This is a genomic window from Caulobacter zeae, assembly GCF_002858925.1.
GTDB lineage: Bacteria > Pseudomonadota > Alphaproteobacteria > Caulobacterales > Caulobacteraceae > Caulobacter > Caulobacter zeae.
On record NZ_PJRS01000023.1, the window covers coordinates 163,351 to 208,108 of the forward strand.

Here is a 44,758-nt window from a genome sequence, read left to right on the forward strand (position 1 = left end):
GCCAGTCGTCCTGGCCCATGTTGCCGAGCGAGGCCGAGATGCCGCCCTGGGCCGCCACGGTGTGGCTGCGGGTCGGGAACACCTTGGTGATGCAGGCGGTCTTGAGGCCGGCTTGCGCGGCGCCGAGCGCGGCGCGGAGGCCCGAGCCGCCGGCGCCCACGACGACGACGTCGAACTTGTGGTCGATGAACGTATAGGCCGACATCAAAGGGCTCCGGTGAAGGCGATCTTCAGGATCGAGACGATCCCGGCGGCGCCCGCGAGCATGCAGACGAAGAGGTTGCCGATGACGAGGGCGGCCTTCGGGGCGAACGCCTCGACATAGTCCTCGATGACCACCTGGATGGCGTTCTTCAGGTGAACCAGCAGCGCGATGAACAGCAGCGACAGCAGGACGGCGTTGATCGGGATCGCCACCCAGGCGGCGACGGTGTCGAAGTCCGAACCGGCCAGGCGGATGCCGGCGAAGGCGCCCCAGATGAACAGCGGCACGAGGGCGAGGCCCGAGACGCGCTCGGAGATGAAGTGGCCCACGCCATGGTGCGAGGCGCCCAGGCCGCGCGCGCGCGACAGCGGGGTGCGGAATTGGCTCTTGGAGGTGCTCATGGTCAGATCGCTCCGGTCGCGAGGGCGATGATCCAGGTGACGACGGCGGCGGCGACCGCGAACGCGATCACGACCACGCCGGTCAGGTTGGCCGTCTTCGGATCGAAGCCCTTGCCCAGGTCCCAGAAGCTCTGACGGACGATGTAGGCGACGTTGTAGAAGACCGCGACCGTGATGCCGAACAGCACCAGCTTGCCCAGCGGCGAGCCCAGCACGTCGGTGTAGCAGGCGTAGTGGTCGGGGCCCGAGGCCAGGGCCAGGGCCCAGCCGGCCAGCAGGAGGACGCCGACATAGAGGGCGAACAGGCTGGCGCGGTGCAGGATCGAGCACGCCATGGTGATGTGCCAGCGCCAGACCTGGAGGTGCGGCGACAGCGGACGCTCAGGGAGCCCCCGGCTCGTCTCGGTCATTTTTACGTCCAACCTGTGGATTTGTGCGTTGCGGGACGCTTTTAAGCGCGAGCGCCGGGGTGTCAACGAAACGGCCGTTACTTGAGATACGTTCGCATTTCACCCGACGGGAGAATGAAGGAACCTCTCTAGCAAAGCTTGCGTTATCGCTGGCTGTTGAGCGGGGGATGACCTTCAGGCGATGACATTCAGGCGATGACTGGGCCGATCGATTTCGCGACGGTGTTCGATCGTCTGCCGACGCCATACATGATGCTGGACCGCGACCTGCGGTACGTGGCCGCCAACCAGGCCTATCTGAGCGCCGTCGCCCGTCCGTGGGAAAGCATCGCCGGCGTCCACGTGTTCGAGGCCTTCCCCGCCGAGGGCGAGTCGCGCGCCCGTCTCGAGGAGTCGCTGCTGCGGGCCCGCGACAGCGGCAAGGTCGACCACCTGCCGCTGATCCCCTACGCCATCGAGCGCCCCGACCACCTGGGCGGCGGGTTCGAGGACCGCATCTGGAGCGCCACCCACACCCCGATTCCCGGTCCCGACGGCAGGACCGCCTACATCGTCCAGCACACCCAGGACGTCACCGCCATCCAGCGCCTGAAGGAGGTGGCGTTCGGCCGGGGCGAGATGGCCATGCTTCAGGACGACGTGCTGCTGCGGGCCGGGGCGGCCGGGGCCCAGAACGACGACCTGCGGCGCCTGTTCATGCAGGCCCCCAGCTTCATGGCCGTGCTCCGCGGGCCCGAGCACCGCTTCGACCTGGTCAACAACGCCTACACCCAGCTGATCGGCTGGCGCGACGTAGTCGGCCTGCCGCTGCGCGAGGCCCTGCCAGAGGTCGTGGAGCAAGGCTTCGTGACCCTGCTCGACCGGGTGACCGCCACGGCCGAGGCCTTCATCGGCCGCGAGATCAAGATCGCGTTGCAGCGCAAGCCTGACGGGCCGCTGGAGGACCGCTTCCTCGACTTCATCTACCAGCCGATCATAGAGCCGGACGGCTCGGTCTCCGGCGTGCTGGTCGAGGGTTCGGACGTTACGGACAAGGTGCTGGCCGGCGAGCAGCAGCGCCTGCTGCTCGACGAGCTGAACCATCGCGTCAAGAACACCCTGGCCACGGTGCAGGCCATCGCCCGCCAGACCCTGCGCGGCGCCCTGACGCCGGAGGCCTTCGCCCGCGCCTTCGAAGCCCGGCTGCTGGCGCTGTCGCAGACCCACAACGCCCTGACCGACAGCCAGTGGGCGGGCGCGGGCCTGCGCCAGATCCTCGGGCAGGAACTGGCGCCCTACGATCCGGCGCGCATCGTCATGGACGGCCCAGACCTCAACCTGCCCGCCCGCGTGGCCCTGTCGCTGGGCATGGTGTTCCACGAACTGGCCACCAACGCCGCCAAGTACGGCGCGCTGAGCACCGAGACCGGCCGCCTGCTGCTGACCTGGCGCGAGGAGCCGCCGGGCATGCTGAGCTTCGAATGGCGCGAGGCCGGCGGCCCGCCCGTGTCCGCCCCCAGCCGCCGGGGCTTCGGCTCGCGCCTGATCGAACGCAGCATCGGCGCTGAGCTGCGCGGGCAGGTGGCGATCGACTACGCGCTGGAAGGGCTGGCCTGCCGGTTCACGGTGTCGCTGGATAGGGTGTTCTGAAAAATCGGACCCTCTCCCTATGGAAGAGGGGTTTGGAGTCTAGTCCCGCACCCGCCCCACATAGTCCGCCGAACGCATCTCCTGCAGGCGCGAGACCGTGCGCTCGAACTCGAACGAGCCGTCGCCGGCCGGGTACAGCGCCTCGGGCTCGCCGGCGGCCAGGGCCACCAGCTTGGCGTCGGCCTCGTAGAGGGCGTCGATCAGGGTGTTGAAGCGCTTGGCCGCGTCGCGCTTCTCCGGGACGAGCAGCGGAATGTCTTCCAGGAAGATGGTGTGGAAGCGCTCGGCCAGGGCCAGGTAGTCCTGCGGCCCCAGCGCCTGCTGGCACAGGCTGGCGAACGAGCTGCGCACCAGGCCGCCGGCGGCGCGCGGCAGGCGCAGCTTGCGGCCCATCACCTCCAGGGTCGCGCCGGTCTCCTCGGCGCCGCCCAGCATGTCGAACCAGAGCTTGTCGAACTCGGCCTCGGCAGCCTTGTCGACCGGCGACAGCCAGGTGCGGCCGGCCCGCAGGCGGTCGAGGCGGAAGTCGACCGGCCCACGCACGGCCACCACCTCCATCTTCTCCTTCAGCATGGCGATGAAGGGGGTGAAGAGCTGGCGGTTGAGGCCGTCCTTGTAGAGGTCGTCGGGCGGGCGGTTGGAGGTGGCGACCAGCGTGACCCCCTCGGCGAACAGCGCCTCGAACAGCCGCCCCAGGATCATGGCGTCGGCGATGTCGGTGACCTGCAACTCGTCGAAGCAGAGCAGCCTCGCCTCGCCGGCGATGAACTCGGCGGTCGGCGCGATCGGGTCGTCGCCCTTGTGGCGGCCGAAGCGCGCTTTCCGCTCAGAAGCATCGCCCTTGCGCCAGGCGTCGATGTGGCCGTGCACCTCGGCCATGAAGACGTGGAAGTGGACGCGGCGCTTGCGGTGCACCGGTGCGCTGTCGAAGAACAGGTCCATGACCATCGACTTGCCGCGCCCGACCGGGCCCCAGATGTAGAGCCCGCGCTGGCTCTTGGGCTTGCGGCCGAAGAACGAGAAGCTGGGCTCGCCGGCGTTGTCGAGGTCGGACTCGAGACGGGCCAGGGCGTCGATGGCGGCGGCCTGGGCGACGTCGGGACGGATCTCGCCGGCGGCGAGACGCTCCCGATAGGCGGTGCGTACGGACTGGGGCATCGGGATGCGGGTTAGCGCGGGAAGCTGCGCGGGGGAACCCTCTCCCTGAAGGGAGAGATGGCGGCGAAGCCGACGGAGAGGGGTGTGGTGCGATGATCGACCGGTTCAGCGGCAGCTGAAAACGTTCCCCCTCCGGCCCTGCGGGCCACCTCCCCCAGAGGGGGAGGATCAAAGAAAAAGCCCCGGTCTTTGGGGCCGGGGCTCTTCTGAAACTCGATATGGCGGCGGTCAGGCCACCCGGGCGACCTTCTTGGCCTTGGCCATCGCCCGGTCGCGGCGCAGGCGAGACAGGTGGTCGATGAACAGCACGCCTTCCAGGTGATCCATCTCGTGCTGGATGCAGACGGCGAACAGGCCCTCGGCCTCTTCTTCGACCTTCTCGCCCTGATAGTTCAGGTAGCGCACCTTGATGCGGGCCGGGCGTTCGACGGCGTCGAAATATTCCGGCACCGACAGGCAGCCCTCTTCGTAGACGAACAGCTCTTCCGACGGATCGAACAGCTCGGGATTGATGAAGTAGCGCGGCGCCGGCTCCTCGTCCTCGCGGGCCAGGTCCATGACGATGATGCGCACGGGCTCGCCGATCTGCACGGCGGCCAGGCCGATGCCGGGCGCGTCGTACATGGTCTCCAGCATGTCATCCATCAGGGCGCGCACCTCGTCGGTGACGGCCTCGACGGGCGTGGAGATCTTCTTCAGCGTCGCCAGGTCGGCGGCGTTATCGATGGTGAGGATGCGACGGATAGCCATAACGGGACTCAGGTAGGCGTCCCGTTTCCAAGGGTCAAGGCGGGGTTTTGTCCCACCCCGTCGCCAGAACCGTTTGAGGCGTCTGAGATTTCCAGCTTGGTGACCGGCCGCACGGCGGTGTCGACGCCGGCCAGTTCCTCGATGCCCTTGCCGCCGTGCTCGACCTTCAGCTTCTCGAACTCGCGGGCCTTGGGCAGCACCCGGCTTTCCAGCGAGCCGACGAAGGCGTTGTACTTGTCGACGGCGGCCGACAGCGAGCGGCCCATGCCGGCCACGTGGCCGCCCATGTCGGCGACGCGCTTGTAGAGCTCGCGGCCCAGGGCGGCGACCTCGACGGCGTTCTTGGCCTGCTCCTCGACGCGCCAGCCGTAGGACACGGCCTTGCAGAGGGCGAACAGGGTCGAGGGCGTGGCGATGATCACCCGCTTTTCCATCGCCTCGGTCATCAACTCGGGCGCGCGCTCCAGGGCGGCGGCCAGGATGCCGTCGCCGGGCACGAACATCGCCACGAAGTCGGGCGAGACCTCCAGGGCGTCCCAATAGGCCTTGGCCGACAGCGACTGGATGTGGGCGCGCAAGCTTGCGGCGTGGCGCAGATAGGCGGCCTCGCGGGTGACGTCGTCAGGCGCGTCCTGGGCTTCCAGATAGGCGTTCAGAGAGCACTTGGCGTCGATGACGAAGGCGGCGTTGCGCGGCATGCGCACCACCACGTCGGGACGCACGCGGCCGCCGTCCAGCGACACCTGCTCGGTGAAGTCGACGCCGTGCTTGAGGCCGGCCATCTCCAACACGTTGCGCAGCATCTGCTCGCCCCAGCGACCCTGCACGCCTGCCCCGCGGCGCAGGGCGGCCGACAGCTTGCGGGCCTCGGCCTGGGTGGCGGTCGAGGCCTCCATCAGGGCGGCGATCTGGGCCTTGAGGCCGCCGGTCTCCTCGGCGCGCACCTTCTCGACGGCGGTGACCTGGGCCTCGAACTTGGCCAGGGTCTCGGCCACCGGCTTCAGTTGGGCCTCGAGGCGCGCGTGGGTCAGCTGGTCGCGGCTCTTGGCGTTCTCGTCGGCCCGCTTGATCAGCTGCTCGGCCACGGCCTGGGCGCTCTTTTCGGCCTGGGCGCGGATCAGTTCGATCTGGGTGGCCGACTGGTCTTCCAGCATGCGGTGGCGCTCCAGCGCCTGCTCCAGCTGGGCGCTCAGCCGCCAGGTCTCCTGCTGGGCGGCGGCCGCCTTGCGCTGCGCCACGATCGCCCACACCAACGCGCCAGCGGCGGCAAGCAAAAACACCAGGGCGAGGATCAGGTAGGGGTCGACGGCGTCGTTCATGCTCCGTTCTTAGACGGAATCGGGGGCGCAAGGAAGGCGGGCGTCAGCCGGCCATCCGCCAGCCCTCCAGAGGAACCACGGTGGCGCAGGCCGGGCCGCCGTCCTTGGCGCGGCCGGGCAGCAGGACCTCGAGCACCGCGCCCTCCAGGGCCCGCGCCAGCAGGTCGGCCGGGATGGTGTGGATGTCGATCTTGGCCCGCCGGCTCCAGGTCGAGGCGTGCTGGCCGGCCGAGGTTCCAATGGCGATATAGACGAACCGCCGGCTGGGCCCTTCGCTGCGGACGTACTCGCCCAGGAACCGCGGACCCGGCGCGACGCGCAACGGCACATCGAAGGCCAGCGGTCCGTCGCCGGCGATCACCGGTCCGACGGGGTGGTTCTTCTTGTCCTGCAGACTGTAGGCGACGCCAGGCACGGGGTCCTGGATGCGCAGCCTCAGCGTGATCGGCTGACCGGTCATGGCGTTCCTCCCGGGGCGCTAGAACGGATCGACATTCCGAACTTGAGACGAAAACCTCGTCCTTCGACAAGCTCAGAATGAGGTTTTTCTGCCGCTCGGGCCTTTGAAATGATCCTCATCCTGAGCTTGTCGGACGAGGATCATTCGCCAGGCGTGAATGCGATCCCTCTAGCCGACGCCGCGCCCGGGGCAAACGCCCCTTCCCTACTTCGCGTACCGCGCCGCCACCGGCTCGTAGCGGTCCCAGACCTGGCCGTCGGCCAGCGAGCGCAGCAGCTTCAGGTACTCGGCGTGCGACCAGGCCAGGGGCGTCGCCGAATCCGTGCCCTCACCGGTCACGTACGGGTGGCGGGTCTTGGCGCCGACGCCGTCCCACACCTGTTCGGGGATCAGCAGGCCGTCATTGGCGAAGAGTTCGATGCCCTTGACGTAGCGGGCGCGGATGGCGGCGATCTGGGCCTTGGAGGGCTTGCCCTTCTCGGCGGCCAGGGCCAGCTCGTAATGCCCGCGCTCGCCGGTGAAGATCGGCCACACCCGGCCGCGCTGGCCTGGGCTCATTTCCCCGCCCTCGCCATAGTTGCCGCCGGTCTTGGCGTCCTCGCCATAGCCGTCGACGTCATAGCGCCGCCAGCCAGGGAATTGCCCCTTCACGCCCGGGAAGCTGAAGTCGTAGCGCACGCGGTACATGTCCTCACGGGCCGTGTCGTCCAGCTCCGGCAGGCTGCCGACGATGTGGCTGTCGTCGGCCCGGCGGACGCCGTAGCGGACCAGTTCGAGGAACCCGCCGTCGACGACCTCGTCCTCAGGCGGGGCGATCTGGCCGTTGGCCGCGCCGATCGGGGCCTTGTCGTTGGGATCCTCGTTCTTGTTCAGGCGCATGAAGTAGCTGCCGTCGCCGAACTTGCCGCTGGTGGTGAACATCCGCGCCTCGACCTTGGCCGAATAGGCGTCGGCGGTTTCGCGATAGCGGTCGCCCGACTTGGCGTCGCCGGCCAGGTCCGCGATCTCGCCGGCGGTGACCAGGCCCGCGATCACCGCGGCCGTGGTCGAGGGCGAGTGGCCGTCCTGCTCCTCCCAGCGCTCCTGCTGGGTGTAGGGCGGGACGATCGTGGCCTTGTTCCAGCCGATGCCGACCTTGCCGCCGTCGACCAGGAAGTCGGCGGCCGGCTTGATCATGCGGGCGTAATAGGCCTTGAGGTCCGGCTCGGAGAGCCAGCCCAGCTTCCACAGCTTCCAGCCCAGCATGATCGGCATGGCCGTCTGGTCCAGCTGGACGCCGACCCACTCGGGCGTGCCGTCCACCTCCGACTTCTGCAGGAACCAGCCGCCCGCGCCCTTGTTGCCCGGGGTCTTCTCGCCGACCTGCACGGTGGGCAGATAGTGGAAGGCCGCCAGCGGCGTTTCCTTGTCGCCCAGGGCCGCCAGGGCCATGGCGCACTGGTAGAAGTCGCGCGGCCACACGGCCTTGTAGCCGGTCGAGGGCTTGGAAGCGTCGACCGTGTCGCCCCAGGGGTTCGACAGCGAGGCGATCAAGGCGCCGGCATAGGTGCGGTCTTCCTGCACCTTCAGCATCAGGGCGCTGGCATAGGCCAGCTTGCCGCCGTCGGCGCTTTCCTTGGCCACGCGCGGCAGCTGCGAGAGCGAGGCGATGTAGTCGGCCCAGCCGACGCGTTCACCCTCGCCGTTGTAGCGGGCCAGCACCTCGTCATAGCCGGTCTTCAGGCTGGCCATGGCCGTCTGGGCCGAAGCGCCCGGATCGGCGCCGAAGCCGATGGCGAAGTCGTAGGTGGCTGCGCCCGAGGCCTGGGTCGGCAGCTGGGCGGCCAGCACGATCGCGCCCTTGGCCTCCGAGCCGCCCGAGAGCACGCCGTCGTCGCCGAGGATTTTCAGAGCGTCATTGCCCTCCAGCTTGGCCGCGGTCGCCTTGGCGAACGGGCGGTCGCCGCGCAGGGTCAGGTACACCTTGCCCTCGCCGGCCGTCAGGGCCTGAGCGCCGGCCGAGCCGACGTCGTTTCCGCCAGTGTTGGCCATGTGCGGTTCCAGCACCAGGAACGGCGTCACCGAGCCCTTCAGCGGCTTGATGGTCACCCGCAGGAACAGGGCGTGACGGTCGGGATCGGTGAAGATCCGCTTCTCGATGACGAAGCGGCCGGCCTTGTCGGTGGTGGTGATCTTGTAGGCCGGCGACAGCGGCCGACCCTTTTTATCCGTATACAGATATTCAGTCCTGGCCGTCGTGTCGCGCCCCTCGACCACGAGACCGTCGGCGGTCTTCACGGCGATCCGCATCTGCTTGATCTGGGCCTCGTGGATCAGGCCGTACATGGTTTCGGTCAGCACGCCGTCGGCGACCGAGAACCACACCTTCGACACCGCGCCGGTCGGGCCGCCGTCCTTGTAGGCGCCGTCGACATAGGCCTCGTACGAGGCGCCGACGGCGGTCTTGGCCGAATAGGCCCAAGTGGTCGTCGGCTTCGTGACGGGCTCGGCCGCGTGGGCGGCCGAGGCTGCGGTCAGGGCCGAGGCGGCCAGGATCAGGGTCTTGAGGGTACGCATGAGGGGGCCTCACGAAGCAGACTTGGCCAGCCGCTTGGGCTCGCCGGGGTCGTTGACGGCGAAGACGGAAACCGCGGCGATTAGAAACGAGGCCGCGCCCAGAACGAGCGCATAGATCGCCTGGCCGCCGAAGAAGGTCTTGAGCAGCAGGCCCAGCACCGTGGCGGCCAGGAGCTGCGGGATGACGATGAAGAAATTGAAGATGCCCATGTAGACGCCCATCTTCCGCCCCGGCACCGAGCCCGACAGGATCGAATAGGGCGACGACAGGATCGAGCTCCAGGCGAAGCCCACGCCGACCATGCCGATGACCAGGAGCTTCGGGTCGCGGATCACGAGGAATGACAAGAGGCCAAGCCCGCCCAGCACCAGGCATAGGGCGTGGGCGACGCGGCGGCTCGCAGCGCGGGCGATGACCGGGATCAGCAGGGCCGCCAGGGCGGCCACGCCGTTATAGACGCCGAACAGCACCCCGACCCAGTCGGCCCCGGCGTTGTAGGCGGCCGAGGTCGCGTCGGTCGCGCCGTAGTGGAAGGCGGCGACGGCAGGGGTCGTGTAGATCCACATGGCGAAGAGGCCGAACCACGAGAAGAACTGCACCACCGCCAGTTGCTTCATCGTGGCGGGCATGGCGAAGAGGTCCTCGACCACCTCGGAAAAGCCGTTGCCCGTGCGCCCAGCCCGCTTCAGCTGGCCGGCGACCAGTTGCGCCAGGCCGAAACCGCCGATCAGGGCGGCCAGGACGTAGAGCTCTTTCTCCAGCTTGGCCGCGTAGACGCCCGCCGCGACGACGAGGCCGACGATCGTCCAGATCGCGCCGCCGGTCAGGTAGGCGGAAACGGCGCGGCCCGGGCCGGCTTCGGTCGTCACAGCCTCGCCCTTGGCCGCGGCGTCGGCGGCCTCGAAGGCGGCCATCTGCTCGGGCGAGTATTCGCGGGTGGAGAAGACCGTCCACAGCACCGAGGCCAGCAACGCCGCCCCGCCCACATAGAAGGCGATGCGCACCGAAGGCGGGATCTGGCCGGCCGGGGCGGTGTTGGCCACGTCCAGCCAGTTGGTCAGGATCCACGGCAGGCACGAGGCCAGCACCGCGCCGATGCCGATGAAGAAGCTCTGCATGGCGTAGCCGGTCGAGCGCTGCTCATCGGGCAGGTTGTCGCCGACGAAGGCCCGGAACGGCTCCATGGTGATGTTGATCGAGGCGTCCATGATCCACAGCGCCGAGGCGGCGATCCACAGGGTCGGCGAATTGGGCATCAGGACCAGGGCGGCCGTGGTCAGGATCGCGCCCCAGAAGAAGTAGGGCCGCCGGCGCCCGAGCTTGCCCCAGGTCTTGTCGGACAGGTGGCCGATGATCGGCTGAACCAGCAGGCCGGTGGCCGGGGCTGCGATCCACAGTATGGCCAGGTGGTCGATCTCGACGCCGAGGGTCTGGAAGATGCGGCTGGTGTTGGCGTTCTGCAGGCCAAAGCCGATCTGGATCCCGAAGAACCCGAAGCACATGTTCCAGATTTGGAAGAGGCTCAGCCTGGCCTTGGTCATCGCTTCCCCGCCTTGACGCCGCCGGTTGGCCCGGCCGTTTGCGCAAATATTTGCAATGCGCTTTTCGGCGCGTATTTGCGCATGGGGAGACGGGCGACGCAATGAGGAAGTGTAGGTTATTGGGAGTTTTCGGGTGTGTATAGCGCTGATGGCGACCGCTTTTCAGTCTCTCGCGAGACCTCTACGAGACAGAAAGTCACCCGCACTCAGCAATAATTCTCATAAATTTGCACCACCGCTCCCGTCATTCCCGCCTTGTGGCGCCCCTGGCTCCACTTGCACGTGAAGCGCCAGCGGCGTGCTGAGCACGCCGCCCCATCCGCCCTTGCGGCTGATCGAGAGGTTCCCGCCACAAGGGCGGGAATGACGGGAGGAAGAGAGGAGCCCCCTTGCGCCCTGCTCCGTCACGTAACATATATAATTACATGAAACGGAACAGCCGCCTCTCCGTCGCCCTGCACGTGCTGCTGCACATGGCCGAACAGGCCGACAAGGCCCTGACCTCGGAGGTCCTGGCCAGTTGGGCCGCGACCAATCCGGTGGTCATCCGCCGCACCTTTGCGGGGCTGCGCGACGCCGGCATCGTCGGCTCGACCAAGGGCCACGGCGGCGGCTGGACGCTGCTGAAGCCGCTCGACGCCGTCAGCCTGGCCGACATCCAGGCGGCGCTGGACGAGCCGCTGCTGGCGCTGGGCAAGGCGGAGGAAAGCCCGGGCTGCCTGGTCGAACAGGCCGTCAACGCCGCGCTGGACGACGCGGTGGCCCAGGCCCGCCGCCTGCTGGACGAGCGCCTTTCCAAGATCACCCTGGCGGACCTGGCCGCCCAGATCGGCCCGCGCCGCGTCGTGCTGGCGGCGGCGGGCTGCAAGGACCCCCATCATGAGTCATGACGTCATCGTCGTCGGCGGCAGCTTCGCCGGCCTGTCCGCCGCCATGCAGCTGGCCCGCGCCCGCCGCGACGTGCTGGTGGTCGACGCGGGCCTGCCCCGCAACCGCTTCGCCGACGCCTCGCACGGCTTTCTCGGCCAGGACGGCAAGGCGCCGTTCGAGATCCTGCGCGAGGCCCGCCAGCTTTCAGCCTATCCCACCGTATCGTTCGTCGAGGGCGAGGCCCGCGACGCAAGCCAAGAGGGCGAAGGCTTCGCCGTGGCGCTGGGCGATGGCCGCAGCCTGCGGAGCAAGCGCCTGGTGCTGGCCACCGGCGTCGCCGACCAGCTGCCCGACATCCCGGGCCTGAAGCCCCGCTGGGGCGCCACCGTGCTGCACTGCCCCTACTGCCACGGCTACGAGGCCCGCGACCGCCGGCTGGGCGTGCTGGCCAGCGGCCCGATGGACCTGCACAAGGCCCAGATGATCCCCGACTGGGGCCCCACCACCCTGTTCAGCCAGGGCCTGCCGATCGACGCGGCGACCCGCAAGCAGCTCATCACGCGGGGCGTCACGATCGAGGAGGTTCCGGTGATCGAGCTTCTGGGCGACGAGCCGGACCTGTCGGGCGCGCGCCTCGCCGACGGCCGCATCGTGGCCATCGAGGCGATCTTCGCCTCGCCCACCGTGCGCATGGCCAGCCCGCTGGCCGAGCGTCTGGGCTGCGCGCAGGAGGACGGCCCTCTGGGACCGCTGATCAGCGCCGACGACTGGAAGGCCACCAGCGTGGCGGGCGTCTTCGCCGCCGGCGACGCGGCGAGGGCCAACCACAACGCCACCCTGGCCTCGGCCGACGGCGTGCTGGCGGGGGTGGGCGCGCACCGGTCGCTGGTGTTCGGGTAGGGATGCGAAAACCCCGCCCTGCGACAGGCTCAGGGTGAGGTTTTCGACTGAGCGGCCTTTGCCCTGTTCCTCATCCTGAGCTCGTCGAGGGACGAGGAACACGCACCGCCCCCGAACCGGCAAGGAAGCGTTACCGCTTCAGCGCCACGAAGCGGATCGCCTGGCCGCCGCCGGGGGCCAGCTTCAGCTCCAGAACGTCGGCCGCCGTCACCTCGCGGGACTCGATGACGATATCCTGCGGGGCGGTCTTCCAGTCGGCTTTCTCGCCATCGCGATAGATCTCGGCGCGATACTTGCGGCCCGGATCCAGGAACGACAGCGGCGCCGAAAGCACCCGGCCCTGCTCGTCGCTGATCGCGCCCAGGTACCAGTCGTCGCTCTTGCGGTCCTTGCGGGCGATGGTGACGAAGTCGCCGATCTCGCCGTTGACCACGCGGGTGTCGGCCCAGTCGACCGGCACATCCTCGATGAACTTGAACGGCTTGGGGTTGGCCTCGTAGTTCTCGAGCAGGTCGGCGGCCATCTGGATCGGGCTGTAGATCACCACGTACAGCGCCAGTTGCTTGGCCCAGGTGGTGGCGACGCCGTCGGGGGCCTTGGTCTTCATGCCGAAGATGCCCGGCGTGTAGTCCATCGGCCCGGCCAGCAGGCGGGTGAAGACGAGGTTGGCCTCGTGCTCGGGCGGGTTGCCCGGCTGGCCCCAGGCGCTGAACTCCATGCCCCGCGCGCCCTCGCGGCTGATCCAGTTGGGATAGGTGCGGCGCAGGCCGGTGTCCTTGATCGGCTCGTGGGCGTTGATGGCGATCTGCCGCTTGGCGGCGGCTTCGAGCACCCGCAGGTGATGCTGCGCCATCGGCTGGCTTTCATGCCAGGCGAAGTGGGCCTTGCTGTCCGCCCCCGTCACCTGGGCGCCGCCGGCGTCGGCGACATAGCCGGTCTTCACGGCCGGCACGCCCACCGACTTGTAGAGGTCGAAGGCGGCGTCCATCTGGCGCTCGTAGACGACGGTGTTGCCGGCCGTCTCGTGGTGGCCGATCAGCACGACGCCCTTCTTCCTGGCGTAGTCGGTCAGCTTCTTCAGGTCGAAGTCGGGGTAGGATTCAGTGAAGCTGAAATCCGAGCCGTCGGCGAACCAGGCGCCGTCCCAGCCCTTGTTCCAGCCCTCGACCAGCACCCCGCCCAAGCCGTGCTTGGCGGCGAAGTCGATGTGGCGCATGACGTTGTCGTTGGTCGCGCCGTGCTTGGGCCCCGAGCCCCAGGTCTTGTGGTCGAGGTGCATCTCCCACCAGACGCCGACATATTTCATCGGCTTGATCCACGAGACGTCGCCCAGCTTGTTGGGGTCGTTGAGGTTCAGGATCAGGCTGGAGGTCACGAGGCCGCCGGCGCTGTCGGCGATCTGCAAGGTGCGCCAGGGGGTGGGGAACGGCGCCGTGCGCTCGACCTTGGCCTCGCCGATCCCCGGCGTCAGGCTGGCCTTGAAGCGACGATCCTGGGCGCGGGCCAGGTTCATGCCGGCATAGTCCACGAGCGAGGCCTCGTGGATCGAGACGTGCAGGCCGTCCTTGGTGCGTAGGGTCATCGGCGTCTGGGCGACCGACACCTCTTCGACCGGCGTGGTGTTGTAGAGATACTCCTCGCGGTTCCACTCATAGGCCGGGATCCACCAGGCGGTCGCCTCGTCGACCAGGCTGAACTCAGTCAGTTCCTCGCCGATGCGGGCGGTCTTCAGATTGGGTTGCTCGGGGAACTCGTAGCGAAAGCCCAGGCCGTCGTCATAGAGGCGGAACACCACGTCGAGCCTGCGGTGCAGGGGGGTCTTCTCGACCAGGGTGACGCGCAGCTCGTTGAAGCGATTGCGCACCGCCTTGCGCTCGCCCCAGGGCAGGTCCCAGGTCTCGTCGACGCTGCGGGTCTGCTGGTCGGTCACCTCGAAATTGCGTTGCAGCTTGGGAGCGTCGACCAGGATGAAGCCCAGCTTCGACGCGGCCACCACCGGCCGGCCCAGACGGCTGACGGCGTAGGTCGGCTGGCCATCGTTGTCGGTGGTCACCGTCAAGCTCAGCACCTTGTCGGGCGAGGTTGCGGTCGCCGTGACGGCCGCGAGCGCGGGCGAAGCCGCCAGGGCCAGGGCGGCCACGGCGAGAAGGCGCAGGATCATGCTTCTACTCCGGAAAACCTCGCCTCGCCGCACTTGCCAAGCACGACGGGCGATGCGTTAAACAGGTCAGTGAAAAATTTTGCGGCAAATTTTGCGCCCACCACTTCGGGCGTTACGGACGACAGGGGCGGGACACGGTGAGCAAGGGGGCGACGCGTCTGGAAGACCTGGCCAGGATGGCCGGCGTCTCGATCTCCACCGCCTCGCGGGCGCTCAACGACAGCCCCGCCGTCAACCAGCGCACCAAGCAGCTGATCTGGAAGCTGGCGCGCGAGATGGACTATCCGTTCCGCCGCTACATGCCCGCCGGCCCGATCGGCGCCGAGGGCACGATCGCCATTGTCGTGCCGCGCCCGCAGCACCGCGAGGGGCGGCTCTCGGACCCGTTCTTCCTCGAACTGTTCGCCGGCGTCGGCGAGGCGGCTCGAGAGCGGGGCTGCGATATCTTGGTCAGCCACGTGGCGCCGGGCAGCTTCGAAGACCTGTCGGCGGCCATGACCACCAGCCGCGCCGACGGGGTGATCTTCCTGGGCCAATCCTGGCTGCACACCGCCTTCAACCGCCTGGCCGAGACGGAAGCCCGCTTCGTGGTCTGGGGCGCCCAGCTGCCCGACCAGGCCTATTGCTCGGTGGGCTCGGACAATCCGCTGGGGGCCAAGCGCGCGACGCTGCACCTGGCGCGTCTCGGTAGAAAGCGCATCGTCTTCCTGGGCGACACCGAGGCGCCCGAAGCCATGCAGCGCCACCGCGGCTATCTCGACGCGGTCGAGCAGTTTGGCCTGGGCGTCGATCCCGACCTGATCGTGCCGGCCCACTTCGAGGTCGAGTCGGCCGAGGCCAGCATCGACAGCCTCATCCAGCGCGGGGTGAAGTTCGACGGCGTCGTGGCCGCCTCCGACCTGATCGCCCTGGGCGCCATCCGCGCCTTGCAGCACGCGGGCCTGTCGGTGCCCGGCGACGTCTCGGTGATCGGCTACGACGACGTGCCCTTCGCCCGCTATTCTCGTCCGGCCCTGTCGACGATCTCGCAGGACACCGCCAAGGCGGGACGGCTGATGGTGTCCAAGCTGCTGGACGCCAGCGGCCAGGGGGCGAGCCGCAGCGAGCGGGTGCCGACGGATCTGATCATCCGGGAAAGCTGCGGGGGGTAGAGCGCCCCTCGCCCCTTCCCTTTTCTTCCCGTCATTCCCGCCCTTGTGGCGGGACCCCCTGGTTCCGCTCGCAGCTGAGCAGCAAGCGAACCGCCAGCGGTTCGCCCCACTCGCACGTGCGGCTGACAGAGGGGTTCCCGCCACAAGGGCGGGAATGACGGGAGATGAAAGAAGACTCCCTTCCCCCTCGATGGGGGAAGGGTCGGGGATGGGGGTGACGCGGCGCTGGCCGGGCCAACCGGCTGGCGTGGGTTCACCCCCACCCAACCCTCCCCCATCGAGGGGGAGGGCTTTGAGGAGCGTCCTCACCCCCGCTTCGCCAGCAGGCCGCCTAGCGGCGGGACCGTTCCCGGCGCGCCGAGGTTGACGCTGTCGACCAGCGTCCAGCCCTGCGGCAGGTCCCAGGCCACGGCCTCGAAGCCGAGGTTGAACACGCACAGCATCGCCGCCTCGCCCTCGCCCCGCTCGAAGACGAGCAGCGGGGTGTTGGTGTCCACGAGGTGCATGCCGCCGGTCTTCAGGGCCGGCCATTGCGCGCGCAGGCCGATCAGGCGGCGGGCGACGTGCAGGGTGGCGGCGGGATCGGCCTCCTGGGCGTCCACCGCCAGGGGCAGGTGGGCCGGATCCACCGGCAGCCACGGCTCGACGGTGGAGAAGCCGGCGTTGAGCGCCCCGGCCGTCCACGGCATCGGCGTGCGGGCGCCATCGCGGCCCAGGGTCTGGGGCCAGTTGGCGATGGCCTCGGGATCGACCAGGCGCTCGAACGGCACCTCGGCCTGCGGCAGGCCCAGCTCCTCGCCCTGGTAGACGAAGACGTTGCCGCGCAGGGTCATCAGCAGCAGCAGGCCCATCTCGGCGAAGGCCTTGCGATCGCGGCCGCGGGCCCAGCGCGACACCGCTCGCGGGGCGTCGTGGTTGGAGAAGGTCCAGGACGGCCAGCCCTCGCCTTCGGCGCCCGGCCACGAGGTCGCGCCGAAGCGGACCAGCTCGTCCTTCAGCGCGTCGGCATAGAGGTAGAGGAAGCTGTAGGCGCTGTTGAGGCGGTCGTTCCCGGCCGTGAACAGCTTCATCTCCTCGTCGGCCCGGTCGCCGCCGATCTCGGCCACCGAGAAGCGGCCCTCGTACTGGTCGGTCAGGGCCCGCAGGCGCGACAGGAACTTCGGGATGTCCGCGTGGCCCTGGTTGAAGACCTTGTCCTGGAAGTCGAACGGCCGCGTGCGCTTGCCGCCCGGCGGCAGGGGCGGATTGTCCCGCAGGGCCGGGTCGTGCATCGAGAAGTTGATGGCGTCGAAGCGGAAGCCGTCGACCCCGCGCTCCAGCCAGAAGCGGGTGATGTCGAGCAGGGCTTCCTGGACCTTGGGATTGTGCAGGTTCAACTGCGGCTGCGAGGCCAGGAAGTTGTGCATGTAGTACTGGCCGCGCCGGGCGTCCCAGGTCCAGGCCGGGCCGCCAAACACCGACTGCCAGTTCGACGGCGGCGAGCCGTCCGGCTTGGCGTCGGCCCAGACATACCAATCCGCATACGGATTATCTCGGCTTTCACGGCCCTGGACGAACCAGGCATGTTCGTCGCTGGTGTGCGAGAAGACCAGATCGATGATGATCTTCACGCCCAGGCGATGGGCCTTGTCGATCAGGGCGTCGAAGTCGGCCAGGGTCCCGAAGATCGGGTCGACGTCGCGATAGTCGGCGACGTCATAGCCGAAGTCCTTCATCGGCGAGGCGAAGAACGGCGACAGCCAGATCGCGTCCACCCCGAGCGAAGCGATGTGCTCAAGACGCGCCGTGATCCCCGGCAGGTCGCCCACCCCGTCGTCGTTGGAGTCGGCGTAGCTGCGCGGATAGACCTGATAGATCACCGCCCCGCGCCACCATTCGGCGGGCGTGGCGAGGGAGGCGTCGGCGGGCTTGGTCAAGCTTTCGGTCGTCACTGGCGCGCGCCCTCCGAGACGCAGATCTTGTAGTCGAGCGGCGCGATGGTCACGCGATAGCTGCCGGGGGCCGCGGCCGCCGGGGCGCAGGCCCCGACCACCGAGCGCCAGGCGCCCGAGGTCGTTTCGACCTCGACATGGGCGTCCACCGGCGCCGCGCCGGTGTTGAACAGGACCAGGGCTTCACGGCCCTGGAGGATGCGGGAGACGGCCAGCAGGCCGGGCTTGTCGCCGGCGGCGCGGATGATCTGCCGGCCCGAGCGCAGGGCCGGCTCGGCGGCGCGTACCTTGGCCATGCCGGAAATGTCGCGATAGAGCGGCGCGGTCGCATCGTAGCGATCGGCGGATCCGGCCTTGCCGCCGATCAGGCGGTTGTCGTTGTAGACGGCCACCTGGCTGGCGAACATGTCCTCGCGGGCGTCCTTGTCGTCGCCGTCGCCGGTGAAGCCCTGCTCGTCGCCGTAATAGAGGGTGGGAGCGCCGCGCAGGAACATCAGCATGGCGTGGGCCAGCGCGTTGCGCTGGACCAGCTCGGCGTCCGGCGCGAGGGGATGGCCGACCAGCAGCCGGCGGCCGAAACGGCCCATGTCGTGGTTGCCCAGGAAGGTGGGGATCTGCGGCCCGGCCGCCTCGCCGCCGCGATAGAGCGCGTCGGCGACGTAGAGCCTGGCGAAGCGATCGGTCCCGGCCTTGCCCGCCACCGTCTCGGTCACCGCCTGCTGAAATGCGAAGTCCAGCGGCGCCGGAAAGCCGTCGACCACGGTCGAGCGGGCCAAGGCCACCGGATCGGGATCGGCGACCTCGGCGAAGATGTGGAAGTTGGGGATGCCGCGCCTGGCCGCCCGTTCCTGCATGGCCGGCACGAAGGCCTGCCAGAACTGCGGATTGACGTGGCGGGCGGTGTCGACACGGAAGCCGTCGATGCCGAACTCGTCGATCCACTGGCCGTAGATCTCGATGAAGCCGGCCACCACGCGCGGGTTCTCGGTGTAGAGGTCGTCGAGCCCGGCGAAGTCGCCATAGAGCGAGCTCTCGCCGACGAAATCGCTCTCGCCGCGGTTATGGTACCAGATCGGGTCGTTCAGCCAGTCGGGCTTCTTGACCCCGGCTTCGGCGGCCGGAACGTAGGGCGTATAGGCGAAGTCGGGCCGGGTCAGTTTCGCGAAGTTCTCGGCCGAGCCGTCGGCGTCGCCGGCGAAGCCGGCGTTGATCGCCGCCCCCGAGACCCCGCCGCGCCGGCTGACCGGATAGTCGGCCTTGCCGCGGTACTCGCAGCGGCGACCCTCGCATTCCTTCAACTTGATGACGTCGGCGGTGTGGTTGATGACGATGTCGAGATAGACCTTCATCCCCCGCGCATGGGCCGCGTCGACCAGGGCCTTGAAGTCGGCCTTGGTCCCCAGGTGGGGGTCGACGTCGGTGAAGTCGGTGATCCAGTAGCCGTGATAGGCGGCGCTTTCCTGGCCCTTGGGGCCCTGCACCGGCTTGTTGGCGAAGATCGGCGCCAGCCAGATCGCCGTGGCGCCCAGGCCCTGCACATAGTCGAGCTTGCCGGCCAGGCCCTTGAAGTCGCCGCCGTGGAAGAAGCCCTTGTCGGCGGGATCATAGCCGGTGGCCAGGCGATCGCCTTTCAGGCCGCCGCGATCATTGGACGGGTCGCCGTTGGCGAAGCGGTCGGCCAGGACGAAATAGATCACCTCGTCCTGCGGAGGCCTGGCGCGGAAGGCTTCAGAAGCCGGGGCCGACAGGGCCGGAACGGCGGTCAGGGCCATGCCGGCGCAGCCGAGCGCGGCCGCCAGCCGCCCCCACCGATTGCGGGTGTTCATCCCCTGCCCCTCCATCCCTAGCGTCGCGATCCTGAACGATGCGTCGCCCAGGTCAATTTTGCATAGATTTGCAAAGCCGTTTGCAGACTGTCAATCCATTCGCCTCGCGATCAGCCCATCAAGCCCTACCGCACTGTGGCCAAATAGCCGCAAAAATCCTTTGAAATGCGGACTTCACCAGGCCTGACGTCACGTAACATGACAATCCGTCCATTTTTCAGTTGCAAAAGTCGCAATGCGTTTGCAGTAATTTGCGCAACACGGCGCGGGAGAACCGCGCGGACCAACTTGCGGGAGGGAACACATGGACATCCGATTCAAGCTGCGCCGCGCGGCGCTGATGAGCGGGGCCGCCACCGGCCTGGCGCTGCTGCTCGCCGCCGGAACGGCCCAGGCGCAGACCCCGGCCGCCGGCCAGACCACCGAAGACAACGCCGTCGAGGAAATCACCGTCACCGGCATCCGGGCCTCGATCGAGAATTCGATCGCCCTGAAGAAGGCCTCCAGCTCGATCGTCGAGACGGTCTCGGCCGAAGACATCGGCAAGCTGCCCGACACCTCGATCGCCGAATCCCTGGCCCGCCTGCCGGGCCTGACCGCCCAGCGCCTGGACGGCCGCGCCCAGTCGATCTCGGTCCGGGGGCTGGGTCCCGACTTCAACACCGTGCTGCTGAACGGCCGCGAGCAGGTCTCGACCAGCGACAACCGCGGCGTCGAGTTCGACCAGTATCCGTCGGAAATCCTCAGCGGCGTGGTGGTCTACAAGACCCCGGACGCCGGCGTCGTCGGCCAGGGCCTGGCCGCCACCGTCGACCTGCGCACCATCCGCCCGCTCGACTACGGCAAGACCGTGATCTCGGCCAACGCCCGCTACGAGATGAACGGCGAGAAGAAGCTGAACCCCGACGCCAAGGACAAGGGCGGCCGCTTCAGCGCCACCTTCGTCGACCAGTTCGCCGACGACACCGTCGGCGTCGCCCTGTCGGTCTCGCACATCTCCTCGCCCACCCAGAGCCGCCGCTTCAACGCCTGGGGCTATCCGACCACGGGCACGGCCAACGACCTGGTGATCGGCGGCGCCAAGCCCTACAACCAGTCCAACAACCTCAAGCGCACCGGCGTGATCGGCGTGTTCGAGTACAAGCCGAACGACAAGTTCCACACCTCGCTCGACGCCTACTATTCCGACTTCAAGGAAAAGCAGATCCTGCGCGGCATCGAGCTGCCGCTCTACTGGAGCTCGGCCTCGCTGCAACCCGGCTACACCGTCACCGACGGCTTCGTGACCGCCGGGACCTACACCGGGGTCAAGGGCGTGATGCGCAACGACCTCAACACCCGCAACGCCAAGCTGGCCTCGCTGGGCTGGAACACCGCCTACACGTTCGACAACGGCTGGACCGCCGTGGCCGACCTTTCCTGGTCGCACGCCGAGCGCAAGGACGTGATCTTCGAGTCCTATTCGGGCACCGGCCCCAGCGGCAGCGGCGCGACCGACACCTTGAGCTTCCGCACCACGCCGGGCGCGGGCACGATGTTCAGCTCGACGCTGGACTACACCAACGCCGCCCAGATCGTGCTGACCGACCCGCAAGGCTGGGGCGCGGGCGCGGCCGGCGGGGCCCTGACCCAGGCCGGCTTCTACAACACCCCGGAAATCGAGGACGAGCTGAAGGCGGTCAAGCTGGCCGCCAAGCGCGACCTGTCCTGGGGCCCGATCAACAGCGTCGAGTTCGCCTACAACGGCAGCCTGCGCGAGAAGTCCAAGGAAGTGCACGAAAGCTTCCTGACCTTCGGCGGCCGCATCGCCGACGGCGCCCCGACCAGCCGCGCCATCCCGGCCGCGGCGATCCTGGGTACGGTCAGCCTCGACATGATCGGCATCAAGGGCATGCTGGCCTATGATCCGATGTACCTGCTGAAGAACGGCGTCTACACGCTGATCGCCGACCAGAACCCCGCCGTGCAGACCCGCAACTGGTCGGTGCGCGAAGAGGTCCACCTGGCCTACGCCAAGTTCGGCATCGACAGCACCGTCGGCTCCATCCCGGTGACCGGCAACGCCGGCGTCCAGGTGGTCTACACCGACCAGTTCTCGACCGGCGTGGCCGTCGATCCCAACAACGTCGCCAACCCGATGTCGACCGACGACGGCGACAAGTTCACCTACGTTCTGCCCAGCCTGAACCTGACCTTCGACCTCAGCAACGAGACCCTGCTGCGCGTCGGCCTGGCCCGCACCCTGGCCCGCGCCCGGATGGACGAACTGCGCGCCAGCCAGTCGTTCAACCAGAACCCGGCCTACCTGACCTCGACCAACCCCAGCCAGTCGTACTTCAGCGCCAACGGCGGCAACCCGCGCCTGCGTCCGTACATCGCCGACGGCGTGGACCTGTCGCTGGAGAAGTATTTCGGCCGCTCGGCCTATGTCTCGGTGGCCGCCTATTACAAGAAGCTGTCGAACTACGTGAACTCGAACTCCTCGAGCTACAAGGACTTCGCGGCCTTCACCTACCTGCTCACCCCGGCCCAGCAGGCCGCGCTGGGCACGACCGTCGGCCTGGTCACCGGTCCCGACAACGGCAAGGGCGGCTTCATCCGCGGCGTCGAGTTCTCGACCTCGCTGCAGGGCGACCTGCTGTGGGAGCCCCTGCGCCACTTCGGCCTGCAGTTCAGCGCCTCGCTGACCGACAGCGAAGTGAAGCTGGAAGACAACATGGACCCGATCGACATGCCCGGGCTGTCGAAGAAGGTCGTCAACACCACGTTCTACTACGAGAACAACGGCTTCAACGCCCGGATCAGCAACCGCTATCGCGGCAAGTTCCTAGGCGAGGTGGCCGGCCTGTCGGCCGCCCGCATCTACCGCACGGTGGACGCTGAATCGGTGCTCGACGCGCAGATCGGCTACGAGTTCCGCGAAGGCCGCTTCGAGGGCCTGTCGCTGATGCTGCAAGCCAACAACATCACCGACGAGCCGTTCAGGACCTACGAGAACGGCGATAAGCGCCGGACCATCGACTACCAGAAGTACGGCACCACCTACATGTTCGGCGTCGCCTACAAGTTCTAGGCCCGCTCTGAAGAGCCCCGCCGGTCCGCCGGCGGGGCTTTTTGCTTTTCACAGGGAGAGAAGGACTCAAAGGCCATGGCGGACAACCGCATCGGCAGGATCGTCATCGTCGGCGGCGGCACGGCCGGGTGGATGAGCGCGGCGATGCTGGCCCGCGCCCTGGGCCCGGCCGCGAAGATCAGCCTGGTGGAGTCCGAGGCGATCGGCACGGTCGGGGTCGGCGAGGCCTCGATCCCTCAGCTGCGCAACTTCAACGCCTTCCTGGGCCTGGACGAGGACGCCTTCCTTCGCGCCACCGAAGGCACGATCAAGCTGGGCATCGAGTTCGTCGACTGGCTGCATCCGGGCCATCGCTACATGCACGCCTTCGGACCCGTCGGCCGGCCGCTGGGGACCACGCCCTTCCATCACTACTGGCTGGACGCCCGCCGGCGCGGAACCGCCGGCGACGACTTCTGGGCCTGGTCGGCCAACGCCCTGGCCGCCCGCGCCGGACGCTTTGGCCGCACGCCGGGCGAGGCCGGCGCCGAACCCCTGACCTGGGCCTTCCACTTCGACGCCGCCCTCTATGCCCGCCACCTGCGCACCTATGCCCAGGCCCGGGGCGTCCAGCGGATCGAGGGCCGCATCATCGGCGTCGACCAGGACGGCGAGAGCGGCTTCCTGCGCGCCGTGGCCTTGGAGGGCGAGCGCCGGGTCGAGGGCGACCTCTTCATCGACTGCTCGGGCTTCCGCGGCCTGCTGATCGAGGAGACGCTGAAATCGGGCTACGAGGACTGGCGCAAGTGGCTGCCGATGGACAGCGCCTGGGCCGCGCCCAGCCGCGACGACGCCCCGCCGGTTCCCTACACCCGCGCCTGGGCCCGCGACGCCGGCTGGCAGTGGCGGATCCCGTTGCAGCACCGCACCGGCAACGGCCACGTCTTCTCCAGCGCCTGGACCGACAAGGACGCTGCCGCCCGCACCCTGATGGCCAACCTCGAAGGCGAGGCGCTCGCCGAGCCGCGCCTGCTGACCTTCGTCACCGGCCGCCGCAGGAAGAGCTGGAACCGCAACGTCGTGGCCCTGGGCCTGGCTTCGGGCTTCATGGAGCCGCTGGAATCGACCAGCATCCATCTGGTCCAGTCGGGCCTGGCGCGCCTGCTGGCGCTGTTTCCCGACCAGGGCTTCGACCCGCTGCTGGCCGACGAATTCAACCGCCAGACCGAGCAGGAATACGCCTGCATCCGCGACTTCCTGGTCCTGCACTACAAGGCCACGCAGCGCGAGGACACGCCGTTCTGGGCCAGCCGCAAGGCCATGGAGATCCCCCACAGCCTGGCCGAACGCATGGCGCTGTTCGCCGGCAGCGGCCGGGTGTTCAGCCGCGACGAGGACCTGTTCAAGGAAAGCAGCTGGGTGCAGGTGCTGCTGGGCCAGGGCGTGACGCCGGCCGCGGCCCATCCGATGACCGCCGTGGCCGCCGACGCTCAGGTCGACGGCTGGCTGGACGACCTGGCCCGCATCGCCGGCCGCACCGCCGCCTCGCTGCCGACCCACGCCGCCTTCCTGGCCGCCGCCGGCGGCCCGCGCCCGGCCCAGCGCCTGGCAGGCTGATCCCCTTCCCCTGACTGACCCTCGCCGGAACCTGCGCCGGCGGGGGTCGACTTTTCGGGGAAGATCAGCCGACCGGCTTCTTGGCCATCAGGTCGGTGACCTTGAGGATCGCCGGACCCAGGATGACGATGAACAGCACCGGTAGGAAGAACACGATCATCGGCACGGTCAGCTTGGGCGGCAGGCTGGCGGCCTTCTTCTCGGCGGCCGACAGGCGCAGTTCGCGGTTTTCCTTGGCCATCACCCGCAGGGCCGCGCCCAGCGGCGTGCCGTAGCGCTCGGCCTGGATCATGGCCGTGGCCACCGACTTGATGCCGGGATGGTTGGTCCGCCGCGCCAGGCCCTCGTAGGCCAGGCGCCGGTCGGGCAGGTAGGACAGCTCGGCGGTCAGCAGGGACAGTTCCTCGGCCAGCTCCATCGAGCTGCCGCCGACCTCGTTGCTGACCTTCTGGATCGCCGCCTCGATCGACATGCCGCTCTCGACGCAGATCAGCAGCAGGTCGAGGGCGTCGGGGAAGGCCGCGACGATCGACTCGCGGCGCTTCTGGGCGGCGTTCTGGATGTAGAGGTTGGGCGCGTAGTAGCCGACGGTCAGGGCGCCGATGCAGATCGCCAGCTTCTGGGTCATCTGCAGGGCGAAGCCGTTCATGCCGAACAGGTAGGTCGCCGCCAGCAGGGCGAAGGCGAACGGCATCACGAAGCGGAAGAAGTAGAAGGTCGACACCGGCTTGGGACCGCGGAAACCGGCCTGGGCCAGCTTGTCGACGACCTTGGGGTCCTCCAGCAGCTTCGACAATTGCAGCCGGTCGACGATGGTCTTGTAGACGCCCTCGTCGGTGTGGCGCAGGCTCGAGCTGGAGGCGCCCTTCTGGGCCAGGGCCGCGCGCGAACGGCGACGCAGCTCCTCGCGGCGGTTGGCCACCGACTTCAGCCGGCTTTCCAGCCCGCTGTTGCTCATCACCGGCGCGGCCAGGGTGATGATGGTGGCGAACACCACCAGCGCCACGAAGGCGGTCAGGAGGTTCGAGGGATCCGTCAGCATCTGGACCATGCGCGTCTCCCTAGAACTTGAAGTTGATCATGCGGCGCATGATGAAGATGCCCATGCTCATCCACACCGCCGCGACCAGCAGCATCAGGCGGCCGCGCAGGTCGGTGAACAGGGTGCTCATGTAGTCCGGGGCAATGATGGTGATCAGGATCATCACGCCTGGCGGCAAGCAGCCGATGATGAAGGCCGAGGCCACGGCTTCGGCCGACAGGGCCTTGATCTTCTCGGACATCAGCTTGCGCGAGCGCAGCACCGCCGACAGGTTGCCCAGCGCCTCGGCCAGGTTGCCGCCGGTCTTCTGCTGGATGTTGAGCACGATGGCGAAGAACCGCACCTCGGCGGTCGGCATCCGCTCGTAAAGCCGCTCCAGCGCCGCGTCGATCGGCATGCCCATGGCGATGTTCTCGGTCAGGGTGCGGAACTCGCCGGCCAGGGGCTCGGGGCTCTCCTTGCCGATGATCTTCAGGCAGTCATGCACCGGCAGGCCCGACTTGATGCCGCGGACGATGATGTCGATGGCGTCGGCGAAGGCGTCGATGAACTTCTTGGTGCGCTGCTTGCCGAGGAACCCGATCACCCAGCGCGGCAGGCCCAGCGCCGCGGCGAAACCGCCGGCCAGGGCCACCACCGGCATCTGCCGGACGGCCAGCAGGAGCACGGCGACCAGCACCCCGAGCACCGCGCTGATGATCCAGAACAGCTTGACGTTCTCACCCAGGCCCGCGGCCCGCAAGCGCGCGGCGATCGTCAGGGTGGCCTTCTTCTGCTTGCGGTCCTGTTCCTTGAGCGTCTTGAGGATCTGCTTGCGGCGGGCGTCGGGGGTGTTGGCCGCGACCTTGGCCCGCGCGGCGACCTGGCGCTCGCCGCCGCCGACGATCACCTGGGCGCGCTTGGCCGCCTTGGCGCCGGCGCTTTCGCCGCCGCCGGTCAGCACGAAGCCGAGGCCCGCGATGGTGATGAAGCCCAGGACCGCGATCAGGATGAACATGACCCCGCCCTACTCCGCCGCGTCCAGCGCCTCGGCCAGCTCGCGCTCGAGGCCGTAGTAGCGGGCGCGGTCCCAGAAGCGCGGCCGGGCGATGCCGGTCGAGCGGTGCTTGCCCAGCACCTTGCCGTGCTCGTCCTCGCCGGTGATCTCGTAGACGAACAGGTCCTGGGTGACGATGACGTCGCCTTCCAGGCCGACCACCTCGGTGACGTGGGTGATGCGACGGCTGCCGTCGCGCAGGCGGGCGGCCTGGATGATCACGTCGACCGAGCCGACGATCATCTCCTTGATGGTCTTGGAGGGCAGGCCGTAGCCGCCCATGGTGATCATGCTCTCGACGCGGCTGATGGCTTCGCGCGGGCTGTTGGCGTGCAGCGTGCCCATCGAGCCGTCGTGGCCGGTGTTCATGGCCTGCAACAGGTCGAACGCCTCGGGGCCGCGGACTTCGCCGACGATGATGCGTTCGGGACGCATCCGCAGGCAGTTCTTGACCAGGTCGCGCATGGTCACCGCGCCCTGGCCTTCCAGGTTGGGCGGACGGGTTTCCAGGCGCACCACGTGCGGCTGCTGCAGCTGCAGTTCGGCCGCGTCCTCGCAGGTCACGACCCGTTCGGTGGGGTCGATGAAGGCGGTCATGGTGTTGAGCAGGGTCGTCTTGCCCGAGCCCGTGCCGCCCGAGATGATGACGTTGCAGCGGCAGGCGCCGATGACGCCTAGGACGCGCGCGCCCTCGGGGCTGATGGAGAGGTACTCCACCAGGTTCTTCATCGTCAGCTTGTCCTTCTTGAACTTCCGGATGGTCAGGGTGGGACCATCCAGCGCCAAGGGGGGCGCGATGACGTTGACGCGGCTGCCGTCGGGCAGGCGGGCGTCGCAGATCGGCGAGCTTTCATCGACCCGGCGGCCGACCTGGCTGACGATCCGCTGGCAGATGTTCATCAGCTGGAGATTGTCGCGGAAGCGGACGTTGGTCAGCTGCACCTTGCCGGCGACTTCGATGAACACCCGGTGCGCGCCATTGACCATGATGTCGGCGATGTCGTCACGAGCCAGCAGCGGCTCCAGCGGGCCGTAGCCGAGGACGTCGTTGATGATGTCTTGGACCAGGTGCTCCTGCTCGGACACCGACATCGAGACGTTCTTGATCGCCACCAGCTCGGCGACGATGTCGCGGATCTCTTCGGCGGCGGCCTTCTGGTCCAGCTGGGCCAGCTGCGACAGGTCGATGGTGTTGAGCAGCGCGTTGAAGATCGTGGTCTTCGTGGCGTGATAATAATCGCTCTGCTCACGGACGATCGTGGCGGTCTGGGGCTGACCCTGGGCCGCGCGCAGCTGCTCCAGCCCTTGCGTGGCCTTGGGCGCGGCCGCCGGCTTGGCCGGCGCAGCCGCAGGGGGCGCGGCGGGGTCGACCCGCTGCGGACGCGTGGCGATGGCCGTCCCGCCGGTCGGGGCGGGCGGCGGCGCCTGGCGCTCGGTGACGGTGGCCTGATCGCGCTTGCCGAACATTCGCCCCTACTTCTTCTTGAACAGGCCCGACAGGATCGACGCCGACTTGGTCGCCGCCGGCGCCTCGCGGCGGCTGATCAGCCGCGCCAGGTGGTCGACGCCCTCGGCCGCCTTCGACTTGGGCGCCACCTCGGCCACCATCTGGCCGTTGTTGGCCGCCTGGCCGAACAGCTTGGGATCGAACGGCAGCACCAGCGACGGGGTCACGCCCAGCGCCTCGCCGAAGTCCTTGACGGGGATCTCGGGACGGCCCGGCACGCCCACCTGGTTGAGCACCAGACGCGGCGGGATGTCGTTCGGACGGGCCTGGCGCACCAGGTCGACGATGTTCTTGGCGTTGCGCAAGCTGGCCAGGTCCGGGGTCGCCACGATCACCAGGTCGTCGCTGTCGACCAGCACCTTGCGGGTCCACGGCGCCCAGGTGTGGGGCAGGTCCAGCACCACGAACGGGGCGGCGCCGCGCATCTTCTGCGTCACCTCCTCGTAGGCCTCGGCGCCGATGTCGTAGTCCTGCTCGAGCGTGGCCGGCGCGGCCAGCAGCGACAGGCGGTCGCCGCAGCGGACCATCATGCGGTCCATCAGCACCGGGTCCAGGCGCTCGGGCTGGCTCAGCGCGTCGAGCACGCCCTGCAGCGGGTCCTGGTTGAAGTCGAGGCCGGCGGTGCCGAACGGCAGGTCGAGGTCGACGATGACCGTGGCCGCCTCCATCCGCTCGGCCATCGACCAGGCGAAGTTGTGGGCCAGGGTCGACGAGCCCACCCCGCCCTTGGCGCCGACGAAGGCGACCTGGCGGCCGACGAACGGCGCCGACGGGTCAGAATAGAGCGCGGTGACCGCGCGGATCACCTGCAGCGGGCTCTTGGGCTGGGTCAGGTATTCGCTGACCCCGCGACGCATCAGCTCGCGATAGAGGGCGATGTCGTTGGTCTGGCCGATGACCACGACCTTGGTGCCGGGGTCGCAGACCTGGGCCAGGCCGTCCAGCAGGGCCAGCATGCGCTGGGCCGAGTCCATGGTCTCGACCAGCACCAGCGAGGGCGTCGGCTGGTTCTGGTAGAAGTCGACGGCCGCCTCCAGGCCGCCCGAACGGGCGACGATCGAGGCGCGCGCCATGCGGCGGTCGGCGGCGGCTGCCTCGATGACCGCCAGGGTCTCGGCGCGGACGCCGAAGGCGTGGATGGCGATGCGCGGCACGCTGGCCTCGCCGACGCCGGCGTCGACGCCCGGCAGGACGTCGTCATGAGCCGAGATGTTCCAGTCCATGGCCGGCGACGCGGACTCGGGCGCGGCGACCGGCGCCGGGCGCGGCGGCTCCGCGACCGGCGGGGCCAGGTCGGCGAACGGATTGGAGGCCAGGCTCGCCAGCCCCGGAGCGATAGCCGAGCGGGCTTCCGGCCGGCGGGCCGGCGGAAAATCGGCGAAGGGGTCGCTGGCCGCCGCCGCGGGAGCGGGCGCCGTGCGCCAGGGATCGCCCCCGGCGGGCGCGGCGAACTCGTCGTCGGCCTCGAAGCCCAGGTCGAACGGATCGGGATCAGTCGTCCGGAAGGTCGTCATTTCACCACCCGAGAAACGGCGCCGTCGGACTGCGAGTCCCTCTGCGAGGCGGTCACCTGGCCGGCGCGATACTTCTCCATCACCACCCCGCGGCGCATGGCGTCGGCCGGGTCCTCGCGACGCGGACCCTGCAGGTCGGCGGGATTGGCCACCTGGGCGGCCATGTTGGCGGTCACCGCGCAGCCGAAGTTGCCATAGGCCTCATTGTTGCGGGTGGCCGACAGGTTTTCCCAGGAGCCGCAGCGCGGGATCTCGGCGGTATGGCGCAGATAGCCGACGCGCAGCGGCGGATCCTTGTCGCCGTCGGCGGGATAGGAGTCGATGCGAACGGCGAAGCGCGGCGCGCCCGCGTCGATCAGGTAGGCCCGCGCCACGGCCGCCATGCGGCCGGCGGCCGGCGCCTGAGCTCCGCCGACCGGCGCCAGCACGACCAGCTCCTTGGCCTCGGCTTCGGTGAAACGGGCCAGCAGGGCGTCTAGCGCCTGGACCTGACGGGGCGAAAGCCCCTCGGCGTGAACCGCCAGCAGCACCTCGTCGGGCGCGGCGGTCACCTTGACCTTGTCGTCCCACTGCGTGGTCGCGGTGGCCGGGGCTGGGCCCTGCGCGCCCGTGGTGGCGCAGGCGGCCAGGCCCAGCAGGGCCGCGCCAGCGAGGATCGCGCGAAGAGTGTTGGCTCGCGTCATGGTCCGCGTCCTCATTCGATCACGTAGCCGACCGGACCCTGGTAGGTCCGCTCGGAGTTGGCGCCCGGCGGGGCCTTGACCACCTTGTTCAGGCGGCCCAGCAGCACGGTGCTCATGTCGCCGGCGATCTGCAGGCCGTCGGCGGGCGTCTGCTGGTCCTGCGGCCGGGTGGGGTCGACGATGTAGGGGGTGATGATCACCACCAGCTCGGTTTCGCCGTTCAGGTAGTCGCGCGACCGGAACAGCGAGCCCAGGATCGGCAGCGAGGTCATGCCCGGCAGCGAGTCGATGTTCTCCTTGGTCTGCTGGTGCAGCAGGCCGGCGATCATCAGGGCGCCGCCCGAGGGCAGCTCGACGGTCGTCTCGGCGCGGCGCACCGACAGGCCCGGGATCACCAGGGTCGAGGAGGTTCCCGAGCCGAGGGTGAAGGCGCCCAGGCTCGACAGCTCCGACACCTCGGTCGACAGCTTCAGCGAGATGCGGCCGCCCGACATCACCACGGGCGTATAGCCCAGGCCCACGCCGTAGGGCTTGAACTCGACGGTCACGCGGCCGTCGCTGTCGCTGCCGGTCGGAACCGGGAATTCGCCGCCGGCCAGGAACTTGCCGGCCTCGCCCGACACCACGGTCAGGTTGGGTTCAGCCAGGGTGCGGATCAGGCCCACGCGCTCGAAGGCCTGGAGGCAGGCGTTGAGGTTGTTGCCGGTCGCCATGCTGTAGGCGTTGCTGGCGGCGCTGGAGATGATGCCCGTCAGCGAATTGCTCGTGCCGGTCGACGACGTCGGGCCAGCGCTCGTGGTGGTCGTGGTGGTCACCGTGCCGGTCAGCGGGTCGGTGGATTGCACGGTCGTGGAGACCGAGCTGCCGTTGGACGTCGTGTTGCCGCTGGTCACGCTGCCCTGGTTGGTGACCGACGCGTTGTTGGTGTAGTTCGTCGTGCGGATGTTGTTGCGGCCGTAGCAGGCGTTCATGCCGCCGACCATGCCGCCATTGATGGCGAAGGTGTTCTCGCGACCCAGGCTGTAGGTCTTGAAGCCGTCGTTGAGCAGGTTGTTGGTCGAGACGCCTAGCTGCTTGATGATGCTGCGCTGGACCTCGACGATCCGCACCTTGAGCATCACCTGGTCCTTGCCCGCGATGCTGAGCATGTTCACGACCAGCTCGGGCTTGCCCACGAACTGCTGGGCGACCAGGGCGGCCTTGCTGGCGTCGCCGGCGTTGGCGACCGTGCCGGTCAGGATCACGCTGTCGCGGACCGGCTGCACCTCGATGCGCGAGTCCGGCAGCACCTTGCGCAGGGTGTCCTGCAGCAGGCCGGCGTCCTCGTCGACGCGGATGGCCAGCGTCAGCAGCTTGCGGCCGGCGGCGTCGAAGAACACCGCGTCGGTCGAGCCCTTGCCCACGCCCAGCACGTAGATGCGGCGCGGATTGCGCAGGACGGCGTCGGCCACCTGCGGGTTGGTCACCAGCATGTCGCGGACGTCGACCGGCAGTTCGATGATCGCCGACTTGCCGCGCGGCAGGTTCAGCACGCGGGCGTCGGGGCCGGCGGTCAGGTCGACCCGCAGCACCTGGTCGGCGACCGGCGGGGGCGCATAGGTGACGACCGGGGCCGGCGCGCGCGGCGCGGCCCGGGCCGGGCGGTAGACCCGGTCGCCGGCGTAGCCGTCGGCCATGGCCGACGCGGCGGGCGCCAGGGCCGTCAGGACGGCGAGCGAGGCCGAAAGCGAGAGGGAGGCGAACCGGCGGGTCATTGGCGCACCGCGATGCTGGAGGTCTGTCCGCCGCGATTGATGCGGATGACCGTGGAATCCTGGGTCGGGGCGGCGACGCCGGAGGGGCCGCCCAGGTCGGTGTAGGCGCGCAGCGCCAGGGTGACGGGACCAGCAGCCTTGGCGCGGGTCAGCGCCTCGGCCTCGGCCGGGCGCACCTCGAGGGTGGCCGTGGCGGCGACGATGGTCTTGGCGTCCTTCTCGGCGGTCGTGGCCTGGTCGAGGGCGAGGACGCGAATGTTCTGCAGGACGGTTTCGGCGATCACCTGCTTGCCGCCGCTGGCGCCGTCGCCATTGGGGGCGTCGCGGCTCATCAGCACGTCGACCCGGTCGCCGGGCAGGATGAAGCCGCCGGCGGCGGTCTCGGAGGTGACCGGAACGGCCATGGCGCGGGTGCCGGGCGAAAGCACGACCGACAGGTAGCCGCCCTCGCCGCCGCGGACGATCTTGCGCGGCACGATGGGCTCGCCGGCCAGCAGCGGGTCGCGGACGATCGCGCCCTCGACGGCGGCTTCCGGCGGAGCGCCGCCCAGCACGCCGGTGGCTTCCGCGGCGGTCTTGACCACCTTGGCCGCGCCCTGGGGTTCGACGGAAGCCGCGCCATTGGTGATGTAGACCGGGCTGACGGCGTCGGCCGGCCAGGCCTTCCAATCGACGTCGTCCTTGGTCAGGCGCGTGCCGATCGCCAGGTCGCGCTTGGCGACCAGGACCAGGGTCATGGGCTTGGCGTCGAGGGTCGGCGCGCCGGGAGCCGAGGCGACGACCTCGGATTTGGCGGATTTGCCGCCCATGGCTTTCTGCATCAGCATGGCCAGGCCGATCGCCGAAGCGGCCGCGACCAGGACGATGATGATTCTGACAGGGTTCATGCGCGGCGAGGCTCTGGCGTCGGCAGGACGGGTTCGGCGCGCCTGGAGAGCTTCACTCCGCCGGACGCAGGGATCGAACAGCCGTTCTGGCCGCATCGCAAACTGCGGCGCCCATGGTTAACAGCCGCTAAAGGAAGCCCCGTGGAATGCGGGTTCCTGCCGCGACAGCCTGACGCGGACTCCCGAAAGCCGGGAGCCGTCCGCAATCAGTTGAGCAAAGCTTGGCCAATGATGCTTTGCGGCAGCGCCGCCAGCGCCCCGGCGGCGATCGCCACCCCGTAGGGAATGTCGCCCTTCTGGTCGCCAAGGCGACGCACCCAGGCCGGTCCCCCGGCTATCATCGGCGCCAGCCACCCCGAGCGCAGGCTCATCAGGCCCAGGGTGAGGGCCCCTCCGGCCAGGGCGGTGGTCAGCAGGAACGGCGCGACGCCAGGAACGCCCATCCACAGGGCGCAGGCCGCCAGCAGCTTGGCGTCGCCGCCGCCGACCCAGCGCAGCGCGAACATGACCATGCCGACCAGCAGCAGGCCAAGGCCGACGACCAGCGACAGCCCCGCCTGCGCCCAGCCGACGCCGCCGACCAGGGCGGCGACGGGAAAGGCCGCGATCAGCGCCAGCGAGATCCAGTTGGGAATGGTGTAGCTGGTGACGTCCTTCAGGGCGGCGACGACGGCCAGCCCGGCGAAGACGATCAGCGGAAGGATTTGCAGGCTTTGCATGGCGGCTCTCGATCCTGGATCGCTCGCCAGTCTAGTCGCAGCCGATGAAGCAATGGTTTCCAGACTAGACCGTCGGAAACATGAGAAGACCCTGGCCGGCAGGCAAAGAAAAAGGCCGCGACATCGAAATGTCGCGGCCCTTGACTTAGCGGCCTCTCGGCTTTTCGCCCCTATTTACCGGCGCTTTCAAGACGGTTGCCCGCCCCTTCGAAAAGCGCCTCCAAGGGCGGCCCGAGCAGGGGAACGACGGCGACGACAACAACACTGATCAGCGCGGCGATGAGGCCGTACTCGATAGCAGTGGCGCCGCGATCGTCCTGAAGGAAGCGACCAATTAGCCGAGCCATTGGACGTCTCCCTTTCCGATCCGCGCCTTACGGGTTCGGGTTCGAGAGGGTGTCGGCGGTGCTCTGGAAAGCGCTTTCCAGGCCGCCCTTCAGGAAGCCGAAGACGGTGACGATGATGACCGAGATCAGAGCGATGATGAGGCCGTACTCGATGGCCGTGGCGCCCGACTCGTCCTTCAGGAAGCGCGTGACAAACTTCGACATGACTTGATCTCCTGCTGAGAAAACTTGGCTGGGCCGGCAAGCCATGGCGACTTGTTCACCCCCGAAAACACGATCAATTTCGCCCAGCTCGATTAATCGCCAGTAAACATCGAGATTTTCTCGTGATTTTTCTTTTGGTTTATTTGAGTTTACCATTACCAACGCTTAACTACGTGGCAATTTTGGAGCAAAAACCCGTTATTGCTCAAGGGATTCGAGAATGCGCAGCTTGTCGCACCCCGACCAATCTTAGTTCTTTATTGACCATTCTTCGTCAGGGTGAGGTCACAGATTTCGCTCCGACAGGACCGCCATGCGCCGCCTCTCGCTCGCCATCGTCGCCTTTTTCAGCCTCTGCGGCGCCGCCGTGGCCGCCCAGGCGGCCGCTCCGACCGCCCCCGCACAGCGCACCATGACCGTGGCCGCCGGCCAGGCGACCACCATTCCGCTGAACGGGTCGGCCCGCGAGATCGTCGTCGGCGATCCGCAGATCGCCGACGTCAGCGTCGTCAACGACCGCACCCTGGTGATCCTGGGCAAGCGCGTGGGCGTGACCACCCTGTTCGCCTTCGACGCCCAGGGCCGCTCGCTGGCCGGCGGCCAGGTGCTGGTGACCGACGTGTCGGCCGACGCCGTGACCGTCCAGCGCGGCGCGGCCGCCTCGGCCTACGCCTGCGAGAGCCGCTGCATCGCCCTGACCGCCAGCGAACCGACGACCGCCCCGTCGACGCCCGGCCAGCCCTGACACGATAGGCCGCACGCAGTTACGCCGCACGTGCGCGTGCGCGCGCGCGACCGGCGGTTAGGGCGCGGTTAGGGAGCGGCCGCTATGGTCCCCCAAGTCGCAAACTCGGACCGCCGCATGGGGAAGCCTCCCGTTTCGCTGAACGCCCGCCTGCAACTGGCCGCCCGCCGTCGGCTGGGCGGCTTCGCGCGCGCGCAGGACGGCGCGACCGCCGTCGAGTTCGCCCTGTTGCTGGCACCGTTCCTGGTGCTGCTGTTCGGCCTCATCGAGCTGGCGCTGATCTTCTTCGCATCCATGGTGCTCGAGAACGCGGTCATCGACTCCGGCCGCGAGATCCGCACCGGCCAGGTCCAGACCTCAGGCTCCAACTCCGCCAGCGCCTTCAAGGACAAGGTCTGCGCGCGGATGAGCTGGCTGCAGAGCGGCTGCGCCGGACGCCTGCGCGTCGACGTGCGCACGGTCTCGACCTTCACCTCGACCAGCAACCTGACCACGCCCAACACCCCGTGCTGGGATCCAGGCGGCCCAAGCTCGCTGGTGATCGTGCGCGCCTACTACGACTGGCCCCTGATCACGCCCCTGATGGCGTCGGTCCTGCAGAAGAGCAACGGCAAGGCGAACCTGGGCTTCACCACCGCCTTCGCCAACGAGCCCTACGACAGCAGTTCGGCCGCCAGCGTGAGCTGCCCCGCATGATCCCCCGCCGCCCCAGTCCCGCCCGGAAGCGTTTCGCCCGCGACACCCGCGGCGCCGTCGCCGTCGAGTTCGCCCTGCTGGCGCCGCTGTTGCTGCTGTTCTACATCGGCCTGGCCGAGATGACCCAGGCGATGATGGCCCAGCGACGCCTGTTCCACGCCACGTCGCTGATCGGCGACATGGCCGCCCAGAACGGCCAGATCAACCAGACGCGGGTCGACGACATCTACAACATCGGCCAGGCGGTGATGAAGCCGTTCCCGTCCTCGCCCATGCGCCTGTGCCTCTACAGCGTGGTCTCCGACGCCAACGGCAAGGACACGGTGGGCTGGAGCGCGCCCAAGAACAGCCCGACCGGCTGCCCGGCCCTCGGGGCCGTGGTGACCAACGTGCCCGACAGCGTGCTGCCCGCCAGCAGCAGCGTGATCATCAGCACGACCAGCTACAGCTACACGCCGACCCTCAGCCTAAACGACGCCTCGTTCACCTTCCGGCGCACCTACTATCTGCGCCCGCGCCGCACCGAAACCGTGGCCTGGGTGAAGTAGGGGCCTAGCCGGCGGCGACGGCCAGGGCCGCCAAGCGCGGATCCTCGCCCAGGTCCCGACCGTCCAACCGGACCAGGGGCCGCACCCCGGTCAGGCTGTTGGTCAGGAAGACCGCGCCCGCCAGCGCTTCGGGGCCGACGCGGACCTCGCGCGCCTCCAGTCCCAGGCCTTCGGCCGCCGCCAGGATCCGCCCCCGCGCCAGGCCGGCCAGCACGCCGCAATCCAGGGCCGGCGTCGACAGCGTCTCGCCCTCCAGCCAGAACAGATTGCCGGCCGAGGCGCAGGCCAGATGGCCCTGGTTGTTCAGCATCAGGGCCTCGTCGGCGCCGGCGGCGCGCGCTTCGCGCCGGGCCAGCACGTTGTCGAGATAGGACAGCGTCTTCAGCCGCGAGGCGGGCGAGCCCTCGTTGCGGCGAACCGAAGCCACCACCGCCCGAGCCGGCGCGCCGGCCGGCGGCGCGGGCGCGCACGAGGCCAGCAGCACGCAGGCGGGCGCCTCGGGCCGGTCCAGCCCCCGCCCGCCCGAGCCGGCGGTCAGGGTCAGCCGCACGGCGGCGCGGCCGGCGGTCAGGCCCGCCTCGCCCGGCGCGGCCAGAACCAGGCCCAGCGCCAGGTCGCGATCCAGCGCCGGCAGGCCCAGCGCGATGCAACCCGCCGCCATGCGGTCGAGATGCGCCTCGACGTGGCGGACCTGGCCGTCGAGCGCCAGCAGGGTCTCGAACAGGCCGTCGCCCAGCAGCAGGCCGCGATCATTGAGCGGGATCATGCGCCCTCCCCCGTCAGCGCCCGGCGCAGGGCGTCGATCTTGGCCTCGGTCTCCAGCCGCTCGGACAGCGGGTCGCTGTCGGCGACGATGCCCGCCCCGGCCTTGGATTCCAGCATCCAGCCGTTCTCGGTCTCGGCGAGAGCGACGGTGCGGATCAGGACGCTGGACTCGAAGGCCCCGTCGAAGCCGGCCCAGAACAGCGAGCCGCAATAAGGTCCGCGCGGGCCTTCGAGGCCGGCGATCACCTTCATGGCCTGCACCTTGGGCGCGCCGGTGATCGAGCCCGGCGGGAAGGTCGCCCGCAGCAGGTCGGAAACGCCAAGGCCCGGCTTCAACCGCCCCTCCACCGTCGAGACCAGGTGATGGACGTTGGCGAAGGTCTCGACCTTGAACAGATCGGGCGTGCGCACGCCGCCCGGCGGGCTGACCCTGGCCAGGTCGTTGCGCATCAGGTCGACGATCATCAGGTTCTCGGCCCGGTCCTTGGCGCTAGTCGACAGCTCGAAGGCCAGGGCGCGGTCGCTGGCGGGATCGGCGCCGCGCGGACGCGTGCCCTTGATCGGCCGGGTTTCGATCTCGCCGCCGCGCACCTTGAGGAACCGCTCGGGCGAGTTGGACACCATCGCCCGCCCGGGCAGCCGCAGCCAGGCGGCGAACGGCGCGGGGCTGGCGCCGCGCAGGCGGGTGAAAAGGTCGAAGGGATCGGCGCCCGGCGCCAGCCGGCCCCGCCAGGCGCGGGCGATATTGGCCTGGAAGATCTCGCCGCCCAAGATCCGCTCGACCACGTCGGCGACCGCAGCCTCATAAGCCTCGGGCGGCTCGGCCTCCAACGCCTCGCACAGCCGCCCCTCGAAGGGATCGCAGGCCGGCGCGTCCAGCCAAGCCAGGGCGGCGCGGGCGCGGCTTTCCGCCTGCGCGCGCCCCTCGCCGCGACCGACCGCGACGACCGTGCGCTGCATGTGGTCGAAGGCCAGAAGGGCCGGATAGCGCGCGCAGACCAGGTCGGGCCAGTCGCCGCGCGCCAGATCGAGCGCCTCGATGCGGTCGCCCAGCTCGTAGGCGGCCAGGCCCAGGACGCCGCCCTGGAACGGCGGGCCTTCGGGATCGCTGGGCAGGGCCGGACCGATCATGGCCGCCAGGGCCGCGAACGGGTCGCGCCGATCGGCCGCCTCCAGGGTCAGGGTCTGGTCGGGCGCGCGCAGCAGGTAGGACCACCGCTCGCCCGGGCCGCCTGACAGCAGGGCGCAGGCGAAGGGCTCGTCCCGGAAGGGGGCCGCGGCCCAGAGGGGGTCCCGCCACGGAGCGGCGATGAGGGCGACGTCGCGCATCGGCGGGTGATAGCGCCGCGCGTGGCCGACGGCTACAGCCTCAAGCCTCGCGCCCGCCGCCGCGCACGGCGAACAGGCCCAGCGCGCCCAGGGCCATGAGGGCGACGATCGGCACGAAGCCGGCCACCTGGCTGTGGAACAGGGTCGTGGCCGCCGCCACCAGGGCCGAGCCCAGCCACACCGTCGCCGTGCCCGACAGCGCGTAGAGCCCGAAGAACGCCGCCGTGCGGTCGGCCGGCGCCAGGCGCACCAGCAGGGTGCGGCTCGACGCATACTGGGCGGTGACGCAGATGGCGATGACCAGGCCCAGGCCCACATAGAACAGCTCGGGCAGGGTGCGATAGATCGGCCCGTCCCACGCCGCCGGCCCGGCCGGGTCGTAGGCGAAGACATAGAGAATGCGGTCGGGCCGCATGCCCAAGAGGCAGATCAGCGCCGCCAGGCAGCCGGCGATCTCGATCTGCACGGCGCGCTTGGGCCCCAGCACGCGGTCGAGCTTGGGGGCCAGGAAGCCGCCCAAGGCGCCGACCAGGCTCAGCGACACGCCATAGACCAGCATCTCCAGCGCGCCCCAGCCCATCACCCCGGCCGCAAACAGCCCGCCGAACACCAGAAGCGCGGTCATGCCGTCGCAATAGAGCATTCGCGTCGCCAGGAAGGTGGCGACGTCCCGGTGGCCCTTCAGGTTGGCGAAGGTGTCGCGCAGCAGGACCAGACCCGCCTTCAGCGCCGCGCCGACGCGCAGGCCGGTGCGCGGCGCATCGGGCGTCCACAGCAGGAACGGGATCGCACCCAGCGCCATGATCAGGGCCGACAGCGGCCCCGACAGGCGGCTGGGCTCATGATGGCCGGTCGACAGCCCCAGCAACGGCGTCTTGGGAATCCCCGGCCAGTCGACCTGGCCCGGCAGCACGAAGCCCCACAGCATCAGGATCAGCATCAGCACCGACAGGCCGTTGGAGAACACATAGCCCAGGCCCGACAGCAGCGAGGCCTGGCCGGGCTCGGCGGCTGCGCGCGGCAGCAGCGAGTTGGCGGCCACGTCGCCCCAGTTATAGGCCACGCCCAGCACGATCAGGGCCCCGGCCGTCGCCGCCAGCGGCAGCCCGCCGCCCGGCGTCGCCCACCACAGCACGATCAGCGCGGGCAGCATGATGGTCAGCAACGTGGCGGCCAGCGGCTTGCGCGGTCCGTACTTCTCGACCGCTGCGCCCAGGATCGGAGCGGTCAGGGCGACGATCAGGCCGTAGGTGGTGGCGATCTGGGCCATCAGGGCCTGGCCCCGCACCGGGTCGCCGACTAGCACGCCGGAAAAATAGGGGGCGAAGATGTAGATGGTGACCAGCACCACATAGACGTCGCGCGAGCCCTGGTGCAGCACCCAGGACCATCCGCCCCGGGTCAGCGGCTTTCGCGCAGCCGCCTGTTCGACGCCCAGGCGCGCGGGCGCGCCGTCCAAGACCTCGCTCATGGTATCCGCCCTGCTGCGGGTCGTCTGACGCGACCCTGAAGCGGAGCCTCGCCCGCGAACGCCGGTTTGTCACGCCTTCTTCATCAAGACGGGAAAATCGCCATGGAATGTGGATCTCAGCCGTCATCCCGGGCGAAGGACCGCGAAGCGGGCCGCAGACCCGGGACCCGGGGCGACCGCAATGCGACTGCCTTCCCCCGGCGGCCGATCCAAGCGCCGAGCCCAGTCGCCCGGGTCCCGGCTCTCCGCTCCGCGACGGCCGGGATGACGGCTGGAAGGCGTTGCGAAACCTCAGGCCAGGATGTGCGCCAGGATCGCCTCGCGGGCCTTGCCGTCGACGCCCAGCACCGTCTCCAGATAGGCGTCGATCGAGCCGTGGGCGGCCTCGATGGCTTCGACCGAGGCCAGGATATATTCGGCCTCGACCGCCAGGGCCGCGCGGATCGCCGCCTCGGGCGGGACCGAGCCGGTGTAGCCGGCGAGATAATGGCCGATCCGCTCGCCGATGCGGGCGTAGCGCTCGGGATCGTTGGTGGCCAGATAGTCCTCGACCAGGTCGTCGCGCGACACGCCGGCCAGGTGGTGGGTCAGGGCGGCCAGCAGGCCCGTGCGGTCCTTGCCGGCGGCGCAGTGGATCAGCACCGGCCCCTTCCCTTCCGCCAGCGCCGCGAAGTAGCGGGTGAACAGGTCGACATGGCGCGGGGTGAACGGCTTGCGGCGATAGGACTCGACCATGTAGCCGCGCAGGTCGGCCTCGGCGTAGTCCCAGCCGCGCAGGAAGGTCTGCCAGGGATCGTCGCCCTGCCCGCCCAGGTCGTTGTCGATCACCTGGGCCGAGAACCCGGTCCAGCGGCGCGACGGCTCGCGCTGGCGTTCGGGCGCGCGGCGCAAATCAACGATGGTGACGAGGCCGAGGCTCCCCATGGCCGCCAGGTCCTCGTCGGTGGCGTCGGCCTGGTGGGCGGCGCGGAACAACAGCCCCTTCCTGAGGCGTCCAGCCCCGGCGGCGTAGTCGCCGTAATCGCGGAAGTTCTCGACGCCTTGCAGAGGGATGTGACGGGTCATGGCGTCGATGTAGTCGCGTCCCGTGACGAAATCGAGAGTCTGGACGAACGGTGCGTCCGCGCAGATTGTGCGCCCATGCTTCCGGTCCAGCGATTCCAGAGCTTCGACGGCGTTTCCATCGCCTACCGCACCCTGGGCGAGGGCTGGCCGACCCTGCTGCTGCACGGCTTCCTGGCCAGCGCCGAGAGCAACTGGTTCCTGCCCGGCATCGCCCAGGCCCTGGTCAGCGCCGGCCGCAAGGTGATCGCCCCCGACCTGCGCGGTCACGGCCGCTCGGACGCGCCCAGCGATCCGACCGCCTGGCCCGCCGACGTCCTGGCCATGGACCAGCAGGCGCTGGTCACGCACCTGCATCTCACCGACTACGACCTCGTCGGCTATTCGCTGGGCGCGCGCACGGCGGTGCGGATGATGGTGCGCGGCGCGCGGCCCGAGCGGCTCGTTCTGGCCGGCATGGGCGCCTCGGGCCTGATGGGCGCGGGCGAGCGGGCGGCGATGTTCGAGGACGCCATCCGCCACGGCGATCAGGCCAAGGACCCCCGCGTCGGCCGCCGCGTGCGGGCGATGATGACCGCCGGCGACCTCAGACCCGAGGCCATGCTGGGCGTGCTCAACGCCTTCGTCCCGACCTCGGCGGAAGATATCGCCCGCATCGACGTCCCGACCCTGGTCATCGCCGGCCAGCGCGACGACGACAACGGCTCGGCCGAGGCCCTGGCCGGCATGCTCCCGAACGGCCGCGCCCAGCGCGTGCCCGGCGACCACATGAGCGCGGTGATGGAGCCGAGCCTGGCGACCGGGATCGTGGGGTTCCTGGACCGGATTTCGCGCTGAGGAAGCCCCCTCTCCCATAGGGAGAGGGCCGGGGTGAGGGGTTACGGCGTTTGACGGAGCGCCGGCACGCCGTCCGATCTCGTAACCCCTCACCCTCCCACTGCTACGCAGCGGGCCCCTCCCTCTCCCTCAAGGGGGCTCAAGCAAAACACCGGTTGACGACCACGATGACAACTGTCAACGTCGCCATCGTTGACAAGCGTCATCGATCGGGAGGGAGCGCCATGAAGATCAGTTCGGCCGAGAGCGTCATCATGGAGGCGCTGTGGCGGAAGCAGCCGCTGACCTCCGAGGCGATCATCGCCGAGGTCGGCGAGCCCAACGGCTGGACCGAGGGCACCGTCAAGCAGTTGATCAGCCGGCTGCTGAAGAAGAAGGCCATCGCAGCCCAGCCCGACGGCCGCCGCTATCTCTACAGCCCCCTGCTGGCCCGCCGCGACTACGTGCAGGCCGAGAGCCAGGGCCTGCTCGACCGGCTGTTCGACGGCCGTCTGGCGCCGCTGGTCACCCAGTTCTCGGAGGGCGGCAAGCTGTCGGACGAGGACGTCGCCGAGCTGAAGGCCCTGGTCGAGAGGATTTCCAGATGAGCGGCGACATCGTCGAGGCGCTGATCCGCGCCAACCTGGCCCTGGCCGCCGCCATCGTCGCGGTGATGCTGCTGCGCAAGCCGGTCCGCCGGCGGCTCGGCCCCCTGGCCGCCTACGCCCTGTGGCTGGCCGCGCCGCTGTGCGCCCTGGTCAGCCTGATCCCAGTCCGCGCGCCCACGGCCATGACCTTCTACCAGACGGTGGAACTGACGCCCAAGGCGGTGGCCGCCGCCGCCCGGGCCACCCAGCAGATGGCCAGCCTGACGGACATCGCCGTATGGGTCTGGGCGATCGGCGCAACGGCGGCCTTCGGCCTCCTGGCCCTGCGCCAGCTCCGCTTCGTGCGCGCCGCCGGCCGGCTGACGCCCCTGGACGGCGCCCCCGGCGTGCTGCGCGGCGAGCATGTGGACGCCGGACCTCTGGTGCTGGGCGCCCTGCGTCCCCGCATCGTCGTGCCGGCCGACTTCGCCCAGCGCTTCCAAGGCGAGGCCCGCACCTTGGTTCTGGCCCACGAGGACGTCCACCTGCGCCGGGGCGACGCGACCATCAACGGCCTGGTCGTGGCCCTGCAATGCCTGTGCTGGTTCAACCCGCTGGTCCACCTCGCCGCCAGGGCCCTGCGCGTCGACCAGGAGATCGCCTGCGACGCGGCGGTGATCGCGCGCCATCCGCACGCCCGCCGTCTCTATGCCGAAACGCTGCTCAGCACGGTGCTGACGGCCAAGACCGCCCCGCTCGGCTGCCATTGGCCGGCGGCGGGGCCCCATCCCCTGAAGGAGAGACTGACCATGCTGAACGCCGCCTCCCTCACCCCGCTGCGCCGCAAGGCCGGCCTGGCCCTCGTCGCCCTGCTGGCCTCCACGGCCGCCGGCGCGGTCTGGGCCGCCAATCCCGAGGTGACCCCCAAGCCGGTCGTCTCGCGACCGGTCTGGGTGCAGAAGCCCGACATCGCCGACCTCGACCGCTACTACCCGGCGCAGGCCAAGGCGGAGAAGCTCGCGGGCCGCGCGGTGATCGGCTGCGACGTGACGCCCCAAGGCGAGCTGCACCGCTGCAAGGTCGCAAGCGAGCTGCCGACGGGCGCGGGCTTCGGCGAAGCGGCCCTGCAACTGAGCCAGCATTTCCGAATGGACCCCACCCTGCCCGACGGCAAGCCGGCCGGGAACGGCTGGGTCAACATCCCCATCAGCTTCCAGCCGCCGCGCTAAGCCGGAACGGAGTCCAGGAAAAGGGGCGGTGGATGACCACCGCCCCTTCGTCGTTTTCAGACTGACGCCGCCCTTACCGGAACGGCGGCTCATCGAAGGCGCGCAGCTTGCGCGAGTGAAGGTTCGGGCCTTCCTCGTGCAGCAGCTTGCAGGTCAGGATGCCGATCTGCAGGTGCTGGCTGATCGCCCGCTCGTAGAAGGCGTTGGCCTGGCCCGGCAGCTTGATCTCGCCGTGCAGCGGCTTGTCCGACACGCACAGCAGGGTCCCGTACGGCACCCGGAAGCGATAGCCCTGGGCGGCGATGGTGGCGCTTTCCATGTCGATGGCGACCGCGCGGCTCTGGTTGAAGCGCAGGGCCGACAGGCTGTGGCGCAGTTCCCAGTTGCGGTCATCGGTGGTGACCACGGTGCCGGTGCGCAGGCGCTTCTTCAGCTCCTGGCCGGTGTCGCCGCTGATCGCCTTGGCCGCGTCGTAGAGGGCGCGCTGCACCTCGGCGATCGACGGCACCGGGATCTCCGGCGGCAGCACCACGTCCAGCACGTGGTCGTCGCGCAGATAGGCGTGGGCCAGCACGTAGTCGCCGATGGTCTGGGTGTCGCGCAGGCCGCCGCAGTGGCCGATCATCAGCCAGGCCTGCGGGCGCAGCACGGCCAGGTGGTCGCAGATGGTCTTGGCGTTGGACGGGCCGACGCCGATGTTGACCAGGCTGACGCCCTGACCGTTCGGGGCGATCAGGTGGTAGGCCGGCATCTGGTGCTTGCGCCAGGCGCCGTCGGCGATCGCCTGCTCGGCGTTCGGCGTATCGGCCGTCACCACCACGCCGCCCGAGCACGACAGCGCCGTATACGGACTATCGGGCTTCTTCAGCTGCTCCACGCCCCAGCGGACGAACTCGTCCACGTAGCGGTGGTAGTTGGTGAACAGGATGAACGGCTGCACGTGCTCGGCCGGAGCGCCGGTGTAGTGGCGCAGGCGGGCCAGCGAGAAGTCGGTGCGCAGGCCGTCGAACAGGGCCAGCGGCCGGGTCTCTTCCAGCACCGGGCTCCAGACGCCGTCGGCGATCTCGTCGCCGATGAAGGCCAGGTCCGTGGTCGGGAAGAAGCGGGCGATGTCCTCGCTGCGGACGTCGGCCTGGTTCAGGTCGATGCTGGCGTCCAGCACGTAGGGATAGGGGATCTCCTGCTCGGAGCGGGCGATCTCGATCTCGACCTCGAAATCGTCCATCAGCAGGGTCAGCTGCTCGACCAGATAGTCCTTGAACTGGGCCGGCTTGGTGACCGTGGTCGAGTAGACGCCCGGACGGCTGACCCGGGCGAACGAGCGCGCCAGCTTCGGCGGCAGGGCCTCGGGATCGTAGGTCAGGCGCAGCTCGGGATAGGTGAACGAGCCGTCGAACCGCATCTGCGGGTCGGGGCGGGTTCCATTTTCGAGATAGGCCCGGAGGGCGGTGCGCAGCGCCTCGACGGCGCGTTCGTATTCGGAGTTGAGCCGTTCGACGACGGCGATTGCTTTTTCTTGGTTAGACATGGCGTCCTATATCAGCCTTGCCGCAGCCTGACCAGAGCGGGGCGCGGCCAGGCGCTGGGGCGAGCATAGCGCCGCCAGCCTGCGCCTTTGTGACGCCGCAGGCATGGACGAAGCCGCCCTGCTCGGCCAAAAGGGGCGCCACATGCCCCCTCTCGGGGCGTCCACGAAACGAATGCGCCTGCTGGGAGGGCGCTTCAGCAGGCCCGGTCGCCACGCGGTCGAGGGGGAACGGAAGACCCTATGAACAAACGCTTCGCCTATCTGATCGTCGGCGCGATGGTGCTGGGGGTGCTCGTCGGCTGGGGGTGCAACCAGTTCCTGGACGCCGAGGGGGCCAAGTCGGCCGCTTCG

At 69.2% G+C, this 44,758-nt stretch carries 40 protein-coding genes and 1 pseudogene (1 of these 41 cut by a window edge); 14 read left to right on the forward strand and 27 right to left on the reverse strand.

Annotation, left to right across the window (positions count from 1 at the left end):
• The 3 genes in view from sdhA to sdhC are tightly spaced (at most 2 nt apart) and all read right to left on the reverse strand, a layout consistent with a single transcriptional unit that may run on beyond the window.
• On the reverse strand, positions 1-205 hold the 5' end (the start) of the coding sequence (gene sdhA / locus SGCZBJ_RS14160) for a succinate dehydrogenase flavoprotein subunit (RefSeq protein WP_101718638.1). It extends 1,583 nt beyond the left edge of the window; the window shows 205 of its 1,788 coding nt (coding positions 1-205); the start codon lies at positions 203-205; the stop codon falls past the left edge of the window.
• Positions 205-606, reverse strand: coding sequence for a succinate dehydrogenase, hydrophobic membrane anchor protein (sdhD, locus tag SGCZBJ_RS14165; protein WP_101718639.1), 402 nt, complete (start codon positions 604-606; stop codon positions 205-207). Before sdhD ends, sdhA begins: the two co-directional genes overlap by 1 nt.
• 2 nt (positions 607-608) lie before the next feature.
• Positions 609-1,016 carry a succinate dehydrogenase, cytochrome b556 subunit gene (gene sdhC, locus SGCZBJ_RS14170; protein WP_101718640.1) on the reverse strand — a complete coding sequence of 136 codons (408 nt, stop codon included), beginning with the start codon at positions 1,014-1,016 and terminating at the stop codon, positions 609-611.
• Positions 1,017-1,211: 195 nt separating this feature from the next.
• Between sdhC and SGCZBJ_RS14175 the strand changes: the two genes are divergently transcribed.
• Positions 1,212-2,645, forward strand: a complete 1,434-nt coding sequence (locus tag SGCZBJ_RS14175; protein WP_101718641.1) for a sensor histidine kinase — start codon at positions 1,212-1,214, stop codon at positions 2,643-2,645.
• A gap of 39 nt (positions 2,646-2,684) precedes the next feature.
• On the opposite strand, the gene zapE is transcribed toward SGCZBJ_RS14175, so the two are convergent.
• The 6 genes from zapE to SGCZBJ_RS14205 form a co-directional block, all read right to left on the reverse strand.
• The gene (gene zapE / locus SGCZBJ_RS14180) at positions 2,685-3,803 is read right to left on the reverse strand and encodes a cell division protein ZapE (RefSeq protein WP_101718642.1); all 1,119 of its coding nucleotides are present in this window, start codon (positions 3,801-3,803) and stop codon (positions 2,685-2,687) included.
• Between the two features lie 228 nt (positions 3,804-4,031).
• Positions 4,032-4,553, reverse strand: coding sequence for a peptide deformylase (gene def / locus SGCZBJ_RS14185; RefSeq protein WP_101718643.1), 522 nt, complete (start codon positions 4,551-4,553; stop codon positions 4,032-4,034).
• An 8-nt stretch (positions 4,554-4,561) separates the two neighbouring features.
• Positions 4,562-5,872, reverse strand: a complete 1,311-nt coding sequence (locus SGCZBJ_RS14190; RefSeq protein WP_101718644.1) for a DNA recombination protein RmuC — start codon at positions 5,870-5,872, stop codon at positions 4,562-4,564.
• Between the two features lie 43 nt (positions 5,873-5,915).
• On the reverse strand, positions 5,916-6,332 hold the full coding sequence (locus SGCZBJ_RS14195; RefSeq protein WP_101718645.1) for a DUF5990 family protein: 417 nt from the start codon (positions 6,330-6,332) through the stop codon (positions 5,916-5,918).
• A 204-nt stretch (positions 6,333-6,536) separates the two neighbouring features.
• A complete protein-coding gene (locus tag SGCZBJ_RS14200) occupies positions 6,537-8,888 on the reverse strand; it encodes a glucan 1,4-alpha-glucosidase (protein ID WP_101718646.1) in 2,352 nt (783 codons plus the stop codon).
• Positions 8,889-8,897: 9 nt separating this feature from the next.
• The gene (locus tag SGCZBJ_RS14205; protein ID WP_101718647.1) at positions 8,898-10,430 is read right to left on the reverse strand and encodes an MFS transporter; all 1,533 of its coding nucleotides are present in this window, start codon (positions 10,428-10,430) and stop codon (positions 8,898-8,900) included.
• Positions 10,431-10,855: 425 nt separating this feature from the next.
• Between SGCZBJ_RS14205 and SGCZBJ_RS14210 the strand changes: the two genes are divergently transcribed.
• On the forward strand, positions 10,856-11,320 hold the full coding sequence (locus SGCZBJ_RS14210) for an RrF2 family transcriptional regulator (RefSeq protein WP_101718648.1): 465 nt from the start codon (positions 10,856-10,858) through the stop codon (positions 11,318-11,320).
• The gene (locus SGCZBJ_RS14215) at positions 11,310-12,200 is read left to right on the forward strand and encodes an NAD(P)/FAD-dependent oxidoreductase (protein WP_101718649.1); all 891 of its coding nucleotides are present in this window, start codon (positions 11,310-11,312) and stop codon (positions 12,198-12,200) included. The genes SGCZBJ_RS14210 and SGCZBJ_RS14215 overlap by 11 nt, the downstream gene beginning before the upstream one ends.
• Before the next feature lie 130 nt (positions 12,201-12,330).
• Here the strand turns inward: SGCZBJ_RS14215 and SGCZBJ_RS14220 are convergent, their stop codons facing one another.
• A complete protein-coding gene (locus SGCZBJ_RS14220) occupies positions 12,331-14,361 on the reverse strand; it encodes a glycoside hydrolase family 97 protein (RefSeq protein ID WP_101718650.1) in 2,031 nt (676 codons plus the stop codon).
• A gap of 137 nt (positions 14,362-14,498) precedes the next feature.
• Here SGCZBJ_RS14220 and SGCZBJ_RS14225 point away from each other — a divergent pair, with 137 nt between their 5' ends.
• Positions 14,499-15,512, forward strand: coding sequence for a LacI family DNA-binding transcriptional regulator (locus SGCZBJ_RS14225; RefSeq protein WP_101718651.1), 1,014 nt, complete (start codon positions 14,499-14,501; stop codon positions 15,510-15,512).
• Between the two features lie 305 nt (positions 15,513-15,817).
• Here the strand turns inward: SGCZBJ_RS14225 and SGCZBJ_RS14230 are convergent, their stop codons facing one another.
• A complete protein-coding gene (locus SGCZBJ_RS14230; RefSeq protein WP_165799326.1) occupies positions 15,818-17,443 on the reverse strand; it encodes an alpha-amylase family glycosyl hydrolase in 1,626 nt (541 codons plus the stop codon).
• Positions 17,440-19,269 (reverse strand): alpha-amylase family glycosyl hydrolase, encoded by a 1,830-nt coding sequence (locus tag SGCZBJ_RS14235; RefSeq protein WP_101718652.1) that lies wholly within the window; start codon positions 19,267-19,269, stop codon positions 17,440-17,442. The genes SGCZBJ_RS14230 and SGCZBJ_RS14235 overlap by 4 nt, the downstream gene beginning before the upstream one ends.
• Before the next feature lie 304 nt (positions 19,270-19,573).
• Here SGCZBJ_RS14235 and SGCZBJ_RS14240 point away from each other — a divergent pair, with 304 nt between their 5' ends.
• Together SGCZBJ_RS14240 and SGCZBJ_RS14245 are read left to right on the forward strand one after the other, a co-directional pair.
• Positions 19,574-22,342, forward strand: a complete 2,769-nt coding sequence (locus tag SGCZBJ_RS14240; RefSeq protein WP_101718653.1) for a TonB-dependent receptor — start codon at positions 19,574-19,576, stop codon at positions 22,340-22,342.
• A gap of 75 nt (positions 22,343-22,417) precedes the next feature.
• Positions 22,418-23,938 (forward strand): tryptophan halogenase family protein, encoded by a 1,521-nt coding sequence (locus SGCZBJ_RS14245; protein WP_101718654.1) that lies wholly within the window; start codon positions 22,418-22,420, stop codon positions 23,936-23,938.
• Positions 23,939-24,002: 64 nt separating this feature from the next.
• Here SGCZBJ_RS14245 and SGCZBJ_RS14250 read toward each other — a convergent pair whose 3' ends face one another.
• The 10 genes from SGCZBJ_RS14250 to SGCZBJ_RS14295 all read right to left on the reverse strand — a co-directional run bounded on the left by SGCZBJ_RS14250 (position 24,003) and on the right by SGCZBJ_RS14295 (position 33,631).
• A complete protein-coding gene (locus SGCZBJ_RS14250; RefSeq protein ID WP_101718655.1) occupies positions 24,003-24,989 on the reverse strand; it encodes a type II secretion system F family protein in 987 nt (328 codons plus the stop codon).
• 10 nt (positions 24,990-24,999) lie between these two features.
• Entirely contained in the window at positions 25,000-25,977 is a 978-nt protein-coding gene (locus tag SGCZBJ_RS14255) for a type II secretion system F family protein (RefSeq protein WP_101718656.1), read from the reverse strand.
• A gap of 9 nt (positions 25,978-25,986) precedes the next feature.
• Positions 25,987-27,483 carry a TadA family conjugal transfer-associated ATPase gene (locus SGCZBJ_RS14260; protein ID WP_101718657.1) on the reverse strand — a complete coding sequence of 499 codons (1,497 nt, stop codon included), beginning with the start codon at positions 27,481-27,483 and terminating at the stop codon, positions 25,987-25,989.
• 6 nt (positions 27,484-27,489) lie between these two features.
• Positions 27,490-29,037: a CpaE/TadZ family protein gene (locus SGCZBJ_RS14265; protein WP_101718658.1), complete on the reverse strand. Its 1,548-nt coding sequence runs from the start codon at positions 29,035-29,037 to the stop codon at positions 27,490-27,492.
• The gene (locus SGCZBJ_RS14270) at positions 29,034-29,720 is read right to left on the reverse strand and encodes a CpaD family pilus assembly protein (protein WP_101718659.1); all 687 of its coding nucleotides are present in this window, start codon (positions 29,718-29,720) and stop codon (positions 29,034-29,036) included. Before SGCZBJ_RS14270 ends, SGCZBJ_RS14265 begins: the two co-directional genes overlap by 4 nt.
• A gap of 11 nt (positions 29,721-29,731) precedes the next feature.
• Positions 29,732-31,474: a type II and III secretion system protein family protein gene (locus tag SGCZBJ_RS14275; protein ID WP_101718660.1), complete on the reverse strand. Its 1,743-nt coding sequence runs from the start codon at positions 31,472-31,474 to the stop codon at positions 29,732-29,734.
• Complete coding sequence (cpaB, locus tag SGCZBJ_RS14280) at positions 31,471-32,361, reverse strand: Flp pilus assembly protein CpaB (protein WP_101718661.1); 891 nt, start codon at positions 32,359-32,361, stop codon at positions 31,471-31,473. Before cpaB ends, SGCZBJ_RS14275 begins: the two co-directional genes overlap by 4 nt.
• A gap of 206 nt (positions 32,362-32,567) precedes the next feature.
• Positions 32,568-33,080, reverse strand: a complete 513-nt coding sequence (locus SGCZBJ_RS14285) for an A24 family peptidase (RefSeq protein ID WP_101718662.1) — start codon at positions 33,078-33,080, stop codon at positions 32,568-32,570.
• A gap of 170 nt (positions 33,081-33,250) precedes the next feature.
• Positions 33,251-33,427: a Flp family type IVb pilin gene (locus SGCZBJ_RS14290; protein WP_101718663.1), complete on the reverse strand. Its 177-nt coding sequence runs from the start codon at positions 33,425-33,427 to the stop codon at positions 33,251-33,253.
• Positions 33,428-33,454: 27 nt separating this feature from the next.
• Positions 33,455-33,631, reverse strand: a complete 177-nt coding sequence (locus SGCZBJ_RS14295) for a Flp family type IVb pilin (protein WP_101718664.1) — start codon at positions 33,629-33,631, stop codon at positions 33,455-33,457.
• Positions 33,632-33,944: 313 nt separating this feature from the next.
• Between SGCZBJ_RS14295 and SGCZBJ_RS14300 the strand changes: the two genes are divergently transcribed.
• The 3 genes from SGCZBJ_RS14300 to SGCZBJ_RS14310 all read left to right on the forward strand — a co-directional run bounded on the left by SGCZBJ_RS14300 (position 33,945) and on the right by SGCZBJ_RS14310 (position 35,620).
• The gene (locus SGCZBJ_RS14300; protein WP_101718665.1) at positions 33,945-34,376 is read left to right on the forward strand and encodes a pilus assembly protein N-terminal domain-containing protein; all 432 of its coding nucleotides are present in this window, start codon (positions 33,945-33,947) and stop codon (positions 34,374-34,376) included.
• Positions 34,377-34,493: 117 nt separating this feature from the next.
• The gene (locus tag SGCZBJ_RS14305; RefSeq protein ID WP_101718666.1) at positions 34,494-35,072 is read left to right on the forward strand and encodes a TadE/TadG family type IV pilus assembly protein; all 579 of its coding nucleotides are present in this window, start codon (positions 34,494-34,496) and stop codon (positions 35,070-35,072) included.
• The gene (locus SGCZBJ_RS14310; protein WP_101718667.1) at positions 35,069-35,620 is read left to right on the forward strand and encodes a TadE/TadG family type IV pilus assembly protein; all 552 of its coding nucleotides are present in this window, start codon (positions 35,069-35,071) and stop codon (positions 35,618-35,620) included. The genes SGCZBJ_RS14305 and SGCZBJ_RS14310 overlap by 4 nt, the downstream gene beginning before the upstream one ends.
• Before the next feature lie 4 nt (positions 35,621-35,624).
• On the opposite strand, the gene SGCZBJ_RS14315 is transcribed toward SGCZBJ_RS14310, so the two are convergent.
• From SGCZBJ_RS14315 to SGCZBJ_RS14330, 4 genes are all read right to left on the reverse strand, one after another.
• Positions 35,625-36,386: an aminotransferase class IV gene (locus tag SGCZBJ_RS14315; protein WP_101718668.1), complete on the reverse strand. Its 762-nt coding sequence runs from the start codon at positions 36,384-36,386 to the stop codon at positions 35,625-35,627.
• Complete coding sequence (gene pabB / locus SGCZBJ_RS14320; protein ID WP_101718669.1) at positions 36,383-37,714, reverse strand: aminodeoxychorismate synthase, component I; 1,332 nt, start codon at positions 37,712-37,714, stop codon at positions 36,383-36,385. The genes SGCZBJ_RS14315 and pabB overlap by 4 nt, the downstream gene beginning before the upstream one ends.
• Positions 37,715-37,754: 40 nt before the next feature.
• Entirely contained in the window at positions 37,755-39,185 is a 1,431-nt protein-coding gene (locus tag SGCZBJ_RS14325; RefSeq protein ID WP_101718670.1) for an MFS transporter, read from the reverse strand.
• Positions 39,186-39,476: 291 nt separating this feature from the next.
• Positions 39,477-40,250: a tyrosine-protein phosphatase gene (locus SGCZBJ_RS14330; RefSeq protein ID WP_101718671.1), complete on the reverse strand. Its 774-nt coding sequence runs from the start codon at positions 40,248-40,250 to the stop codon at positions 39,477-39,479.
• 75 nt (positions 40,251-40,325) lie between these two features.
• Here SGCZBJ_RS14330 and SGCZBJ_RS14335 point away from each other — a divergent pair, with 75 nt between their 5' ends.
• The 4 genes and pseudogenes from SGCZBJ_RS14335 to SGCZBJ_RS14345 all read left to right on the forward strand — a co-directional run bounded on the left by SGCZBJ_RS14335 (position 40,326) and on the right by SGCZBJ_RS14345 (position 42,879).
• Positions 40,326-41,084, forward strand: a complete 759-nt coding sequence (locus tag SGCZBJ_RS14335; protein ID WP_101718672.1) for an alpha/beta fold hydrolase — start codon at positions 40,326-40,328, stop codon at positions 41,082-41,084.
• Positions 41,085-41,117: 33 nt separating this feature from the next.
• A pseudogene (locus SGCZBJ_RS26120) lies at positions 41,118-41,243 on the forward strand (hypothetical protein).
• A gap of 65 nt (positions 41,244-41,308) precedes the next feature.
• Positions 41,309-41,671, forward strand: a complete 363-nt coding sequence (locus SGCZBJ_RS14340) for a BlaI/MecI/CopY family transcriptional regulator (RefSeq protein WP_101718673.1) — start codon at positions 41,309-41,311, stop codon at positions 41,669-41,671.
• Positions 41,668-42,879, forward strand: coding sequence for a TonB family protein (locus tag SGCZBJ_RS14345; protein WP_101718674.1), 1,212 nt, complete (start codon positions 41,668-41,670; stop codon positions 42,877-42,879). The genes SGCZBJ_RS14340 and SGCZBJ_RS14345 overlap by 4 nt, the downstream gene beginning before the upstream one ends.
• 73 nt (positions 42,880-42,952) lie before the next feature.
• Here the strand turns inward: SGCZBJ_RS14345 and SGCZBJ_RS14350 are convergent, their stop codons facing one another.
• Positions 42,953-44,407 carry an AMP nucleosidase gene (locus SGCZBJ_RS14350; RefSeq protein WP_101718675.1) on the reverse strand — a complete coding sequence of 485 codons (1,455 nt, stop codon included), beginning with the start codon at positions 44,405-44,407 and terminating at the stop codon, positions 42,953-42,955.
• A gap of 240 nt (positions 44,408-44,647) precedes the next feature.
• On the opposite strand from SGCZBJ_RS14350, the gene SGCZBJ_RS26125 reads away from it, so the two are divergent.
• Positions 44,648-44,758, forward strand: a 111-nt coding sequence (locus SGCZBJ_RS26125) for a hypothetical protein (protein WP_240621511.1), incomplete at its 3' end; no start/stop codon positions are given.

Coding starts and splice junctions, on each gene's coding strand:
- SGCZBJ_RS14200 (WP_101718646.1), bottom strand. CDS start 8,888: ATGCGTACCCTCAAGACCCTGATCCTGGCCGCCTCGGCCCTGACCGCA.
- SGCZBJ_RS14205 (WP_101718647.1), bottom strand. CDS start 10,430: ATGACCAAGGCCAGGCTGAGCCTCTTCCAAATCTGGAACATGTGCTTC.
- SGCZBJ_RS14295 (WP_101718664.1), bottom strand. CDS start 33,631: ATGTCGAAGTTTGTCACGCGCTTCCTGAAGGACGAGTCGGGCGCCACG.
- sdhD (WP_101718639.1), bottom strand. CDS start 606: ATGAGCACCTCCAAGAGCCAATTCCGCACCCCGCTGTCGCGCGCGCGC.
- SGCZBJ_RS14245 (WP_101718654.1), top strand. CDS start 22,418: ATGGCGGACAACCGCATCGGCAGGATCGTCATCGTCGGCGGCGGCACG.
- SGCZBJ_RS14275 (WP_101718660.1), bottom strand. CDS start 31,474: ATGACCCGCCGGTTCGCCTCCCTCTCGCTTTCGGCCTCGCTCGCCGTC.
- SGCZBJ_RS14220 (WP_101718650.1), bottom strand. CDS start 14,361: ATGATCCTGCGCCTTCTCGCCGTGGCCGCCCTGGCCCTGGCGGCTTCG.
- cpaB (WP_101718661.1), bottom strand. CDS start 32,361: ATGAACCCTGTCAGAATCATCATCGTCCTGGTCGCGGCCGCTTCGGCG.
- SGCZBJ_RS14340 (WP_101718673.1), top strand. CDS start 41,309: ATGAAGATCAGTTCGGCCGAGAGCGTCATCATGGAGGCGCTGTGGCGG.
- SGCZBJ_RS14305 (WP_101718666.1), top strand. CDS start 34,494: ATGGGGAAGCCTCCCGTTTCGCTGAACGCCCGCCTGCAACTGGCCGCC.
- SGCZBJ_RS14215 (WP_101718649.1), top strand. CDS start 11,310: ATGAGTCATGACGTCATCGTCGTCGGCGGCAGCTTCGCCGGCCTGTCC.
- SGCZBJ_RS14235 (WP_101718652.1), bottom strand. CDS start 19,269: ATGAACACCCGCAATCGGTGGGGGCGGCTGGCGGCCGCGCTCGGCTGC.
- SGCZBJ_RS14290 (WP_101718663.1), bottom strand. CDS start 33,427: ATGGCTCGGCTAATTGGTCGCTTCCTTCAGGACGATCGCGGCGCCACT.
- SGCZBJ_RS14325 (WP_101718670.1), bottom strand. CDS start 39,185: ATGAGCGAGGTCTTGGACGGCGCGCCCGCGCGCCTGGGCGTCGAACAG.
- SGCZBJ_RS14350 (WP_101718675.1), bottom strand. CDS start 44,407: ATGTCTAACCAAGAAAAAGCAATCGCCGTCGTCGAACGGCTCAACTCC.
- SGCZBJ_RS14240 (WP_101718653.1), top strand. CDS start 19,574: ATGGACATCCGATTCAAGCTGCGCCGCGCGGCGCTGATGAGCGGGGCC.
- SGCZBJ_RS14345 (WP_101718674.1), top strand. CDS start 41,668: ATGAGCGGCGACATCGTCGAGGCGCTGATCCGCGCCAACCTGGCCCTG.
- SGCZBJ_RS14335 (WP_101718672.1), top strand. CDS start 40,326: ATGCTTCCGGTCCAGCGATTCCAGAGCTTCGACGGCGTTTCCATCGCC.
- SGCZBJ_RS14315 (WP_101718668.1), bottom strand. CDS start 36,386: ATGATCCCGCTCAATGATCGCGGCCTGCTGCTGGGCGACGGCCTGTTC.
- SGCZBJ_RS14260 (WP_101718657.1), bottom strand. CDS start 27,483: ATGTTCGGCAAGCGCGATCAGGCCACCGTCACCGAGCGCCAGGCGCCG.
- zapE (WP_101718642.1), bottom strand. CDS start 3,803: ATGCCCCAGTCCGTACGCACCGCCTATCGGGAGCGTCTCGCCGCCGGC.
- SGCZBJ_RS14210 (WP_101718648.1), top strand. CDS start 10,856: ATGAAACGGAACAGCCGCCTCTCCGTCGCCCTGCACGTGCTGCTGCAC.
- sdhC (WP_101718640.1), bottom strand. CDS start 1,016: ATGACCGAGACGAGCCGGGGGCTCCCTGAGCGTCCGCTGTCGCCGCAC.
- pabB (WP_101718669.1), bottom strand. CDS start 37,714: ATGCGCGACGTCGCCCTCATCGCCGCTCCGTGGCGGGACCCCCTCTGG.
- SGCZBJ_RS14330 (WP_101718671.1), bottom strand. CDS start 40,250: ATGACCCGTCACATCCCTCTGCAAGGCGTCGAGAACTTCCGCGATTAC.
- SGCZBJ_RS14250 (WP_101718655.1), bottom strand. CDS start 24,989: ATGGTCCAGATGCTGACGGATCCCTCGAACCTCCTGACCGCCTTCGTG.
- SGCZBJ_RS14265 (WP_101718658.1), bottom strand. CDS start 29,037: ATGACGACCTTCCGGACGACTGATCCCGATCCGTTCGACCTGGGCTTC.
- SGCZBJ_RS14300 (WP_101718665.1), top strand. CDS start 33,945: ATGCGCCGCCTCTCGCTCGCCATCGTCGCCTTTTTCAGCCTCTGCGGC.
- SGCZBJ_RS14255 (WP_101718656.1), bottom strand. CDS start 25,977: ATGTTCATCCTGATCGCGGTCCTGGGCTTCATCACCATCGCGGGCCTC.
- SGCZBJ_RS14270 (WP_101718659.1), bottom strand. CDS start 29,720: ATGACGCGAGCCAACACTCTTCGCGCGATCCTCGCTGGCGCGGCCCTG.
- SGCZBJ_RS14175 (WP_101718641.1), top strand. CDS start 1,212: ATGACTGGGCCGATCGATTTCGCGACGGTGTTCGATCGTCTGCCGACG.
- SGCZBJ_RS14195 (WP_101718645.1), bottom strand. CDS start 6,332: ATGACCGGTCAGCCGATCACGCTGAGGCTGCGCATCCAGGACCCCGTG.
- SGCZBJ_RS14285 (WP_101718662.1), bottom strand. CDS start 33,080: ATGCAAAGCCTGCAAATCCTTCCGCTGATCGTCTTCGCCGGGCTGGCC.
- def (WP_101718643.1), bottom strand. CDS start 4,553: ATGGCTATCCGTCGCATCCTCACCATCGATAACGCCGCCGACCTGGCG.
- SGCZBJ_RS14310 (WP_101718667.1), top strand. CDS start 35,069: ATGATCCCCCGCCGCCCCAGTCCCGCCCGGAAGCGTTTCGCCCGCGAC.
- SGCZBJ_RS14190 (WP_101718644.1), bottom strand. CDS start 5,872: ATGAACGACGCCGTCGACCCCTACCTGATCCTCGCCCTGGTGTTTTTG.